This is a genomic window from Blastococcus mobilis, from assembly GCF_900188025.1.
Lineage (GTDB): Bacteria > Actinomycetota > Actinomycetes > Mycobacteriales > Geodermatophilaceae > Blastococcus_B > Blastococcus_B mobilis.
In genome coordinates this window covers 1-56,778 of sequence record NZ_FZNO01000008.1, presented here as the reverse complement: position 1 = coordinate 56,778, position 56,778 = coordinate 1, and the positions used below count along the sequence as shown (strand labels likewise).

Annotated in this window: 55 protein-coding genes and 1 tRNA gene (1 of these 56 only partly in view); 31 read left to right on the top strand and 25 right to left on the bottom strand. The window is 73.1% G+C overall.

Translation table 11 applies throughout. The features are described from left to right. From CHB94_RS08955 to CHB94_RS08935, 5 genes are all read left to right on the top strand, one after another. Positions 1 to 1,012, top strand: the 3' portion of a protein-coding gene (locus CHB94_RS08955; protein WP_089336234.1) for an ABC transporter ATP-binding protein. Its footprint begins 32 nt before the window's first position; only the last 1,012 of its 1,044 coding nucleotides appear in the window; its start codon lies beyond the left edge, outside the window; the stop codon is at positions 1,010 to 1,012. A gap of 307 nt (positions 1,013 to 1,319) precedes the next feature. Further along, a complete protein-coding gene (locus CHB94_RS08950; RefSeq protein ID WP_089336331.1) occupies positions 1,320 to 2,141 on the top strand; it encodes a hypothetical protein in 822 nt (273 codons plus the stop codon). 61 nt (positions 2,142 to 2,202) lie between these two features. Beyond that, positions 2,203 to 2,289: transfer RNA gene (locus tag CHB94_RS08945), tRNA-Ser, on the top strand. Between the two features lie 236 nt (positions 2,290 to 2,525). After that, positions 2,526 to 2,933, top strand: a complete 408-nt coding sequence (locus CHB94_RS08940) for a four-helix bundle copper-binding protein (RefSeq protein ID WP_089336233.1) — start codon at positions 2,526 to 2,528, stop codon at positions 2,931 to 2,933. 168 nt (positions 2,934 to 3,101) lie between these two features. Continuing rightward, entirely contained in the window at positions 3,102 to 4,349 is a 1,248-nt protein-coding gene (locus tag CHB94_RS08935) for a cation:proton antiporter domain-containing protein (protein WP_089336232.1), read from the top strand. Between the two features lie 60 nt (positions 4,350 to 4,409). Here CHB94_RS08935 and CHB94_RS08930 read toward each other — a convergent pair whose 3' ends face one another. Further along, a complete protein-coding gene (locus CHB94_RS08930) occupies positions 4,410 to 5,312 on the bottom strand; it encodes an EamA family transporter (RefSeq protein WP_089336231.1) in 903 nt (300 codons plus the stop codon). A 101-nt stretch (positions 5,313 to 5,413) separates the two neighbouring features. Here CHB94_RS08930 and CHB94_RS08925 point away from each other — a divergent pair, with 101 nt between their 5' ends. Then, on the top strand, positions 5,414 to 5,932 hold the full coding sequence (locus tag CHB94_RS08925) for a MarR family winged helix-turn-helix transcriptional regulator (protein WP_254920512.1): 519 nt from the start codon (positions 5,414 to 5,416) through the stop codon (positions 5,930 to 5,932). A gap of 259 nt (positions 5,933 to 6,191) precedes the next feature. Beyond that, a complete protein-coding gene (locus CHB94_RS08920; protein WP_089336230.1) occupies positions 6,192 to 8,441 on the top strand; it encodes an immune inhibitor A domain-containing protein in 2,250 nt (749 codons plus the stop codon). A gap of 150 nt (positions 8,442 to 8,591) precedes the next feature. Here the strand turns inward: CHB94_RS08920 and CHB94_RS08915 are convergent, their stop codons facing one another. Continuing rightward, positions 8,592 to 10,499: a helicase-related protein gene (locus CHB94_RS08915; RefSeq protein WP_089336329.1), complete on the bottom strand. Its 1,908-nt coding sequence runs from the start codon at positions 10,497 to 10,499 to the stop codon at positions 8,592 to 8,594. A gap of 128 nt (positions 10,500 to 10,627) precedes the next feature. Next, complete coding sequence (locus CHB94_RS08910; protein WP_089336229.1) at positions 10,628 to 11,215, bottom strand: hypothetical protein; 588 nt, start codon at positions 11,213 to 11,215, stop codon at positions 10,628 to 10,630. Between the two features lie 192 nt (positions 11,216 to 11,407). Between CHB94_RS08910 and CHB94_RS08905 the strand changes: the two genes are divergently transcribed. After that, positions 11,408 to 13,063 (top strand): alkaline phosphatase D family protein, encoded by a 1,656-nt coding sequence (locus tag CHB94_RS08905; protein ID WP_217899231.1) that lies wholly within the window; start codon positions 11,408 to 11,410, stop codon positions 13,061 to 13,063. Then, complete coding sequence (locus tag CHB94_RS25085; RefSeq protein WP_217899240.1) at positions 13,060 to 14,346, top strand: alkaline phosphatase family protein; 1,287 nt, start codon at positions 13,060 to 13,062, stop codon at positions 14,344 to 14,346. The genes CHB94_RS08905 and CHB94_RS25085 overlap by 4 nt, the downstream gene beginning before the upstream one ends. Positions 14,347 to 14,349: 3 nt before the next feature. Here CHB94_RS25085 and CHB94_RS08895 read toward each other — a convergent pair whose 3' ends face one another. Then, entirely contained in the window at positions 14,350 to 15,465 is a 1,116-nt protein-coding gene (locus CHB94_RS08895) for an NAD(P)/FAD-dependent oxidoreductase (protein ID WP_089336227.1), read from the bottom strand. Positions 15,466 to 15,566: 101 nt separating this feature from the next. After that, complete coding sequence (locus tag CHB94_RS08890; protein ID WP_089336226.1) at positions 15,567 to 16,025, bottom strand: MaoC family dehydratase; 459 nt, start codon at positions 16,023 to 16,025, stop codon at positions 15,567 to 15,569. A gap of 149 nt (positions 16,026 to 16,174) precedes the next feature. On the opposite strand from CHB94_RS08890, the gene CHB94_RS08885 reads away from it, so the two are divergent. The 8 genes from CHB94_RS08885 to CHB94_RS08850 all read left to right on the top strand — a co-directional run bounded on the left by CHB94_RS08885 (position 16,175) and on the right by CHB94_RS08850 (position 22,511). After that, complete coding sequence (locus tag CHB94_RS08885; protein ID WP_089336225.1) at positions 16,175 to 16,651, top strand: NUDIX domain-containing protein; 477 nt, start codon at positions 16,175 to 16,177, stop codon at positions 16,649 to 16,651. A gap of 344 nt (positions 16,652 to 16,995) precedes the next feature. Then, complete coding sequence (locus CHB94_RS08880; RefSeq protein WP_089336224.1) at positions 16,996 to 17,451, top strand: hypothetical protein; 456 nt, start codon at positions 16,996 to 16,998, stop codon at positions 17,449 to 17,451. 43 nt (positions 17,452 to 17,494) lie between these two features. Beyond that, the gene (locus CHB94_RS08875) at positions 17,495 to 18,382 is read left to right on the top strand and encodes a 1,4-dihydroxy-2-naphthoyl-CoA synthase (protein WP_089336223.1); all 888 of its coding nucleotides are present in this window, start codon (positions 17,495 to 17,497) and stop codon (positions 18,380 to 18,382) included. Between the two features lie 75 nt (positions 18,383 to 18,457). Beyond that, positions 18,458 to 18,790, top strand: coding sequence for a hypothetical protein (locus CHB94_RS08870; protein ID WP_089336222.1), 333 nt, complete (start codon positions 18,458 to 18,460; stop codon positions 18,788 to 18,790). 158 nt (positions 18,791 to 18,948) lie between these two features. Further along, positions 18,949 to 19,554, top strand: a complete 606-nt coding sequence (locus CHB94_RS08865; protein WP_089336221.1) for a TetR/AcrR family transcriptional regulator — start codon at positions 18,949 to 18,951, stop codon at positions 19,552 to 19,554. Between the two features lie 137 nt (positions 19,555 to 19,691). Then, a complete protein-coding gene (locus CHB94_RS08860) occupies positions 19,692 to 20,807 on the top strand; it encodes an NDMA-dependent alcohol dehydrogenase (RefSeq protein WP_089336327.1) in 1,116 nt (371 codons plus the stop codon). Between the two features lie 76 nt (positions 20,808 to 20,883). Next, positions 20,884 to 21,549: an HAD family hydrolase gene (locus CHB94_RS08855; RefSeq protein ID WP_089336220.1), complete on the top strand. Its 666-nt coding sequence runs from the start codon at positions 20,884 to 20,886 to the stop codon at positions 21,547 to 21,549. After that, positions 21,546 to 22,511 carry a Gfo/Idh/MocA family protein gene (locus CHB94_RS08850; protein ID WP_089336219.1) on the top strand — a complete coding sequence of 322 codons (966 nt, stop codon included), beginning with the start codon at positions 21,546 to 21,548 and terminating at the stop codon, positions 22,509 to 22,511. The genes CHB94_RS08855 and CHB94_RS08850 overlap by 4 nt, the downstream gene beginning before the upstream one ends. Before the next feature lie 22 nt (positions 22,512 to 22,533). Here CHB94_RS08850 and CHB94_RS08845 read toward each other — a convergent pair whose 3' ends face one another. From CHB94_RS08845 to CHB94_RS08830, 4 genes are all read right to left on the bottom strand, one after another. Further along, complete coding sequence (locus CHB94_RS08845) at positions 22,534 to 23,730, bottom strand: glycosyltransferase (RefSeq protein ID WP_089336218.1); 1,197 nt, start codon at positions 23,728 to 23,730, stop codon at positions 22,534 to 22,536. Beyond that, entirely contained in the window at positions 23,727 to 24,683 is a 957-nt protein-coding gene (locus CHB94_RS08840; protein WP_089336217.1) for a glucosyl-3-phosphoglycerate synthase, read from the bottom strand. The genes CHB94_RS08845 and CHB94_RS08840 overlap by 4 nt, the downstream gene beginning before the upstream one ends. 139 nt (positions 24,684 to 24,822) lie before the next feature. Next, positions 24,823 to 25,656: a glycerophosphodiester phosphodiesterase gene (locus CHB94_RS08835; RefSeq protein ID WP_089336216.1), complete on the bottom strand. Its 834-nt coding sequence runs from the start codon at positions 25,654 to 25,656 to the stop codon at positions 24,823 to 24,825. Between the two features lie 124 nt (positions 25,657 to 25,780). Next, the gene (locus CHB94_RS08830) at positions 25,781 to 26,773 is read right to left on the bottom strand and encodes a glucosyl-3-phosphoglycerate synthase (RefSeq protein ID WP_089336215.1); all 993 of its coding nucleotides are present in this window, start codon (positions 26,771 to 26,773) and stop codon (positions 25,781 to 25,783) included. A gap of 436 nt (positions 26,774 to 27,209) precedes the next feature. Here CHB94_RS08830 and CHB94_RS08825 point away from each other — a divergent pair, with 436 nt between their 5' ends. After that, complete coding sequence (locus CHB94_RS08825; RefSeq protein WP_254920511.1) at positions 27,210 to 27,947, top strand: GAF and ANTAR domain-containing protein; 738 nt, start codon at positions 27,210 to 27,212, stop codon at positions 27,945 to 27,947. Positions 27,948 to 28,023: 76 nt separating this feature from the next. On the opposite strand, the gene CHB94_RS08820 is transcribed toward CHB94_RS08825, so the two are convergent. From CHB94_RS08820 to CHB94_RS08800, 5 genes are all read right to left on the bottom strand, one after another. Continuing rightward, complete coding sequence (locus CHB94_RS08820; protein WP_089336214.1) at positions 28,024 to 30,330, bottom strand: phage holin family protein; 2,307 nt, start codon at positions 30,328 to 30,330, stop codon at positions 28,024 to 28,026. Next, on the bottom strand, positions 30,327 to 30,953 hold the full coding sequence (locus CHB94_RS08815) for a DedA family protein (protein WP_089336213.1): 627 nt from the start codon (positions 30,951 to 30,953) through the stop codon (positions 30,327 to 30,329). Before CHB94_RS08815 ends, CHB94_RS08820 begins: the two co-directional genes overlap by 4 nt. Beyond that, positions 30,950 to 31,759 (bottom strand): MBL fold metallo-hydrolase, encoded by an 810-nt coding sequence (locus CHB94_RS08810; protein ID WP_089336212.1) that lies wholly within the window; start codon positions 31,757 to 31,759, stop codon positions 30,950 to 30,952. Before CHB94_RS08810 ends, CHB94_RS08815 begins: the two co-directional genes overlap by 4 nt. A 138-nt stretch (positions 31,760 to 31,897) precedes the next feature. Then, a complete protein-coding gene (locus CHB94_RS08805; RefSeq protein ID WP_089336211.1) occupies positions 31,898 to 34,465 on the bottom strand; it encodes a diguanylate cyclase domain-containing protein in 2,568 nt (855 codons plus the stop codon). Further along, positions 34,462 to 36,399, bottom strand: coding sequence for a putative bifunctional diguanylate cyclase/phosphodiesterase (locus tag CHB94_RS08800; protein WP_089336210.1), 1,938 nt, complete (start codon positions 36,397 to 36,399; stop codon positions 34,462 to 34,464). The genes CHB94_RS08805 and CHB94_RS08800 overlap by 4 nt, the downstream gene beginning before the upstream one ends. A gap of 300 nt (positions 36,400 to 36,699) precedes the next feature. Here CHB94_RS08800 and CHB94_RS08795 point away from each other — a divergent pair, with 300 nt between their 5' ends. The 5 genes from CHB94_RS08795 (at position 36,700) to nrfD (CHB94_RS08775) (ending at position 43,561) form a co-directional block, all read left to right on the top strand. Further along, entirely contained in the window at positions 36,700 to 37,998 is a 1,299-nt protein-coding gene (locus tag CHB94_RS08795; protein ID WP_089336209.1) for a hypothetical protein, read from the top strand. 143 nt (positions 37,999 to 38,141) lie between these two features. Next, positions 38,142 to 38,702, top strand: coding sequence for a dehydrogenase (locus tag CHB94_RS27015; protein WP_089336208.1), 561 nt, complete (start codon positions 38,142 to 38,144; stop codon positions 38,700 to 38,702). Between the two features lie 12 nt (positions 38,703 to 38,714). Then, positions 38,715 to 41,432 carry a formate dehydrogenase gene (fdh, locus tag CHB94_RS08785; RefSeq protein ID WP_089336207.1) on the top strand — a complete coding sequence of 906 codons (2,718 nt, stop codon included), beginning with the start codon at positions 38,715 to 38,717 and terminating at the stop codon, positions 41,430 to 41,432. A 28-nt stretch (positions 41,433 to 41,460) separates the two neighbouring features. Continuing rightward, positions 41,461 to 42,522 carry a 4Fe-4S dicluster domain-containing protein gene (locus CHB94_RS08780; RefSeq protein WP_217899229.1) on the top strand — a complete coding sequence of 354 codons (1,062 nt, stop codon included), beginning with the start codon at positions 41,461 to 41,463 and terminating at the stop codon, positions 42,520 to 42,522. Between the two features lies 1 nt (position 42,523). Beyond that, positions 42,524 to 43,561 carry an NrfD/PsrC family molybdoenzyme membrane anchor subunit gene (gene nrfD, locus CHB94_RS08775; protein WP_089336206.1) on the top strand — a complete coding sequence of 346 codons (1,038 nt, stop codon included), beginning with the start codon at positions 42,524 to 42,526 and terminating at the stop codon, positions 43,559 to 43,561. A gap of 132 nt (positions 43,562 to 43,693) precedes the next feature. Here nrfD (CHB94_RS08775) and CHB94_RS08770 read toward each other — a convergent pair whose 3' ends face one another. From CHB94_RS08770 to CHB94_RS08750, 5 genes are all read right to left on the bottom strand, one after another. Beyond that, positions 43,694 to 44,113, bottom strand: coding sequence for a type II toxin-antitoxin system VapC family toxin (locus tag CHB94_RS08770; protein WP_089336205.1), 420 nt, complete (start codon positions 44,111 to 44,113; stop codon positions 43,694 to 43,696). Continuing rightward, the gene (locus CHB94_RS08765; RefSeq protein ID WP_089336204.1) at positions 44,110 to 44,346 is read right to left on the bottom strand and encodes an AbrB/MazE/SpoVT family DNA-binding domain-containing protein; all 237 of its coding nucleotides are present in this window, start codon (positions 44,344 to 44,346) and stop codon (positions 44,110 to 44,112) included. The genes CHB94_RS08770 and CHB94_RS08765 overlap by 4 nt, the downstream gene beginning before the upstream one ends. 84 nt (positions 44,347 to 44,430) lie before the next feature. Beyond that, a complete protein-coding gene (locus CHB94_RS08760; protein WP_089336203.1) occupies positions 44,431 to 45,234 on the bottom strand; it encodes a GNAT family protein in 804 nt (267 codons plus the stop codon). A 1-nt stretch (position 45,235) separates the two neighbouring features. Continuing rightward, entirely contained in the window at positions 45,236 to 45,628 is a 393-nt protein-coding gene (locus tag CHB94_RS08755; protein WP_089336202.1) for an S-adenosylmethionine decarboxylase, read from the bottom strand. Positions 45,629 to 45,726: 98 nt separating this feature from the next. After that, the gene (locus CHB94_RS08750; protein WP_254920510.1) at positions 45,727 to 48,000 is read right to left on the bottom strand and encodes a putative bifunctional diguanylate cyclase/phosphodiesterase; all 2,274 of its coding nucleotides are present in this window, start codon (positions 47,998 to 48,000) and stop codon (positions 45,727 to 45,729) included. Between the two features lie 318 nt (positions 48,001 to 48,318). Here CHB94_RS08750 and CHB94_RS26105 point away from each other — a divergent pair, with 318 nt between their 5' ends. Beyond that, positions 48,319 to 48,459 (top strand): hypothetical protein, encoded by a 141-nt coding sequence (locus CHB94_RS26105; RefSeq protein ID WP_254920509.1) that lies wholly within the window; start codon positions 48,319 to 48,321, stop codon positions 48,457 to 48,459. 32 nt (positions 48,460 to 48,491) lie between these two features. On the opposite strand, the gene CHB94_RS08740 is transcribed toward CHB94_RS26105, so the two are convergent. Continuing rightward, positions 48,492 to 48,890, bottom strand: a complete 399-nt coding sequence (locus CHB94_RS08740) for a type II toxin-antitoxin system VapC family toxin (RefSeq protein WP_089336200.1) — start codon at positions 48,888 to 48,890, stop codon at positions 48,492 to 48,494. Continuing rightward, entirely contained in the window at positions 48,887 to 49,150 is a 264-nt protein-coding gene (locus CHB94_RS08735; RefSeq protein ID WP_089336199.1) for a type II toxin-antitoxin system VapB family antitoxin, read from the bottom strand. Before CHB94_RS08735 ends, CHB94_RS08740 begins: the two co-directional genes overlap by 4 nt. Positions 49,151 to 49,821: 671 nt before the next feature. Here CHB94_RS08735 and CHB94_RS26100 point away from each other — a divergent pair. From CHB94_RS26100 to CHB94_RS26705, 3 genes are read left to right on the top strand one after another with little or no spacing between them, the layout of a single operon-like run. Next, positions 49,822 to 50,130: a 4Fe-4S dicluster domain-containing protein gene (locus tag CHB94_RS26100; protein WP_254920508.1), complete on the top strand. Its 309-nt coding sequence runs from the start codon at positions 49,822 to 49,824 to the stop codon at positions 50,128 to 50,130. Between the two features lie 27 nt (positions 50,131 to 50,157). Beyond that, positions 50,158 to 50,403: a type II toxin-antitoxin system VapB family antitoxin gene (locus CHB94_RS08720; RefSeq protein WP_089336197.1), complete on the top strand. Its 246-nt coding sequence runs from the start codon at positions 50,158 to 50,160 to the stop codon at positions 50,401 to 50,403. Next, positions 50,400 to 50,786: a type II toxin-antitoxin system VapC family toxin gene (locus CHB94_RS26705; protein WP_089336196.1), complete on the top strand. Its 387-nt coding sequence runs from the start codon at positions 50,400 to 50,402 to the stop codon at positions 50,784 to 50,786. The genes CHB94_RS08720 and CHB94_RS26705 overlap by 4 nt, the downstream gene beginning before the upstream one ends. A gap of 148 nt (positions 50,787 to 50,934) precedes the next feature. Here CHB94_RS26705 and CHB94_RS08710 read toward each other — a convergent pair whose 3' ends face one another. Then, positions 50,935 to 52,722: a plasmid pRiA4b ORF-3 family protein gene (locus CHB94_RS08710; RefSeq protein ID WP_141137451.1), complete on the bottom strand. Its 1,788-nt coding sequence runs from the start codon at positions 52,720 to 52,722 to the stop codon at positions 50,935 to 50,937. A gap of 177 nt (positions 52,723 to 52,899) precedes the next feature. Between CHB94_RS08710 and CHB94_RS26095 the strand changes: the two genes are divergently transcribed. After that, complete coding sequence (locus CHB94_RS26095) at positions 52,900 to 53,334, top strand: 4Fe-4S dicluster domain-containing protein (RefSeq protein WP_254920507.1); 435 nt, start codon at positions 52,900 to 52,902, stop codon at positions 53,332 to 53,334. 171 nt (positions 53,335 to 53,505) lie between these two features. After that, positions 53,506 to 53,679, top strand: a complete 174-nt coding sequence (locus CHB94_RS26560) for a hypothetical protein (protein ID WP_176445473.1) — start codon at positions 53,506 to 53,508, stop codon at positions 53,677 to 53,679. Positions 53,680 to 53,906: 227 nt separating this feature from the next. Here the strand turns inward: CHB94_RS26560 and CHB94_RS25075 are convergent, their stop codons facing one another. The 3 genes from CHB94_RS25075 to CHB94_RS08685 all read right to left on the bottom strand — a co-directional run bounded on the left by CHB94_RS25075 (position 53,907) and on the right by CHB94_RS08685 (position 55,066). Beyond that, positions 53,907 to 54,077, bottom strand: coding sequence for a hypothetical protein (locus CHB94_RS25075; protein ID WP_176445472.1), 171 nt, complete (start codon positions 54,075 to 54,077; stop codon positions 53,907 to 53,909). Then, the gene (locus CHB94_RS08690; RefSeq protein ID WP_089336194.1) at positions 54,077 to 54,559 is read right to left on the bottom strand and encodes a ribbon-helix-helix domain-containing protein; all 483 of its coding nucleotides are present in this window, start codon (positions 54,557 to 54,559) and stop codon (positions 54,077 to 54,079) included. The genes CHB94_RS25075 and CHB94_RS08690 overlap by 1 nt, the downstream gene beginning before the upstream one ends. A gap of 288 nt (positions 54,560 to 54,847) precedes the next feature. Continuing rightward, positions 54,848 to 55,066, bottom strand: a complete 219-nt coding sequence (locus CHB94_RS08685; RefSeq protein WP_089336193.1) for a hypothetical protein — start codon at positions 55,064 to 55,066, stop codon at positions 54,848 to 54,850. A 68-nt stretch (positions 55,067 to 55,134) separates the two neighbouring features. Here CHB94_RS08685 and CHB94_RS08680 point away from each other — a divergent pair, with 68 nt between their 5' ends. Both CHB94_RS08680 and nrfD (CHB94_RS08675) read left to right on the top strand, forming a co-directional pair. Beyond that, the gene (locus CHB94_RS08680) at positions 55,135 to 55,908 is read left to right on the top strand and encodes a 4Fe-4S dicluster domain-containing protein (RefSeq protein ID WP_254920506.1); all 774 of its coding nucleotides are present in this window, start codon (positions 55,135 to 55,137) and stop codon (positions 55,906 to 55,908) included. A gap of 1 nt (position 55,909) precedes the next feature. Then, positions 55,910 to 56,713, top strand: coding sequence for an NrfD/PsrC family molybdoenzyme membrane anchor subunit (gene nrfD, locus CHB94_RS08675; protein WP_089336192.1), 804 nt, complete (start codon positions 55,910 to 55,912; stop codon positions 56,711 to 56,713). Positions 56,714 to 56,778 lie beyond the last annotated feature (65 nt).

The window sequence follows — 56,778 nt, the reverse complement described above, 5'->3', positions numbered from 1 at the left end:
CGAGGTGCACTTCCCGGTGCGGTCGGTCGGCCTGCGCCGCACGGGCGGCGGCGTGCTGCGGGCGGTCGACGGCGTGGACCTCGACATCCACCGCGGCGAGACGGTCGGGCTCGTCGGTGAGTCGGGCTGTGGCAAGTCGACGCTGGGGAACGCGCTGCTGCGCCTGGTGCCGCCCACCGGCGGGAGGATCACCTTCGACGGCTCCGACGTCACCGCGCTGGACCGGCGCGGGCTGAAGGAGATGCGCCGCCGCGCCGGCATGGTCTTCCAGGACCCGTTCGCCTCGCTGGATCCCCGGCGGACGGTCGCGCAGACGGTCGCCGAGCCGCTCGAGGTGCACAAGCTCCGGTCGGGACGACGGGAGCGCGCGGCCCGCGTGGGCGAGCTGCTGGAGATGGTGGGCCTGGACCCGGCCGTTGCCAGCCGCTACCCGCACGAGTTCTCCGGCGGTCAGCGCCAGCGGGTCGGCATCGCGCGGGCCCTGGCGGGAGAGCCGGACTTCCTGGTCTGCGACGAGGCGATCGCCTCCCTCGACGTCAGCGTGCAGGCGCAGGTGCTCAACCTGCTGCGCCGGCTGCAGCGGCAGCTCGGGCTCACGCTGCTGTTCATCTCCCACGACCTGTCCGCCGTCCGGCACCTGTCCGACCGCATCGCGGTCATGTACCTGGGGCGGGTGGTGGAGGTCGGGCCCGCCGCGACCGTCGCCTCGGACCCGCAGATGCCGTACACGCAGGCTCTGCTGTCCGCCGTCCCGGTGCCGCACCCGGCACGCGAACGTGCCCGGCAGCGGATCGTGCTGCGCGGCGACGTCCCCTCGCCGTCCGCCGTCCCCAGTGGGTGCCGGTTCCGGACCCGCTGCCCGTACGTCTTCGAGCCCTGCCCGGACGTCGACCCCGCGCTGCAGCCGGCCGGTGCACCGGGGCAGCTCGCGGCCTGCCACCTGCACGGCGTCGTCGGTATCCCCGTCGCCGACGACACCCCCGAGGGGGTCACGACCACCCCGACGAGCTGATCGGCGACCGACCCGTCGGCCACACCCGCCGGAGCAGCGACCCGACACGCCGGAGCGGCGTCGCCGGCGAGATGACCGTACGCCGGAATCCGGCCGTTTCCGCTGGTGAGGGCGCCGCATGTCGACAAGACGGTGCCCGGTGAGACGGGTCACCGTCCGCCGCTCGGGGCTGTCGCAACGATCCGGTGACGGGCCGGTCCGGAGCGGGTCGCAACCGGCGGGCCGGGCTGCGCCGGACCGTAGTTTTCGCCCCAGTTCGCGGCACTTCCCGGCCGCGGCGATGGTGCTGAGGAGTCCTCCCGTGACCATGGGCGCGACGCTGGTGTGGCCGGCAGTGGCAGTGCTGGGTTTTCTCCTGTTCACCGGCGTGGTGGTCGCGCTGGGCACGAGCTCGACGGCCCGCTACGAGTTCGAGCGCAACGGGGCGGGCGCACCGCAGCGGACGGCCGCGCACAGCAGGGGCGCCCACCCCGCGGGTGGTCGTGCCCCGAGCCGCCCGGTCGGCGCCGCGGAGGCGCAGGCGCAGCCGCAGTCCGTCGGTCTCGCCGTCCGTCCTGCTCCGGCGCCGCCCACCGGGGGGCCCGCCTGGTGGCTGGTCGGGGAGTCGGCGCAGGTTCTGGCCGGTCCGTTCGCCGACCAGATCGACGCCGACTGGGCCGCGCTGGCCGACGGGCTGACCGCCGTCAGTGTCTTCGGCGCCCGGCGGGAAGACGGATCTGTCGCGGTGAAGCCGTCCCCGGCGGAGCGGGCCTGGCTGGTTGAGCTCGGGGCGGAGCTGGACCGGCTGCCGGAGGACTGGGACGCGCTGCTGTCCGACACCGATCCGCTGACCACGCTGGTCGTGGAGGTGACCGCGGCCGTGGTCGAGGCCGGTCTGCCGCTGCAGGATCTCCGGGGGCGCGATGCGGCCGGTGGCGTCTGCCTGGTCCCCGAGCCCGGTCTGCGCGGTGTCCTGGTGAGCTGGCGCCCGCACGACCGGATGAGCCTGCACCAGGTGCGCGGAGCCGCGGCCGACGACGCCGTGCAAGACCTGATGAACGCCACCATCGCCGACGTCCTGGCGCAGCTGAGATTCGTGGTGGAGCCCTACGGCGCCACCGGCTGCGTCCTGGTGACGGCGCTGCGCTGATCGCTCCGCTCGGCGGTGGGTCGTCGGTCGGGAGGCGGGACGGCTAGCCTCGTCCGGGTCAGGAGGGCTCGCCTAGTGGCCGATGGCGGCGGTCTTGAAAACCGCTATGGGGTAACACCCATCGTGGGTTCGAATCCCACGCCCTCCGCTGGGTGATGTCGCAGGACACCGGCATGGCCCGGACCCACGATTCGCGGGTCCGGGCTCCTGCTTTTGGCTACGTCCGGGCGGCGTGGTGGCGGGACGCCGCAGAGACGACAGTGGTCGTCATGTCGAACTCATGACGCCGTGCAGGGTCACGGGGCTGCGGGGTAGTGGTCGGGGACCGGCGCAGGCCGCGGGTCATACGGACGTCCCGCCGCCGGTACGACGAGGAGGTCTGCTGTGACCGTCGCTGCCCAGATGCTCGACACCTACCCCAAGGACCTCGGTGGGGTGGACCGGGAGAAGCTGCGTGCCTGCATCGAGGCGTGCTTCGAGTGCGCCCAGGCCTGTACCGCGTGCGCGGACGCCTGCCTGAGCGAGGACATGGTCGCCGAGCTCACCACGTGCATCCGCACCAATGCCGACTGCGCCGACGTCTGCGACGCCACCGGCCGGGTGCTGTCCCGGCACACCGGCTACGACGCCAACCTCACCCGCGCGGTGCTCGAGGCCTGCGCCGCCGCCTGCAAGGCCTGCGGGGACGAGTGCGAGCAGCACGCGTCGATGCACGAGCACTGCCGGGTGTGCGCCGAGGCGTGCCGCCGCTGCGAGCAGGCCTGCCGGGACCTCATCAGCAGCCTCGGCTGATGCCGCGGCCCGGTGCCGTGCGCGGGGAATCACCGGCGGCGTGAGGGCGGGCTCGCTCAGAGGGACTGCGCTGCTGTCTTTGCTCGACGACCGGCACCGGGCCGGCGCGCCACCGGAGACGTCAACTTCCCCCGCATCGCACCGTCGAGCAGCGGGCATGGGGCAGGCATGACGACGGACCTCCTGCTGCTCGTCGGCGGGCTCATCGCCCTCGGCGTCGCTGCCCTGTCCGAACGCCTGCGGCGGCTGCCGGTCTCCGAGCCGCTGCTGGGCCTGCTCGCCGGGATCGCCCTGGGCCCGGCCGTCGCCGGGCTGCTCGACGTCCGGCCGCTGACCGAGGACCACACCTGGCTGCACACCGCCACGCGGCTCCTGCTGGCCATCTCGGTGATGGCGGTGGCACTGCGCTATCCGTTGGGCGCGGTCCGGTCGCGGATCCGACCGGTGGTGATCCTCCTGGCCGTCGCCATGCCCCTCATGGCGGTCATCACCGCCGGCCTGTCGGCGTGGGTGCTCGGTGTGGGGCTGGGAGCCGCGGTTCTGCTCGGCGCCGCGCTGTGCCCGACCGACCCGGTGCTCGCATCCAGCGTCGTCACCGGAGGCCCGGCCGAGGAGGACCTCCCCGCCCGGGACCGGCAGGTCCTCTCCCTGGAGTCCGGCGCGAACGACGGCCTGGCGCTGCCCCTGGTGCTCGGCGCCGTGGCGATCGCCGGTCCGCTGACCGGAGCGGAGGCCGCGCTCGAGTCCCTCTGGCAGGTGGCCGGAGCCGTCGCCGTCGGGTTGCTGACCGGCTGGCTGGGCGGACGGGCGCTGCGCGCCGGCGAGGAGCACGGATCCACCGACCCCGGCCCGCTGGCGTTGTTCACCGCCGTCCTTGCCTTCACGGTGCTCGGCCTGTCGGGGCTGATGCACGTGGACGGTGTGCTGGCGGTGTTCGTGTGCGGACTGACGTTCAACGGCGTGAGCACCGGTTCGGAGCGGACGTCGGACGTGCCCATCGACGAGGCGGTCAACCGGTTCCTCGTCCTGCCGCTGTTCATCGGCGTCGGCGCGGCCCTGCCGTGGGAGGCGTGGGCCGACCTCGGGTGGCGCGGCCCGGTCCTCGCCGTGGCGGTGCTCCTTCTCCGCCGCCTGCCCGTCCTGCTGGCCCTGCGCCGTCCGCTGCGGCTGGGCTGGCCGGACGCCCTGTACATGGGGTGGTTCGGCCCGATCGGGGTCTCGGCACTGTTCTACCTCGCGCTGGAGGCGAAGCGGCTGGCCGTCGACCCGACCGTGCTGGCCGCGGGCAGCTTGGTGGTGGTGGCCAGCGTCGTCGTCCACGGCGTGACCGCCGCCCCGGGCCGAGTGGCCTACCGGAGCGCGGCCCGGCACGGGAGCGACGCCCGCACCGAGGCCGCCCCCGACCGGTCCCGTTGACGGGGATGACATCCGGAGGTCTCCGCGCGGCCCGCCGCCTGCTGCCCGTGGCTCCGACGATCAGGATCTACATGCGGTGTCCTCCTTCAGTACGAGCTGGTGGCGGGCGACGCGTGAGGGTGTCTGCTGGGCGTAGGCGACAGCGAGCAGGGCGAGGGCGAAGCCGGTGCCCTGAACGGGAGTGAGCGCCTCGTCGAGGACCGCCCACCCCAGGACGGCGGCGACCAGGGGGGAGAGGAGGGGCAGGAATGCGACCGCACCGGCAGGCATCCGGCCGACCCCCCGGAACCACAGGACGTAGGCCAGTCCCGCGCCGACGAGGCTCAGCCACGCGTAGCCGGCGATGGCGGCGCCGTCGAGAACCGGCGGCGGCCCCTCGACCAGGAGCGCGATGGGCAGGATGACCAGGCCGCCGGCGGTGAGCTGCCAGCCGGCGTAGGACACCGGCCCGGTGGGTCTGCCCCAGCGCTTGCTCAGCACGGTGCCCAGCGCCATGCAGAGGGTGGACGCGATCCCGGCGAGGACGCCGATCGGGCTCAGTGCGGCGTCGGGGGCGAGGACCATCAGCGCGACGCCCACCACGCCGAGCACGCCCCAGGACAGCCGCCAGCCCGTGGGCCGTTCCCGCAGGAGGGGAACAGCGAGGGCCGCGACGGTGAGCGGAGTGGTCGCGCCGAAGATCGCCGCGACACCCCCCGGCAGGAGGTAGGCGGCGACGAACAGCAGGGGGAAGAACGCCCCGATGTTCAACGCGCCCAGCACGAACGCTTTCCACCACCAGTCACCGCGGGGCAGGGACCGGCCGATAGCCAGCGCGAGGAGTCCCGCCGGCAGGGCCCGCAGCAGCCCGGACCACAGCGGGTGGTCGTCGGGGAGGCACACGGTCGTGATCACGTAGGTGGTGCCCCATACAGCCGGCGCGAACGCCGTCGAGGCGACCAAGCCCCAGGCCCGCGGTGCCATGCCATACCGCCCATCCTTCGATGTCGAAAGGTTTGATCCGAAACAGAACGTAGGGCGTGTTATCTTCCATATCAAACGGTTCGACGTCGAAAGGTAGATCGGTGGCACGCGATCGGGTCAGTGACTACCTGGAGCAGTGGCGACGAGAGCGCCCCGACCTCGACCCGGCGCCGATGGGGGTCGTGGGCCGGCTCTCCCGAGCGAGCGAGCTGATCAGTCGGACGACCCGCGCCTACTTCGCCGACCACGGCCTTCAGGCGGGAGAGTTCGACGTCCTTGCCACCCTGCGACGGTCGGGCGCGCCCTTCACGCTGACGCCGGGGCAACTCGCGGAGAGCACGATGGTGAGTTCAGCTGCGATCACCAACCGGCTGAGCCGCCTGGAAGACAAGGGCTTGCTCGTGCGGCGCACCGATCCGAGCAATCGACGGAACGTGCTCGTCGCCCTGACCGACGACGGACTGGCCCTCGTCGACGACATCGTCGAGGGGCACCTGGAGAACGAGCGCCGGCTGCTCACTCCGCTCGCACCCGAGGAGCAGGAGCAGCTCGCCGTACTCCTCGCACGGTTCCTGGCGGGGTCGGGGGACGGTAGCCACGAGGCCGGGACCGAGCACTGACGACGAGTGATCGGGGACGCCGCACGTAGCAGGGCCCACGTGTGGCATGCCCTGCCCGTCACCTGCTCGTGACGGCGCGCGGAGCTGCCTCTCCGAGCCCCTCTCGGCGTGCCGCGGGAGACTCGCCGTCATCGTCTAATGACTCTCTGGACATGGTTAGTGAGCGAACCTAATGTGACGCCCGGTCACCCGTCAGTGCGATCCGGTAATTCTGCCGGGCGGCCGGCCGACCTTCTTTCCTCACTCAGGAGAACAGTTCTTGAAGAAGACACTGGCCGTCGTCATGGGGACCGCGCTGCTCGCGGCCGTCCCGGCGACCGCGACCGCCGCCCCGCCGGAGAACGCCCCGGACAACGCCCCCGCCCGCATCGACGACCTGCCCAGCCCGCTCAGCGACAAGCAGCGCGACCTCCGCGCCGCGGCGATCGAGCAGGTGCTCGCCGGGGAGGCGACGCCGCGGGGCGACAACAAGGTGGTCCAGGTCGCCAAGGGCCAGTACGTCGAGCTGGCGCAGGAGGACACCGACGCCATCTGGACCGTCCTCGGCGAGTTCAGCGACCTGCCGCACAACCAGATCGCCGAGCCCGACCGCTCGGTCGACAACACCACCATCTGGACCGAGGACTTCTCGCAGCCCTACTTCGACGAACTGCTCTACTCGTCCGAGGCCGGCGTCAACTCCGTCGCCAACCTCTACGAGGAGCTCTCCTCGGGCCGCTACACCGTCACCGGCGAGGTCGAGGACTGGACGCAGGTCCCTGGCACCGGCGCCGACTACGGGGCGAACGACCGCGATTCCAGGGCGTGGAGCTTCGTCAACGACACGATGAACGGCTGGTACGAGAATCAGCTCGCCGCCGGGAAGACCGCCGAGGAGATCGACACCTACCTCTCCCAGTTCGACGTCTGGGACCGCTACGACCAGGACGGTGACGGCAACTTCGACGAGGCCGACGGCTACATCGACCACTTCCAGGCCGTGCACTCGGGCATGGGCGAGGAGGTCGGCGGCGGCGTCCTCGGTGAGGACGCCATCTGGTCGCACCGCTGGTACAACCAGACCACCCGGATCGGCGCCGGCGGCCCGACCGTGGACGGCGAGACCGTGCCCTTCGGCGGCGCGCGGGTCGGCCAGTCCAAGTACTGGGTCGGTGACTACACCGTGGAGCCGGAGAACGGCGGCGTCGGCGTCTTCGCCCACGAGTTCGCCCACGACCTCGGCCTGCCGGACCTCTACGACACCTCCGGCGGCGAGAACAGCACCGCCTTCTGGACCCTCATGTCGTCGGGCTCCTACGGCAACAACGGCACCCCCGAGGGCGGCATCGGCACCCGGCCGATCCACATGGGGGCGTGGGAGAAGCTGCAGCTGGGCTGGCTGAACTACGAGAAGGTGCTGCCCGGCGCGACGGCCAACACCAAGCTCGGCCCGTCGACGGCGAACACCAAGCAGGCGCAGGCGCTGATCGCCCTGCTGCCCGACAAGGAGGTCACCACGACCGTCGGGACGCCGTTCGAGGGCCCCGACTTCTGGTACTCCGGCCAGGGTGACGACCTCGACAACAGCATGCTGACCGCGCTGCCGGCGGACGCCCAGCAGCTGACCGCCAAGGTCAACTACGAGATCGAGAAGGACTGGGACTACGCCTACGCGGTCTACTCCACCGACGGCGGCAAGACCTTCACGTCCCTCCCGACGAACCGGTCGACCACGACCGACGACAACGGCCAGAACTTCGGCCACGGCATCACCGGCAGCACCGACGGCGAGTGGGTCGGCCTGACGGCAGACCTGTCCGGCGTCCCGGCGGGTGCGCTCGTCGGCTTCCGGTACTGGACCGACGGCGCGGCCAGCGAGCCGGGCTTCATGGCCGACGCGGTGGCGATCGACGGCACCCCGGTGACCTCGTGGACGATGGACGGCTTCACGCAGACCACCGGCACCACGACGGAGGAGTTCTTCAACGCCTACATCGCGGAGAACCGGGCCTACACCGGGTACGACGCGGGTCTGAAGACGGGTCCGTACAACTTCGGCGACCCGAGCCAGCCCGACTGGGCCGAGCGCCTGCCCTACCAGGACGGTCTGCTGATCAGCTACTGGAACCAGCAGTACGCCGACAACAACGTCCGGGTCCACCCCGGCGGCGGGCTGGTCCTGCCCGTCGACGCCCACCCGGGTCTCATCTACGAGCCCACGGACGACGAGGGCACCGACCGGACCAACGGCGAGAGCTGGCGGCCCCGGATCCAGTCCTACGACTCCACCTTCGGGCGGCAGGCGACGGACGCGATCACCCTGCACGACCCGGACACGGGCGTGGCCGGCACCTACGGCGGCCTCGCCGCGGTGCCGACGTTCGACGACACCAAGGACTGGTACGTGGCTCCGGGCGAGCAGCCCGACGCGAACGGCTGGACCGGCGTCGACGTCCCGAAGACCGGCACGAAGATCACCGTGGTCAGCACCAGTGCTCACGACAGCTTCATGCAGGTGCGGGTCAACTGATCCCGGGCAACTCCTAGCACCGCGAACGGCCCGCCGGCACCCCGCCGGCGGGCCGTTCCGCGTCCGCCGACCGGACGAGCGTGTGCGCCGGCGCCCGGTTCCAGGGCCGGAAAGGGGGCGGCAGCGCACACGCTCCTGGTGAGCCGGGGGTCAGCGGGAGCGGCCGGGCCGCGCCGCCCCGGGCCGGCCACCGGTGCCCTGGGACGACGAGCCGGAGCCGCGGCCCCGCCGTCCGCCCTCGGACGCCGCCGCCCGACCACCGCCGGCGCCCGATGCGCGACCGCCGGTGCGCGCCGGTCGCGGATGCCGGCCGTGTCCGTCGTGGTGCTGGGTGCCCCGGTGGTGGTCGCGCCCCGGGCCGCGGCTCGCCGTGCCCACCGAGCAGTCGCGGCAGGTGCTGAACCACGGGGCGATCCCGGCGCCGCAGGAGGTGCAGCGCCCGGACGCCGACAGCGTGATGGCGGCGGGCAGCAGCTCGGTGATCCTGGCCGCGGCGGCCTCCTCGACCTCGGCGGCGTCCTCGCTGGTCAGTCCGGCGACGCCCGGGAAGGAGCGGAGCAGGGTCTGGGCGTCGCGCGCCGCGGCGGCGGCCTGCTCGTAGTCCTCCACGGTGCCCTTGTCCGGCAGCGGCTCGAGCACCGTCTCGGGGGCGACGGACTGCCCGACGGCCGACTGCAGTGCGGCCTTGGCCAGCACCAGCCAGCGGGTGCGCCGGGGCGGGTTGTAGTCGATCGGCAGGTTGATCAGCCGCCACACGGTCCAGAGGTCACCGGCGGCGCCGAGCGGGCCGCGCAGCAACGGCAGCAGCGCGTGCACCCGGACGATCAGGCTGGTCACGTCGTCGGCGGTCATCGACTGGTCCCTGGTGGCCGCGCGTGCCCAGGCCATCCACCGGGTCAGGGCCTCGGGCAGGTCGACCGGCTCGAACGCGCCGAGGTCGTCGAGCTCCGGCCGCAGCCGCGGGGCGCGCTTGGGCAGGTCGCTCATCGCGTCCCCGCGGGCGACCTCGGCGCCGGCCTTGAGGAGTCCGGCGTCGGCCCGCAGGCCGGTGACCCCGGCGAGGACGCCGACGCTGCCGTGCCCGGTCAGGCCGTAGCGGCCGGCCCGGCCGGCGATCTGCGCGGTCTCCCAGGTGCGCAGCGGCCGCCGCTCCACGCCGTCGAACTTGGTGGTCTCGGCGAACAGCACCGTCGTGGCCGGCACGTTGATGCCGTGGCCGATGACGTCGGTGGTCACCAGCACCTCGGTCTCGCCGCGGGTGAACCCGTCGATGACCTCGCGGCGGGTGGCCGGCGGCAGCGCGCCGTAGAGGACGCCGACCTTGCCGCGCCGATGCGGGTCCAGCGCCGCGGCGACGGCGTAGACGGCCTTGCGCGAGAAGGCCACCACGAGGGTCTGCGGACGGACGCCCTCCGGGCGGACGGGGGCGCGGAGCACGTCGAGACGCGACAGGCGCTTGTGGTTGACGACGGTGATCTTCTTCGCGTCCGAGACCAGCGGCTTGAGCAGCAGGTAGGCCTCGGCCGCGGAGATCAGGTGCATCTCGCGGTAGTCACCGGTCAGCACCAGCCGGGCCCAGTGGTGGCCGCGGTCGGGGTCGGCGACCCAGTGCGACTCGTCGAGGACCAGGAGGTCGCCGCGCATCGGCGCCTTCTCCACGGTGCAGCAGACGATCGGCGCGTCCGGGTCGATCTCCTCCTCGCCGGTGGAGAGGCCGACGGTGCCCGGCGGCAGCTGCGCGGACAGCCGCGCGTAGGCCTCGTGGGCCAGCTGGCGCAGCGGTGCGGCGTAGACGCCGGAGCGGTTCTCGGCCAGCGCGACCAGGGAGTCGTAGGTCTTGCCGGAGTTGGTCGGCCCGAGGTGGAAGACCACGTGCTCGGGCCGGGTGGTCCGGACGGGGAGCTCGGGCTCGGCGCCGGCGACCCAGCTCTGCTGGGCCAGCTTCTCGATGCGGGCGGCGGCGCGGTCGTCGTCACGGGTGCGGAGGTCGCGCGCCGTGCCGCGCTCACGGCGACGCGACTCAGGGCGTCGGGCGGGGTGCTGCGGAGGAACACTCACAGGGAGGAACAGGCCTTCGGTCGGCGGAAGTCGGATCGGGTCCACACGCGGCGTCACTGATCCAGGTGCCGCGGACCCTACGGAGGGCAACAGGAGGAACCCGCTGGGCATGCCCGGCCGGGAACGTGTCAGACGGCACGCGGCACGTCCCGACCCGCCGCGAGCAGCCGCACCTCGATGACGAGGCCGCGGATCGCCACCACCTCGTTCAGGGTCCGGGGCGGGACGGGCAGCGGCCCGTGCGCCGTCCGGTAGGCCACGGTGACCGGGCACGCCACCGCGTGCGAAGGGTCCTGCTCGGGGGCCGGCACCGGCCTCCCGACCGGCAGGACGCGGTCGGCCACGGCGGTCCAGCCCTGCGTCGTCCTCGGGACGGCGGTCAGCAGGGCGAGCTCGCCGAGCAGGCCTGCCTCGTTGCCGATCACCAGGCGGCCCGGCAGGTCCCGGGGCCAGGGCGTCGGCGGCTGGACGACGACGACGCGGATCCCGACCGCGGTGAGCAGGCGCGCGGCGCTGCAGAGCTGCAGGGACTGACGACGGCGGACCGACCCCGCGGGCACCATCGACGCCCGCGCCCGGACGCCGGCCAGCGTGGCGGTCCAGCGCAGCCGTCGGTGCTGCTGAGTGGTCTGGTCGGCGCGCTCGGGGCCCGGCGGCGGCGAGACGGGCGAGCGGGGAAGTGGGACGACGGGCACGCGGGGCAGGGCAGCGGTCACGACGCTCCTCGGGCCGGAAGGGCCGGGGCCGGCCCTCGACGCGAGCAGCGTCCCGCCGGCGGATGACGGGCACGTGACCTCGACGCGGCCGCCCCGAGAACTCGCCGGAGCAGACGGGGGCGGCCCGCTGAACGGACCATGAACATCGCCGTGACAGCGCAACCTTGCGCCCGCCGGCTCAATGGACATCCCGTGACCACGTCGCAGGGACACCTCTCCCGCCGCCGCGCCCTCCAGCTCGGGGTCGTCACCGGCGTCGGCCTGGCGGTCGCCACGGCCGAGCCGGCTGCCGCCGGCCCCGTCCGCCCCACCTTCGCCCACGGCGTCGCCTCCGGGGACCCGCTGCCCGACGCCGTCGTCCTGTGGACGCGGGTGACGCCGCGGCCCGGCGACGACCCCGGGTCGAACCGGGGTCCCGTCGTCCCGGTGGCCTGGGAGGTCGCGGCCGACCCGCAGTTCCGGCGGATCGTGCGCACCGGCACCGTGCGCACCGGTCCGGAGCGGGACCACACGGTGAAGGTGGACGCCACGGGTCTGGCGCCCGGGAGCGAGTACTGGTACCGGTTCCGCTGCCAGGGGGTGGCCTCACCGGTGGGACGTGCCCGGACCGCCCCGGCTCCCGGATCCGACGTCGCGCGGCTGCGCATGGCGGTGGTCTCCTGCGCCAACCTCCAGGCGGGCTGGTTCACCGCCTACCGGCACCTCGCGGCGCGCCAGGACCTCGACCTCGTCCTGCACCTGGGGGACTACCTCTACGAGTACGCACCGGGGGAGTACCAGGCGCGCGACGTCGTCGTCCGGCCGCACGACCCGCCACGGGAGATGACGACACTGGCCGATTACCGCCGTCGGCACGCGCAGTACAAGCAGGATCCCGACCTGCAGGCCCTGCACGCCGCGGCGCCATGGGTGGTCACGTGGGACGACCACGAATCGGCCAACGACGCGTGGTCCGGCGGCGCGGAGAACCACACGGACGGCGCCGAGGGGCCGTGGCCGGCCCGGCGGTCCCATGCCCAGCAGGCCTACGCCGAGTGGATGCCGGTGCGCTACACCGCCGGCGGCCGGCTGTACCGGCGGTTCCGGTTCGGCCGGCTGGCGAGCCTGTCGCTGCTGGACCTGCGCACCTACCGCGACGAGCAGGTTGCCTCGCCGGTCGATCCGGCGTTGGCCGACGCCGACCGCACCCTCACCGGGCCCGAGCAGCTGCAGTTCCTGCTCGACGGGCTGGCCGACCCGCAGGTGCAGTGGAAGCTGGTCGGCAACCCGGTGATGATCGCGCCCGTGCGCTTCCCGGGCACCCTGGACACCCGGACGGCGGCGGGGATCGCCACGCTGGTCGACGCCCAGGCGCCTCCCGTGGCCGGGCTGCCGTACAACGTCGACCAGTGGGACGGCTATCCCGCGGAGCGGGCGAAGGTCCTGGACCACCTGCGCGATCGCGGCATCCGCGACACCGTCTTCCTCACCGGCGACATCCACTCCGGCTGGGCCTGCGACCTGCCCGCCGACGGTGCGACGTACCCGGTGACCGGCCACAGTGTCGGCGTCGAGCTGGTCTGCACCTCGGTCACGAGCGACAACCTCGACGACATCACCGGAACACCGCCACGGACCACCTCCCTGGCGGTGGAGACGGCGTTCAAGGCGAGCAATCCGCACATCAAGTACCTCGACTTCGACTCGCACGGCTACTCGGTGCTCGAGGTGACACCGGAAGGGGCACAGATGGACTGGTACGTCCTGACCGACCGCACCGACCCCCACGCGGCCGCGGTGCACTCGACGTCCTACCGCGTCGGGGCGGGGACGCAGCGGGTCGAGCGGGTGGCGAGGAGGCCGGCGTGAACCCGCGGACGACGACGCTGGACCGCCGCCGCTTCCTGCAGGTCACCGCGGCCGGTGGAGCCGCCGTCGTCCTGTCCTCGACGGTCGGGGCGCCGCGCGCGCGGGCAGCCGGGAGGCCCGACCTGCGGGTCTACGTGCTCGTGGTCGACGGGACCAGCCCGGGCGAGGTGGAACCGCTGCTCATGCCCCGGCTGTCGGACCTGCGCGAGGAGGGCACCTGGTTCGCCGCGGCGCGCTCGCTGCCGGTGATGGAGACCATCCCCAACCACGTGATGATGATGACCGGCGTCCGCCCGGACCGGTCCGGCGTGCCGGCCAACTCCGTCTTCGACCGCCGGGAGGGGGTCGTCCGCGATCTGGACCGTCCGTCGGACCTGCGCTTCCCGACGCTCATCGAGCGGCTGAACGATGCGGGCGCGACGACGGGCACGGTGCTGTCCAAGGAGTACCTGTTCGGCATCTTCGGGACCCGGGCCACGCACCGCTGGGAGCCGTTCCCGGTGGTCCCGGGAAGCGGCCACGCCCCCGACCAGTTCACCGTCGACGCCGCCGTCGCGATGGTCGACGAGTTCGACCCGAACCTCGTCTTCGTCAACCTGGGCGACATCGACCGGGTCGGGCACAGCGACCTCACCGGGCCCGCTCTCGGAGTCGCCAGGACGGCGGCGCTGGCCGGCAGCGACAGCCAGGTCGGCCGGTTCGTCGACCACCTGAGGAGCACCGGGCGCTGGGACCGGAGCGTGCTGATCGTCCTCGCCGACCACTCGATGGACTGGTCGATCGCGACGAACGTCGTCTCGGTGGCGCAGCTGCTCGCTCCCCGGGCCGAGCTGCGGGACAGCATCCAGATCGCCCAGAACGGCGGCGCGGACCTGCTCTACTGGACCGGTCGGCCCAACCGCCGGAACGCCGGGCTGCAGGAGGTCCGCCGCCTGGTCGCTGCCCATCCCGGTGTGCTGTCCGTCCACGCTCCCGACGAGCTGCGCCTGGGGCCGGAGGCCGGTGACCTGGTCTGCTTCACGCGCGCCGGCTGGCGGTTCAGCGACACCACGCCGGTGTCCAACCCGATCCCGGGCAACCACGGCCATCCGGTCACCGAGCCGATTCCCTTCCTCGTCGCCGGTGGGCACCCGGCCGTCCGTCGCGGGGTCGTCGTCGGCGAACCGGCGCGGACGGTCGACGTCGCGCCGACCGTGGGCGCGCTGTTCGGTCTCGGTGCCCCGCGGGGTGGCTACGACGGCACCGCCCGGACCTCGGCCTTCCGCGCGATGCCTCGTCGATGACGGTCAGCGGAGGCGGCGGGCGGCGGCGGTGAGGGTGCGGGCGGTCAGCCGCCCGTCGGCCAGGCCCAGCTCGACGACGTCGTCGAAGACCCGCTGGTCGTCGGCCGCCGCACGGAAGACCGCGTCCATCACCTGCGGCCAGCGGCTGGCCCAGGACGCCGTCGACGAGTGGCGCAGATGCCGGCCCAGGCGCAGCCGCAACGCCCGGCGGTAGGCCGCGCCCGGCGTGGCGCCCTCGACCGCGGCGGCGCCGGCCAGCGCGCCGGAGAGGACGGCGTAGAAGATGCCCTCGCCGGTGAGCGGATTGATCAGCGAGGCGGCGTCCCCGGCCAGCAGCACCCGCCCGTCGGGCTGGCGCGGGCGGCCGGTCGACAGCGGCAGCCGGTGCGCCCGCAGCTGCTCGGCCGCCACCCCGGGCAGCAGCCGGTCCAGCCCGGCCAGCAGCCCCGCCCGGTCGACGTCGCCGGAGACGAGCTCGCCGTAGCCGACGTTGGCCCGTCCGTCGCCGAGCGGGAAGGACCACGCGTAGGCCGGCCACCGCTGCTCGGTGGTGGCGATCAGTTGCACGCGCTCCAACCCCGCGGGAACGGGGGCGTACCCGCGGATGGCGATCGCGATCTGGTGCGGCCGGTTCGGGGCCGTCCCGAGCGCCCGGCGGACGACCGACTCCGCGCCGTCCGCGCCGATCACGGCGCCGGCGGTCAGGGAGCGGTCGACCTCGACGTGCGCCGGGTGCACCTCCACCCGCCGGACGACGTGCCGCCGGAACTCCGCGCCCGCGGCCAGCGCCCCGCTGAGCAGCCGGGAGTCGAGGACGGCGCGCGGGACCACCCTGGCCGGGCGGTGCATGACCCGCTCGACCGTCGTCCCGCCGGGGGAACGCAGCCGCAGCCGGGGCACGACCGCGTACCCCTCGGTCAGGAACTCGGTGTCGAACCCCAGCTCCGCGAGGACGTCGAGCGCCTCGGGCGCGATGCCGTCGCCGCACACCTTGTCGCGCGGGAACCGGGAACGGTCGAGCACGAGCACCCGGGCCCCGGGTCGGGCTCGACGGGCGGCCGTGGCGGCGGCGGCGCCGGCCGGCCCGCCACCCACGACGACGACGTCCCAGTGCTCCATGCCGCGAACGCTAGGCAGTGCGCGTGGTCGGCGCCCGACGGCGGGCCGGCGTGGAACCCCGTGAAGACGGCGACGCGCGTGGGAACGGGCGCGCCCGGGTGTCAGCCCCCGTAGTAGCGGAAGACCGGCTCGGCGATGCAGACCGGCTTGTCGCCGCCCTCGCGCTCGATGACGGCGGCCAGCACGAGCTGCACACCGCCGACGATCTCCTCGACCGACTTCAGGGTGGCGGTCAGCCGCACCTTCGAGCCGACGGGCACCGGTGACGGGAAGCGCACCTTGTTGAGGCCGTAGTTGACGGCCATCACCGTGTCGGTGACGACGAGCACCTGCGCCGAGAGCGACGCCAGCAGCGACAGCGTGAGGTAGCCATGGGCGATCGGGCCGCCGAAGGGGCTCTCGGCCTTGGCGCGCTCGACGTCGACGTGGATCCACTGGTGGTCGCCGGTCGCCTCGGCGAACAGGTTGACGTGGTCCTGGGTGACCTCGTGCCAGTCGCTGCTGCCCAGCTCGGTGCCGAGGAGGGCGGGGACCTCGGCCAGGGTCGTCGTGGTGGTCATGCGGTGTTGTCCTCCCGGAACGGCGTGCGGGCGCAGAACATCTGTTCAGCAACCTAGTGCTCCGAGTGCAGGTGCACCCGGAGCACGAGCGTCCGCGGAGCACCCGCTGCGCCGCGGCACCACGGCGCACGACCGGGTTCACTGGACGGGTGCTCCCCTCGACCGACGGCTGGACCGTCTGTGCCCAGGGCCACCGGCACTGGGGCCGCGCCGGTGCGGCGGGCCTGCTCCTGCACCGGGACGGCGCGCGAGGTCCCGAGGTGCTGCTGCAGCACCGCGCCTGGTGGTCCCACCACGGCGGCACGTGGGGGACGCCGGGCGGCGCGCTGCATCACGGGGAGACGGCGGACGACGGCGCACTGCGCGAGGTGCGCGAGGAGCTGGGCCTGACACCGGACGACGTCGTCCTCGGTGCCCGCTCGGTCGACGACCACGGCGGCTGGTCCTACACGACCGTGCTCGCCCGCCCGGCCCGCTCGATCGAGGCCGCCGACCTGACGCTGGACGGCGAGAGCACCGGCGTCGCCTGGCTGCCCCTCACCGGACTGGAGGAGGTGGACCTGCACCCGGGCCTCGCGGCCTCGCTGTCGCGGCTGCGCCCGCTGCTGGAGGACGCGCGCGGTTAGTCCGGCGTGGCGGCGCATGAGGTGGCTCTGCGTGGGTAGGCGGTCACTGATCTTGGTCCAGTCGCACACCCGAGGAGCCGGTCCTGTCCCGCCGTCACCGGCATCGCGCCCAGCGCCCCGCACCGCCCGGGCTCGGCCATGCCGACCACGCACTCCAGCGCCGTCGCGCCCGGATCCTCCTGGTCCTGAGCACGGTCTGTGCCGGCCTGCTCGTCGCCGCGCCGCTGGCCCTCTTCCTGCCCGGTGGCAACGACGGTGACGGCTCCTCCAGGGTCCCGGACGGCGTCTTCACCGGCGGGCCGGCGACCGGCACGGAGGAGGGCACGGGGCGCGGGGGAGCGGGCGTGGCCACGCAGTCCTCGGCGTCTCCGGAGGCCGGGCCGCCCCCGGTGGACGGCACCGCGAACGTCGCACCGGGGGGTGCTGCCGCCGACCCCGGTGTCGCCGGTGGTGGCTCCAGCGGTGCCGGCGGGATCGGCGGCGCACCGGCCGGTGGCGGTGGCGCGGAGGGCGGTACGGGCCGCGGAACCGCGGCAGGGACACCTGCGAGCCCGGCAGGTGGCGGGTCGGGTCCGGCTGGCGGGTCGGGTCCGGTCGGCGGGTCAGGGCCGTCGGGCGGCTCGGACCCCGGCACCGCCCCGGCGGGCGGCACCAGGCCCGAGGGCGGGGACGGTCCGCCACCGGCCGAGGAGGACGGGGACTGCGGCTGCCCACCCAACCCGCTGGAACCCGCGACCGACGTGGTCGACGGCCTGACCGACACCGTCGGAGGCGCGGCGGGCGGGCTGCTCGGCCAGTGACGCGGCCGTTACCGGCTGGGGGACCCGCGTTAGGTTCGAACGCATGAGCGCCCACGACGACGTCTCCGAGATCTTCGACAGCTCCGCCTGGCGGCCGGTCGAGGGCTTCGACTTCGCCGACATCACCTATCACCGGGCGGTGGACGCAGGTGTCGTCCGCATCGCCTTCGACCGTCCCGAAGTGCGCAACGCCTTCCGGCCGCAGAGCGTCGACGAGCTGATCGCCGCGCTCGAGCACGCGCGACTGTCCACCGACGTCGGCTGTGTGATCCTCACCGGCAACGGCCCCAGCCCCAGGGACGGCGGCTGGGCCTTCTGCTCCGGGGGGGACCAGCGGGTCCGGGGGAAGTACGGCTACGAGCACAGCCAGGGCAGTTCCGGCCGGTTGCACATCCTCGAGGCGCAGCGGCTGATCCGCTTCATGCCGAAGGTCGTCATCTGCGTCGTCCCCGGGTGGGCCGCGGGGGGTGGGCACAGCCTGCACGTCGTCTCCGACCTGACCCTGGCCAGTGCGGAGCACGCCCGGTTCAAGCAGACCGACGCCGATGTCGGCAGTTTCGACGGCGGGTTCGGCTCGGCCTACCTCGCGCGCCAGGTGGGCCAGAAGTTCGCCCGCGAGATCTTCTTCCTCGGCGACGAGTACACCGCGCAGGACGCCCACGCGATGGGCATGGTCAACCGGGTCGTGCCGCACGCGGAGCTGGAGGCCACGGCGCTGGACTGGGCGAGGCGGATCGTCGCCAAGAGCCCGACCGCCCAGCGGATGCTCAAGTACTCCTTCAACCTCATCGACGACGGCCTCGTCGGGCAGCAGTTGTTCGCCGGCGAGACCACCCGGCTGGCCTACATGGCCGAGGAGGCGGTCGAGGGCCGCGACGCCTTCCTCGAGAAGCGCGACCCCGACTTCACGCGGTTTCCTTGGCATGTGTGACGACCGACGCGCTCGTGGCTCCCTGCCGGGTCCCGGCGCGAGCTTGCGAGTGCTGGGGAGAAGGGGGTCCTTGAAGTGATCGTCGAGGTGGTGACGGGCGCCGAGGAGCGTCCGGAGGCGCGGTTGGTCGACGTCGACGAGCTCGGCCGGCTGCACCTGGCGCTGGGCCAGGTCACCGATGAGGAGGCCGCGGAGGTGCTGGAGCAGGCCGGTCTCGGCCGGCTCGCGGACGGTGACACCGCCCTCCTGGACGTGACCGCCTTGCGGGCCGCGGCGGAGTCACGGGCGACCACTCCCGATTGGCAGGCGCGCTGGGACGAGATGATCGGTGCCGCCCGCACCAAGGGCTGGCTGTCCGAGGACGGGGCCACCCTGCAGGTGCAGATCGAGAGCGCTGCGGGGGCCTGACCCGAAACGCCGTGCCGACCTGCGGCGACGCGCAGCGGGATACGGGAGCTCTCCTGCGTCCCCGGTCGGCTGACATTCTCCGGCCTGGTCATTGTGGTGAACCGATCCACGGGCCAGGATGTCGCGGTGCGTATGACGTCGTGTCACGGATTTCCGTCATGAGTGGGACGCCTGGGCGGCCACTCAGCTCGGAACTGTCCGAGCAACTGCTCTCGGTGACGGTGGACATCCTCGCCGAGGAAGGGTGGGGTCGGCTCAACAGCGACCGGATCGCTACCCGAGCCCGGGCCGGGAAGGCCGGCATCTACCGCCGATGGCCCACGATGGCGGCGCTGGTCCACCATGCGGTCAGCCGGTTCAGGCTCGTTCCGACGCCGGAGGGCGGCGACTCGCTGCGGGAGGACCTGATCTTCCTGATGGCGTGCTGGACCCGGCCCCTGGACCGCGAGGAACGCGCCCTCGCCAGCATCGTCGGTGCCGCGCGGCACGACGAGAAGCTGTGCGCGGCCCTCGACGAGGCGCTCGTACGTCCGCTCGCCGCCGCCGTCGCCGAGCTCGGTCGGCGGGCGGCCGAACGGGGCGAGCCGATCGAGCCGGAACGGCTGTCGCTGCTCGGCGCGGTGGTGCAGGCCTTCTGGTGGCAGCGCTACACGGCCGGTCCCAACGGCATGATGACCGACGAGCAGCTCGCCCAGCTGGTCGACGACGTCCTGCTACCGATCGCGGAGCGGGCGCCGGTGCGCACGGGGGCCGCTCGCATCTGACGCTCCCGACCGCGCCCGGCGTCAGCCGGCCGAGAAGACGTCCTCCTCGGCCGGGAAGCGGTGTGCCGCCGGAGACACGAGCGGCACCGAGGGGCCCTGCCTCGCCGTCCGGCACCGGCCCGGGCAGCATGTCCGCCGTGCGCACCAGAGCTGCTGTTCTCCGCCGGGCGGGGACCGAGTACGACATCGTCGAGCTGGAGGTTCTCGACCCGGGCCCGGGCGAGGTGCTGGTCGAGATGGCGTACGCGGGGCTGTGCCATTCCGATGAGCACCTGCGTCACTCGAACCCGGGCGGTCGCTACCCGATCGTCGGCGGGCACGAGGGGTCCGGCGTCGTCCTGGCCGTCGGCCCCGGCGTCACTGCCGTCGCGCCGGGCGACCACGTCGTCACCAGCTTCCTGCCCGCCTGCGGGCACTGCCGGTTCTGCGCCACCGGCCGCTCGAACCTGTGCGACAAGGGCGCCACCGTCGCCAGCGGCAAGCTGCCCACCGGCACCTTTCCCTTCCGGCTGGACGGCGAGCCGCTCGGCGGTTTCTGCATGGTGGGCGCCTTCGCCCGCCACACGCTGCTCAGCGAGTTCTCCTGCGTGCGGATCGACCCGTGGATCGCGCTGGACACGGCGGCCCTGGTCGCCTGCAGCGTGCCGACCGGCTGGGGCTCAGCGGTGTACTCCGGCGGCGTGCGGCCCGGTGACACGGTCGTCGTCGTCGGGCTGGGGGGTGTCGGGGTCAACGCGGTCCAGGGTGCGGTGCACGCCGGGGCGACGAACGTGATCGGCGTCGACCCGGTCGCGATGAAGCGCGGATTCGCCGAGTCGCTGGGCGCCACGCACACCGTCGCCGGCACGGACGAGGCGACCGACCTGGCCCGCCGGCTCTCGCGCGGCACCGGCGCCGACGTGGTGATCGTGACCGTGGGGAAGATGTCGGCGGAGGCCTACGCCGGCGCGGCGTCGTCCCTGGGCAAGGGCGGGACGCTGGTGCTCACGGCCCTCGCCGACCGGCCCGAGGAGGGCAACGTCGTGCTCGGCGGGCAGCTGGCGACGGTGTTCGAGCAGCGCATCCAGGGCTCGCTGTTCGGCTCGTGCAACCCGTTCCGCGACATCCCGATGCTGCTGCGCCTGCACGAGGAGGGCCGGTTGGAGCTGGACCGGCTGATCACCCGGCGGTACACGCTGGACCAGATCGACCAGGGCTACCGCGACCAGGCCGCCGGCGAGACCGTCCGGGGCCTCCTCGTCCACTCCCCGTGAGCCTTCTGTACAGAAAGCTGGAACTCCGCGCTCCGCTTTCGGTACAGACAGCTCGGGGGTGGGCAGGGGTGGGCGCATGAGCGAAGCGCGCATCGCCGTCCTGGATGTGGACGGGACCCTCGTCGACACCAACTACCAGCACGCCCTGGCCTGGTACCGGGCGTTCCGGTCGCTGGGCGAGACGTATCCGATCTGGCGGATCCACCGGCTGATCGGCATGGGCGGTGACCAGCTGGTGGCCGCGCTCGGCGGGGACGACGTGGAGGAGCGCATCGGCGACGAGGCCCGGGAGCGGTGGGTGCAGGAGGTCGACCCCATGATGGCCGAGACCGCCCTGCTCCCCGGCGCCCGCGAGCTGATCGTCGCGCTCAAGGAGCGTGGGCACCGGGTGGTCCTCGCCAGCTCGGGCAAGCCGCACCACGTGGAGCGGGCTCTCGACCTGCTCGATGCCCGGGAGCTCGCCGACGGGTGGACCACCAGTGAGGACGTCGAATCCACCAAGCCCGCGCCGGACCTGCTGCAGGTCGCCCTGAAGAAGCTCGGTGAGCCGGCGCACGCGCCGAGCATGGTCATCGGCGACTCGGTCTACGACGTCGAGGCGGCGAAGAACGCCGGGATGCCGGCGGTCGTCGTCCGGTCCGGGGGCTTCGGGGACGACGAACTGCGCGAGGCCGGCGCGCTCGCGATCTACGACACTCCCGCCGATCTCGCGGCCGATCTCGACGGTACCGACCTGGGATGAGGGTCCGGATCGGGCTCGTCGGCGCCGGTGGGGTGGGTGCCCGGCACGCGCGCACCCTGGCGGGGTTCGACGACGTCGAGCTCGTCGGCATCGCCGACGCCGATCCCGCCGCCTGCGCCGGGCTGGCCGCCGAGCTCGGAATCCCCGTCGTCGACACGGTCGATCAGCTGCTGCAGGCGTCACTGGACGGGGTGTGGCTCTGCGTCCCCCCGTTCGCGCACGGCGAGCTGGAGCTCCGTGCGGTGCGGGCCGGCCTGCCGTTCTTCGTCGAGAAGCCGCTGGCCGCCGATCTGGCCGTGGCGGAGACGGTGGCCGAGGTGGTGGCCGCATCCGCTGTCCCGACGGCGACCGGCTACCACTGGCGGCACCTGGACACCGTCGCCCGCGCGCGGGAGGTCCTGGCCACGTCCTCGCCACGGCTGGTCGGCCTCACCTGGCAGGACAAGGTGCCCCCGCCTGCCTGGTGGAGCACCGCCGCGCTCTCCGGCGGGCAGGTGGTCGAGCAGGCCACGCACGTGCTGGACCTGGCCCGGGTGCTGGTCGGGGAGGTCGTCGAGGTGCACGCGGCAGCCGCGCCGTCGTCCGCTCCCGGCCGGGACGTCGCCGACGCGACGACGGCGATCCTGGCCTTCGCGTCCGGGGCGGTGGGCACGCTCGCCGCCACCTGCACGCTCGCGGCGAAGGGCCGGGCGGGCATCGAGGTGGCCGCGGACGGCGTCCTCGTCGAGCTGACGGAGACCTCGCTGCGGATCGTCCGCGCCGACGGGGACGAGCAGCTGCAACCGGCCGTGGACGGGCGTCTCGCGGTGGACCGGGCCTTCGTCGACGTGCTCTCCGGCCGCCCGGCCCCGCCCGGGCTGGTCGACTACGCCGAGGCGCTGTGCACCCACCGGGTGGCCTGCGCGATCGCCGAGTCCGTGCGGACGAACGGCCCGGTGCGGGTCGGCGCGAGCGGTCGATGAGCACCCTCGGCGCACGCCGGCGTCACCCGCTCTCGGCCGCGCCGTCGGTTCGGCCCGGCCGAGCCGCGAGGGCCGCGCGGCGCAGCGCCTCGGCGTAGAGCTGCTCGTAGCACCCGGCCATGACCGCGGGCGCGAACCGCCGGCGCGCCTCTGCCGCGCAGACGGCGGGGTCGATCTCCCCGAGCCGTCCCAGCGCTGCGGTGAAGCCGGCCTCGTCGGTCGCCAGGAAGCCCGTCCGGCCGTGGTCGACGAGCGAGGGGAGGCAGCCGCGGGCCATCGCGACCACCGGCGTCCCCGCGGTCAGGGCCTCGCAGACGGCGGTTCCGCCCGGCTCCTCCCAGCGGATCGGGAACAGGACCGCGCGCGCCTCGCGCACCAGCCGCGCCTTCTCCGCGCCCGCCACCGTCCCGATCCAGCGGGCGGCGCCGTCGTCCAGCAGCGGCTCCACGTGCTCGGTGAACCAGGACAGGTCGGGGTGGGTGTGCGCGGGATGGTGCGGGTCGGCGCGGGCGGCCGCCAGTGCCGCCGGGTCGGGCAGGCCGGCCACCGGTCCGGCGAGCACCAGGGGCAGGCCGGCCGCCCGGCAGGCCCGGAGGGCGGTGTCGGCACCCTTGAGCTCGCAGATCCGGGAGAGGACCAGCACGAACTCCGACCGTTCCGACGGGGGCAGCGGCGGGTCGGCCGGGATCGGCACCGAGAGCGGGACGGACCCCAGGACCTGTCGCTGCAGACCGGCGGGGGCCCGAGCCAGCTGCGTGTCCGAGACGCCGGCGAAGAACACCCGACCGCCCCCGTCGAAGGTCCGGTAGAAGTCGGCGTTGCGGCGCAGGTCCCAGTGCAGCGTGGCGAGCACGGGCGGACCGTCGCTCCCCAGCGCTCCCAGGACCGCCGGCCCGACCACCTCCACGTGGGTGTGCACGAGGTCGAAGGGCGCCCCGGCCTCGGCATGCTCGGCGACGGTCCGCAGCACCAGCTGCTCGTGCGCGTGCGCGATGCCGACGACCTGCGGATAGGGACCGGCGAGGACGGGGAACTGGCCGGTGGGAAAGGCGCTGACCTGCCCGTCGGCCGGCAGGTCCGATTCACCGACGGTCGCCAGGACGACGGTGTGCCCCCGGGCCCGCAGCGCGGCGGTCAGCGTGGCGACGACGTTCTCCAGGCCGCCGTAGCCGTTCGGCGGCACGGGCAGCCACGGTCCGGCGTCCATCAGCACTTTCACCGCCGTCGGCCTCCCCGTTCGGCGCGCAGCAGGCGCATGGGCGGCCGGTCCCTGGTGCCGACGTCCCAGCTGACCGCCTCGACGCCGTCCTCGGTCCGCAGGAACTGCACGAGCTCGGGGGAGGGGGCGCCGCCACCCGGTCTCCTGGCCATCGCGGTCTGCAAAATCTGCCCCGCCATCCGGCCGAGCGCCGCGTCGGACTGGTGGCTGTGCTGGCGGGTGCCGAGATCGGCCTGGGCCAGGGCGGACACGCCGGCCACGCGGGCCAGATCGACCAACAGGCCGAACTCGACGCCGTAGCCGGAGGCGAACGGCACCGATTCCAGCAGCTCCCGGCGCCCGGCGTACTCACCGGACAGGGGTTGGACGAAGCCGGAGAGCTCCGGCCAGAACGCGTTGAGCAGCGGGCGGGCGAGCAGTTCGGTGACCCGGCCGCCTCCGGAGGGGACGAGCCCCTCCGTGGTGGTCAGCGGCCGGTCGTAGAGGCCCTTGACGTAGCCGACGGCCGGGTCGGTGAGCAGCGGGCCGAGCAGGCCCACGACGAACCGCGGATCGAAGGCGACCAGGTCGGCGTCGACGAAGACGAGCAGGTCGCCGCTGGTGACGTGGAGGGACTTCCAGAGCGCCTCGCCCTTGCCGGGCACACCGCCGTGCTCGGGCAGCACGGTGTCGACGTGCACCACCCGGGCTCCGGCGTCGCCGGCCACCGCTGCGGTCCGGTCGCACGAGCCGCTGTCCATGACGACGAGCTCGTCGACCAGGGGGCAGGCCTCGACGAGCGTTCTCCGGATGGACGTCACGATGGCGCCCACCGTGCGTTCCTCGTCCAGCGCGGGCAGGACGACGCTGACGGTGGTGCCCTGCTGGTGTTTGGCGCGCAGCAGGGCTCGGGGTTCCCACCGGTTTCCCGGGTAGGTGCGGTCGTGGAGCCATCGCCGGACGTCAGCTCGCATGGGCGCCCCCTGGACGGGCGTCGGACGGGTCGCCGGCGCGGTGGGTCGTCGGCGCAGGATGCCGTACCGAAGACCGCTGGTCGGCGGGTTGCGTCGCGCCACTTGCCGCGGGCGGTGGGCGCGCGACGTGGTGGGCGCGTCAGGCGGTGAGGCCGCCGCGGCCGAGGCGGTGGAGCAGGTCGTCGGGCCGGTCGGTGATGACGACGTCCACGCCCAGATCGCGAGCGAGGTCCAGGTCGGCGGCGCGGTTGACCGTCCAGACGTGGACCTCCTTACCGGCGGCGTGGGCGTCGGCGACGAAGGCGGGGTCCGCGCGCAGCAGGCCGATGCCGGGCCCGACCGCCGTGGCGGCCCCGTTGAGCAGCTCGCGCCGCACCGGCCGCAGCCGCTTGCCGATCAGCTGCACGGTCGGCACGGCGGGGGCCAGGTCCGCCATCCGGCGCACGGCGAGCTGGGAGAAGCTCATCATCCGGACGGCGGGCTTGCCGGCCCATTCCACCGGGCGCCCGTTCCCCAGCAGGCCGTAGCGGCGCAGGCAGGCCACCAGCGCCTCCTCCACCTTGCGGGCGTGCCGAGTCGGGTGCTTGGTCTCGATGGCCAGCCGCACGGTGCCGGGGGTGGCGGTGATGTAGTCGAGCAGCCGGTCCAGGGTCAGAACCAGGCCGTTCTCGACGTCGGGCTCGTCGGTGACGGCGACGATCTCGTCGTCGGCCCACGGGTTCCGGCGGCGGCGGGGGCCGAACTGGAACTGCTCGAGCTCCGCCAGGTGCAGCGCCGAGACGATCCCGCGGCCGTTGGAGGTGTGCCTGATCTGCCGGTCGTGCACGCAGACGAGCACCCCGTCACGGGTCATCCGGACGTCGCACTCCACGGCGTCGGCGCCGATCGCGGCCGCGTGCCGGTAGGCCGCGAGGGTGTGTTCGGGCGCCCCCGCGGTGGCCCCGCGGTGGGCGACCACTTCCGGGGCGGTCACCGGAGCAGAGCGGGGCAAGCGACCGGCACCAACTGATCTTCCCTCGTCCGACGGGTCGGCGACAGCCGAGCTGGGTCTCCCCGTGCGCCGGGACGCCGAGACCTGGCCCCGGCCAGCGCTGTGCTCAGCCGGCCATCCCGGCCCCGTGGGCGCGGTAGTCCGGAACCGTCACCATCGGGGGCCGCTCCTCGACGGCGACGGCGCGACTGCTGGGCACGAAGCCGGAGCCGTCGTGCCGGAACTGCGTGAGCAGTCCGCTGGCGGTGAGCGGATGGTGCCCGGGCCGCCCGGACTCGGCGCGGGCGAGGATCGCGGACACGACCTCCCCGGCCATCACGCCGAGCGCCTCCTGCGACTGGGAGGTGTGCCGGCGGACGCCCAGGTCCACCTGCGCCAGCGCGGGGAGCCCTCCGAGCCGGAGCAGATCGATCAGCAGTCCCACCTCCACGCCGTACGCGGAGACGAACGGCACCTGCTCCAGGGCCGAGCGGCGCCCGGCGTACTCGCCACCGAGCGGCTGGACGAACCCGGCCAGCTCCGGCCAGAGCGCGTTGAGCAGCGGCCGGGCGGTCAGCTCGGTGACGCGACCGCCGCCGGCCGGCACCACCTGCCCGTCGATCTCGAGCGGGCGGGTGTAGCAGCCCTTGACGTACAGCACCTGGGGGTCGGTGAGCAGCGGGCCGAGCAGGCCGGGCACGTAGTGGGCGACGTCCCCGATGAGGTCGGCGTCGAGGAAGACGACGAGGTCGCCGGTGGTGGCGGCCAGCGACTTCCACAGCGCCTCGCCCTTGCCGGGCCGGCTGCCGTGGGCGGGCAGTACGGCGGTGGTGGCGACGACGTCCGCGCCGGCGGCCCGGGCGACGTCGGCGGTGGCGTCGGTGGAGTCCGAGTCGACCACGAGGAGCTCGTCCACCAGGGGCAGGCGGAGCATCCAGCGTTCCCGCAGGGTGGCGACCAGGCGCCCGACGGTCGCCGCCTCGTTCCGGGCCGGCAGGACGACGCTGACCCGGTGCCCGCCCCGGCGCTTGGCCCGCAGCAGGGCGTCGATGTCGATGGCGGCCAGGGTGGTGGCCGACGACGTGCGGTGCTGGAACCAGGCGCGGGCGTCGGGTCTCATCGGCTCACTGTCGACGAGGACGGGGCCCGGTGCCAGAACGGCACCCGGGTGTTCATGTGTTCGTCATCGCACGGTGCCGTTCCGCCCCCGGGCATCTTGTGGATTCCTTGCGGCTGCCGAGCGGGTCCCGTGCGGTCGGCCGTGCAGAGTCGGTACCGCACCACGGGGGGAACAGCCGCCCGGACCGTGGGGACGACGCGCACCGTCGCAGCCATGACCCGCTGCGTCGCCGGCGCACGGCACCGTCGTCACCGCGGTCTCGGGCGGCGCTCTTCCACGCAGCCCGCCCGGACGCCGCGTGCCGGGCGTAGGCTCGGGACAGGCGCTGGGGTCGTCCCCGCGTCGAACGTGCGTCAGATCGCGGCGCACCCGCACGGGGCCTGAGCAGTCCTGTGGCCGAGGTGCCTCCCCCGGTGCAGTGGACCGGAGGCCTGACGTGCCCACCAGCGAGACAGCCGACGGGGCGGCGGCCCAGGCGCTCGAGGAGCTCGGCCTGCTGGTTCTCCACGAGCACTCGATGGAGAGCCTGGTGCAGCGTGTCGTCGAGCTGACGAAGGTAGTCATGCCCGGGCACGGCGAGGCCTCCATCTCGCTGCTGGTGAACGACCGGCCGACGACCGCCGTCTTCACCGGCGACCTCGCACGTGACTGCGACGAGAGCCAGTACGGCCGGGGATACGGGCCCTGCCTGCACGCGGCCGGCAGCGGGGAGGTCACCGAGGTGGTCGACGCGCGCGTCGAGACGCGGTGGCGGGACTACGCGCAGCGGGCTGTCGAGCACGGCTCGCTGAGCTCGCTGTCGATCCCGCTGCCGCTCGGTGAGGGCATCGCCGGGGCGCTGAACGTCTACGCCCGCGAGCCCGCCGCCTTCGACGAGGAGAGCCGCGAGGCCGGGCGTCGGTTCGCCCCCTATGCCGGCGTCGCGGTGGCGAACATGTTCGCGTACGAGAACGCGCACGCCCTCGCGGACCACCTGCAGGTCGCCATCGAGAGCAGGGCGGTGATCGATCAGGCCAAGGGCATCCTCATGGAGCGCCACAAGCTGCCCGCGGATCGGGCGTTCCAGCTGCTGGCCCGGATCTCGATGCAGACCAACTCCGAGCTGCGCCTGGTCGCGGAGCAACTGGTCGCGACCGGTCAGCTGCGCGGAATGCCCCGGCGGGGAGAGGCGTAGCCGCGCGGCCCGGACGCCCCCGTTCCCCGGTCGCTCCCGGCAATCCTGAACCGCATCGGGGACACGTCGGAGCGGGTCAGCGATGAGCCTCGGAACTGCCGCGATCGACGTGATCGTGCACGCCGTCATGCTGCTGCTCCGGTACGAGGAGCTTTCCGACGCCGCGCGCTCCGTCGGGCCCCCGCCGCGGATCCTCCCGGGTGCGGTGAACGGGCTCCGGTGGGGCGGAACCCGCGCGGACGAGGACCTTCCCGAGCGCGGTCGGGCTGTCCTCGCCGACCGCGGCGCCCTCACCCGTGGGCTCGGGGTGGCCGAGGTCGGTGAGCCAGCCGCGCAGCACCCGGTGCAGGTGCTCCGCGCCGACGATCTCGCCGGGCGGCGTCCAGGCGCGGGGGTAGGCGAGCACGGCGCGCTGCTGCGGCCCGCCGAGTCCCCCGTGGGAGCCGACGTGCGGCTCGAACGGTGAGGCCTCGTCGGTGTCGGGGTCGTACCGGCTGTTGATGACGACGTCGGCGCAGTGCGGGAACGAGGAGACCCGGGCGACCAGGCCGGCGGCGTGCTCGCCGTAGGGCAGCAGCGGGTCGGTGCCGATCACGACGCCCGACGCCAGCCGGTGCAGCCCCTCCCGGCCGAGCACCACCGGGCCGCTCTCCTCGGAGTGCACCAGCACGAAGCCGACGCCGTTGTGGTCGACCAGCCCGGGCAGCAGGTCGGGCCAGTGTCGCTCGATCTCCTCCAGCGACACGCGTCCGGGGAGGTCGGGGAAGGAGACCATCGCGGTGTGGCCGGAGACGACGCAGACCACGCCCGGCGCCACCCGCGGCACCGCGCCGGTCGTGCCGCGCTCGAACTCGTGGTCGTGCCGGACCGCCTCCGCCTGCTCCACCCGGTCGCGGAGCCGCCGGGCGATCGGGCCGGCGCTCTCGGCGAGCGCGGTGGTCACCTGCCAGCTCTCCACCGGCCGGCGGCTGTTCTTCGTCCCGGTGTTCTGCCGCTTGCGGGGGAGGGCGCCCGAGCCGCACAGCCGGCCGACGAGTTCCTCGATCGACTCCCCGAACCGGTCGGCGAAGGCCCAGCCCTGCGTCTGACCGTGGTCGGAGAGCACGACGAGGTGGTAGTCGCGCGGGGCCACGGCGCCGGCGCGGCGCAGGCGGCCCAGCTGCTGGTCGATGCCCCGCAGCACCGCCAGGCTGTCCGCGCGCTCGAGGCCGGCGTGGTGGGCGGCCTCGTCGTAGCCGAGGAAGTCGGCGTACACCACCGGGCGCCCGGCCAGCATGTCCTCGAGCAGGGCGAAAACGACGACGTCGCGGGAGATGACGGTGACCCCCGGCCGCGCCAGTGGGTAGATGCCGCCGCGGCTGACGCGTGGCCGCACGTCGTCGCGCCGTTCCCGGGCCGCAGCGGCGAGCTCGCGGAGCACGTCGACGACCGAGACCCCGATGGTGCGGACCGCGTTCAGCGGATTGGCGAAGTAGGCGTAGTACCCCGAGCCGACCCGGTCGCGGGTGCGGCGCGCGCGGCGGGCGCGGGCCGGCACGACGTGGGCCAGCGAGCTCATGGTGAGGCTGACGTGCGGGGCGTCGCCGGTGAACAGGTTGCCGCGGCCGGCGCCGTCCCCCGCGAGCAGCCCGCGTCCGTCGGAGTGCCGTCGCTCGACCTCGGCGGCGTCGACCGGGTGCGAGACGCAGGTGACGTGGTCGCGGTCCTTCTCGTACCAGCGGAAGCCGAGGATGTCGTGGTTGGAGCCGTGCAGGATGCCGCTGACCGCAGCCCCGGTCTGGGAACTCCAGTCGGTGTGCCACCAGGTCAACGTGTGACTGCCCGACCGCAGCCAGGACGCCAGGTTCGGCATCCAGCCGTCGCGGACGGCGCGGCGCGCCGTGTCGTAGGACAGCGCGTCGATCTGCAGGAACAGCACGCCAGGTGGCCGGTCGCCGTCGCCCGGTGCCTGCCGGGCGCGCCGCCGGGCCCGGCGGAAGAAGATCTCGTCCTCGTCGACGGCGAGCAGGCTGCTGACGACGCCGGAGACCACGGCCATGGTGAGCGCGACGAGAACCGCGACCGTCAGGTTCGCCACCACCACGCCGGGGACGGCGAAGGAGACGGCGAGCACGGCCGCCGCGAAGAGCAGGAAGCTGCCGAGGCCGAGGGTGAGGAAGGCGATCGGCAGGACCGCCCGCATGACCAGTGGCCAGGCCACGGCGCTGAGCACGCCGAGCAGAAGGGCGAGGACGGGAGCGTGCCACCACGACGGCAGCTCGAATCCGGTCACGCGATCGCTCAGTGCCGCGAGCGCGACGGTGACCGCGACCCAGGTGAGGAGCGCGCGGGCCAGCGTGCGGCCGGTGCGCAGGAGCCGGCCGCGTTCGGGGGGCGCGGTCACGCGGACTCGCAGCGCTCGGGCCGGCGCGTCACCGGTGCCGGCACCCGGCGGCGCGCGCCGACGACGTTCAGGACCCCACCGACGGCTAGCACCAGCACCGTGGCGATCAGGGTGGCCACCAGCGGGGAGTCGAAGACGCCGCCGCTGACGACGCCGAGCAGCGCGTAGGCCAGCGCCCAGAGGAACGTCGCCAGCAGGGATGCGGGCACGAGCCGCCGCCACGGATACGCGAGGGCGCCCGCGGCGACCAGGACCGGGATCCGTCCGGCGGGCAGCAGGCGGCCGGTGACCACGATCTGCCAGCCGTGCCGGCGGAACTGCTCGCGCACCTCGTCGATCCGCTCCGCATGCTGACCCCGGGTGACCCAGCGGACCGCCGAGGGCCCGCCGAAGCGGCAGATCGCGAAGGTGATCAGGTCGCCGGCGAGCGCGCCGAGGGTGGACGCGGCGAGCACCAGCGGCAGGCCCAGGGCGTCGGTGGTCATGGCGAACGCGGCCGCGGCGCCCACGACGGCTCCGGTCGGCACCACGGGCACGACCGAGCCGAGCAGCACCAGCCCGAAGAGCAGCGGGTAGCCGATCGCGGTCCCGTCGCTCGCGGCCGCCAGCAGGTCGGCGTTCATGCCGCCGCCGGAAGCGAGAGGTCGACCGGCGAGCCGGGGGCGGTGACCACGACCCGCGTGGGCAGACCCCGCGCGGCGACCTCCGTGGCGAAGGCGTGCGGCGGGTCGACCAGCAGGCGTCGCATCCGGGCGCGCAGCGGTGAGGGGATCGACGTCATGCCGGCGAGGGCCAGCGTGCCCCAGTGGACGGGGACGGCGATCCGCGGCCGGATCAGCGCGGCGGCGTCCGCGGCACCGACCGGGTCGAGGTGTCCTGGGCCAAGGGTCGGGCCCCAGCCCCAGACCGGTAGCAGGGCGACGTCGACGTCGCGCTCGCCGAGCAGGCTCATCCGGTCGAAGAGCCCGGTGTCACCGCTGACGTAGACGGTGTGGCCGGACCCCTCGAGCAGGAAGCCGATGGCCTCGGTATCGGGCCCGTGCGTGGACCGCGGGCCCCAGCGGTGGCCGCTGTGCTCGGCGCGGACGGCGGTGACGCGCAGGTCGCCGTCCCGGATCGTCTCGCCGGCGGAGAGCTCGTCGACGCGGCGGAACCCGCGCCCGCGCAGCCATGTGCCGGCGCCGCGCGGGGCCAGGATCCGGACCCCGAACCCGAGCATGCGCAGGGACGGGAGGTGCAGGTGGTCGCCGTGGAGGTGACTGAGCAGGACGAGGTCGACACCGGCCCACGTGGAGGGGTGGGGCAGCGGGACGACCCGGCGGAGCAGGCCGACCGTCGTGGCGAGGAGGGGATCGGTGAGCACGGTCCGCCCGGCCAGCCCGATCCGGACGGTCGAGTGGCCCAGGAAGTGGAGCTCCAGGCTCGCCACGGCGTCAGTAAACGCCGGGCCAGGGACAGTTCCCAGGCGTTTGCGCACTTCTGGGGGACGCCGGCGGTGGAATGGGGGGAAACTCTGACGGCCCGTCCGGCCATTGTGGCCACGAAGGCCCTCGGGTGCCGGACGACGTCAGACGGCGGGGACGGTGCGCAGTGCCGCCACCTCGCCGGCGGTGAGGTCGTGGTGGCCCCGGCCCTGCAGCAGGTCGACGCCGGTGGCGAGGACGGCGTCGCGGAGCTCCGGCGCGCTGATCCCACCGGCGATGGCGGTCAGGCCGAAGCCGGCCGTCGTCCCGACGATGGCGGCCAGCACCTGGAGGGCGCGGTCGGTGTCGTCACGGGAGGCGAGCGCCGCCAGGTCCACCCGCACCATGTCCAGGGGGATCCGGGCGAGCAGGGCGTAGAGGCTGTGGCCCATGCCGAAGTTGTCCAGGCACAGGCGTACACCGGTGCAGCGGGTGGCCTCGAGCTCGGGGATCAGGGCAGCCGAGCCGGTCAGCAGGGTCTCCTCGGTGAAGGACAGGATCAGTCGCGACGGGGCGAGCCCGGATCCGGCGAGCGCGGCCTCGACCTCGCCGGCCAGGCCGTCGGGGTGGACGTGACCGGCCGGGAGGCTGACCGCCACGCTGATGCGGTCGTCCAGACCGGCGATCTCGAGGCAGGCCTGCCGCAGCAGCCATCCCTGGAGCTCCGCCGAGCGGCCCTGCCGCTCGGCGGCGGTCCACAGCTCCGCGCCCCGGACGGTGCCGTGGAGGACGTGCTGCCAGACCGGGACGGCGTGCAGCATCGCGATGCGGCCGTCGGCGTCGCAGGCGGCGTCGAGGCGGATGTGGAGCATGCCCTCGTCGACCAGCGCCCCGAGCTCCGCATCCGGAACGACGAAGGGGGAGTCCGCCACATTGGCCAGCCGCACGCAGCCCTTGCCGGACTGCTTGGCCGCGCGCAGGGCGGCGTCGGCCTCACGGAAGGCGAGCTGGCCCCCGGCGGCGCCGAGCGCGGAGACGCCGGCGCTGGCGCCGATCGCGAAGGTCCAGTCGCTGGTGCGGTGCGGCACGCTCAGGGCGTGGACGATGCGCTGGGCGACGTCCTCGGCCTCGACGAGACTGCCGGCGACGAGGACGGCGAACTCGTCGCCGCCCAGGCGCGCGACCAGGTCGTCCTCGCGGACCACGGTGTGCAGGCGGCGGGCCACCTCGACCAGCAGCTGGTCGCCGGCCTCGTGCCCGGCGACGTCGTTGACGGCCTTGAAGCCGTCGAGGTCGAGGACGACCAGACAGCGGTCGTGGTCCGCGGCCGTCGCCATCTCGCCGAAGAGCATGGCGCGGTTGGGCAGGCCGGTGAGGTGGTCGGTGTAGGCCATGCGCTCGAGCTCCCGCTCGCGGCTGCGCCGGGTGGTGACGTCGCGCAGGTAGAGCACGCGGCGGCCGCTGCCCGGGCGCTCGGTGGAGATGGCCTCCAGATCGCGGGCCGATCCGTCGGCCCCCACGACGCGGAAGTGCAGCGGCGGGCCCTCACCGGCGGCGACGTCGACGGTGGCGGCGTGGACCTTGTCGCGGTCGGCCGGGTCGACGAGGTCCAGCAGCGAGACGTCGTCCTCGGTGTCCGAGTCGAGCCCCAGCAGGCTGCGGGCGGCCGGTGAGGTGAACAGCAGGCGGAAGTCGCCGTCCATGATGGCGATGCCGTCGGAGCTGGCCTCGATGAGCTCGCGGAAGTCGTCCTCCGAGCGGACGAGGTCCGCGGTGACCCGGCCGTCCTCACGGACGCGGAGCACGAGTCGCAGCGCCATGAGCGTGAAGACGACGGCGAAGCCGGCCTCCGCGGCGACGGGGTGGGGCTCGCCGCGCACCTCCATCACGGCGATGGCGATCGGCAGGCTGAGCATGGCCCCGACCACCAGGAGCAGGCCCAGGCGACTCACCTGTGGGGCGGAGTCACGGGCGGTCTGCTTGGTTCGCCGGCGCGGCGCGAAGCTCGCCGCGACGACGACCGTCTGCATGCCCAGGGCGACGGCGACGTCCGAGGTCGCCGTCCAGACCCAGGAGGGCTCGATGATGGCCATCGCCTCGGCGCAGGCGGCGAGGGCCTGCCACCCGACGGCGCCCATCATGATGCTGGCCGAGCGGCGCAGGGCTGCCGTCGAGACGGTGCACAGCGCGGCGCCGCCGCCGAGCATGACCGCGGCGTAACCGCCGTAGGCGAGGACCAGCGAACGCAGGTCGTCGGGGGCGCCGGCCGGGTTCACCAGCGGCGTGCGGAGCACCTCGGTGACGGTGAGCAGCGCGACGGTGATGATGAGCCCGTCGACGACGAGGGCGGTCGAGCGGGTGCGGCGGACCCGGCGGGCCAGCAGCGCACAGGTGATCAGTGGCGCGCAGGCGCCGGCGAAGAGGAGGACGTCGTCGAGGCCGAAGCCGTCCAGCTGCGGGCCCGGGAAGGCAGCGGTCAGCCACTGCGCGGTCATGAAGAGCAGGGCGGCGACGCCGACGATCCGCCACGGGAGGGCGGCCCGGGCGTCCATGGTGCGGATGAGCCGGACGACCGCCCACGCCGAGCTGGCCGCCACACCGCCGAGAACGGCCTCGTCCCACTGCATGCCGCTGCCGTCGGGCGCGCTGAACGGAACGGTGAGGGCCAGGCCGATCAGGCCCAGCGGCACCGTCCAGCGGACGCTCCGGGGAATGCTCTGCAGCGTGATCACGACGCCGCCGCCGGGATCTCGGGGAGGGCACCGGGCAGCGGGAGGCTCATGTCCCAGGCCCCGGCGGCCAGCTGCGCCGCCTCGAGCGGACGGGCGAAGACGTAGCCCTGTACGTAGCGGTGCCCCATGTCCCGCAGCAACGTGAGGACGGCCTCGTTGGTGACGCCCTCGACGATGACGGGCAGGTCGAGGCTGGCGCCCAGCTGCAGCACCACCCGGCACATCGCGCGGCGGGCGGGGTCGTGCTCGACGTCGGACAGGAAGTACTGGTCCATCTTGAGCACGTCGACGGGCATGCCGACCAGGTAGGCCAGTGAGGACCAGCCGGTGCCGAAGTCGTCGACGGCGATGCGGACGCCGAGCCGGCGCAGGACGGTGAGGTCCTCGATGACGTGCGAGTCGTCGAGCAGGACCGACTCGGTGATCTCGACGACGAGCCGGGACGGCGACAGGCCGCTGGTCTCCAGGGCGTGGATGACGTCGGGCACGAGCTCGCCGCTGCGCACCTGGCGGGCCGAGACGTTGACCGCGACGCTCAAGGCCTGGTCGTGCGGACCCGCGTCGCCGAGGGCGGCGATGGTGGCGCAGGCCTCGCGCAGCACCCACCGGCCCAGGTCGGTGATCAGCGGCGACTCCTCGGCCAGGGGCACGAACTCGGTGGGGGAGACGTCGCCGAACAGCGGGTGCCGCCAGCGCAGCAGCGCCTCGACGGAGACGGTGCGGTGCATGACGACGTCGACGACCGGCTGGAAGACCAGGCGCAGCTCACCACGGGCCAGCGCGCCGGTCAGGTCGGTGCGCAGGGTGGCGCGGCGGTCCTCCTCGGTGCACAGGGCGTCGTCGTACCGGTGGACCGAGCCCGGGCCGGCCGTGGCCGCGCTGCGCAGGGCCAGGTCGCCGCGACGCAGGGTCTCGCCGGTGTCGGCGTCGGCGCACAGGGTGGTCACACCGGCGACGGCGGACAGGCGGAGCGAACCGCCGGGGATCGGCACGGGGCCGACGGCGGCCACCAGGCGGGCGGCCACGACCTCGGCGTCGGCAGTGCTGCCGACGACCAGGACGACGAAGTCGCCGTCGGTGCCGCGGGCCAGCCAGTCCTCGCCGCGCAGGGCGCGCGTGAGCCGGGCGGTCAGCGCGCGCAGGACGGCGGTCTCGGTGTCCGGGGCGAGGATCTCGGTGGCCAGGCCGCTGATCCGCAGGAGGGCGAGGGAGAACGGGCCGCCCGCTCCTCGCTGGACGGCGCCCAGGCGGCGGACCAGCGCGGCCCGGTTGGGCAGACCCGTGACCGGGTCGGTGAGGGAGAACTCGTGCAGGTCCGGGTCGATGCCCGTCGCCGGAACCCGCGGGGTGACGTCGCGGCAGTACAGGACGAGCGCGCCGACGTCGGGGTCGGCGCGCAGGTCCCGGATGGTGGCCTGGATGAGCCGCCAGCCGCCGTCGGCATGCCGGGCCCGTGCGGTGCGGACTGCGAGCTCGCCGCTCTCGCTCGGGGAGCCGCGCAGCGCGTCGAGGACGGCGGACCGGTCGTCGGGGTGGACGGCCGCCACGACCGGGGCGCCGACGGCGCACGCAGGGTCGAGACCGAGCAGGTCGGCGATGGCCTGCGAGGCGAAGGTGACCCGCAGCCCGCCGTCGAGGATGACCACCGGGTCGACGCTGCTCTTCACGAGCGTGCGGAACGAGGATTGGCTGCGCTGGAGGTCGCCGGCGAGCCGGCGCTGCCGGCTCCACAGCGTGGCCTGGAAGGCGACCAGCACGATGAGCCCGGCGACGGCCAGGACCAGTCCGAGGACCGCGGGACCCGAGAGAAGGCCACCCACGACGAGGGCGACGGCGACCAGGACGGCGGGTACGACGAGCAGCCCGGTGCGCCCGCTGGGGGGCGCGACCGGGGACGCAGCCGCTGGCTGCCCCATGGCGGGGGCGGTGCTCACACGATCTGATCGGGAACATCCGCGAGCCGCTTCAGTGCAGAGCCCCCGCTGTCACCCGAAAGGGGGCGGACGGCGGAGGCGCCGCGGTGTCTGCCACGAGCTGCGCCCGCCGGCCGCTCGCGTCCGTGGACGGGCCGCGACGGGCGTGAGCTCCGGGTAGCTCGGGGTGTCCCCGCCATCGCGTTCCGCAGCGCGCGACCACTCGTCCCGTCGTGTCGGACGGACTCGAGGTCCCGCGCCGGCCGGTGGGTGGGAATCCGTGCTACCCAGCCCCTCTGCGCAGCGGTGTGGGGAGAGAACATGAGCCGACGGCTGCAGGGACGGCGCCGGAACTCCGATGACGGGCACGAGGGGCCGCGTCGGGACCGGAACGAGATACGGCGGGACGCGCGGCACCAGGCGCGGCATCGCGCCCCCGCGCAGCAGCCAGGCACCCCTCCGCTGCTGGCGGTGAGCGGCGCCATGGCGGCCGCCGCCGTGATGGCGATCGTGCTGTCGGGACCGCCGGAGCCGCGGGGGAACCTGCTGGCGGAACGCCCCCCGGAGCCCCGCCCGTCGACGGCGTTGCCGGGGAGCCCGGATGGGCCACGAGCGGCCGACATCGCCCGGGTGATCCAGCGGTTCTCGCCGGGTGACGGTGAGACGGACGGGGGCTGGGGCGGCGGCGTCTGGGACCTGCTCCAGCAGACCGTCGGTGAACGGTCGACGGCGCAGGTGGCGGCGCACGGCACGGCCATGGATGGCGCCTCGCTGCTGATGGCCGGCATGCGGTCCGACGGCGCGGTCGCCTCCGCGGTCGATGCGCGGGCCGGGTCCGGCCCAGCCCCTTGGCCGGGCGACGGCGGTGCGCGCGCCGACGATGCCCCCGCCGACGCCACGCACCAGCCCACCCCACAGGCGGGACCGGTCGATTCCGTGCAGGAGCCGACCGATCGTCTCCCGCGCGGCGCGGGCACGCCGACGGGCCCGCACTCGACCGGGACCGGCCCGCCGGCGCCGCTGGCGCCGGCGAGCGAGCCGGTGAGGGAGGCGGTGCCTGCTCCCGCTCCGAAGGCGGTGCCCCCGCCGGTGACGAAGGCGGCGCCCCCTCCGGTGAGGGTGCCCGCGCCGGTGAGGGTGCCCGCGCCGGTGACGGTGCCTGCTCCGGTGACGGTGCCTGCTCCGGTGACGGTGCCTGCTCCGGTGACGAAGGCGGTGCCTCCGCCGGTGACGAAGGTGGTGCCTCCGCCGGTGACGAAGGTGGTGCCTCCGCCGGTGAGGGTGCCCGCGCCGGTGACGGTGCCTGCTCCGGTGACGAAGGTGGTGCCTTCGCCGGTGACGAAGGTGGTGCCCCCGCCGGTGAGGGTGCCCGCTGCGGTGACGAAGGTGGCGCCTTCGCCGGTGACGAAGGCCGTGCCCCCGCCGGTGACGAAGGTGGTGCCCCCGCCGGTGACGAAGGCCGTGCCCCCGCCGGTGACGAAGGTGGTGCCCCCGCCGGTGAGGGTGCCCGCTGCGGTGACGCAGGCGGTGCCTGGTCCGGTCGCCGACGCGCTGCCGCGGCCCGGCGACATCCCGGCGGCCGGGAGCGTGGCCTCGCGGGCGGTGAAGGTCCCGGGCTGAGCGGCCGGCCGCGCCTGGCGGCGTGTTCTCCGCCACGCGTTGGCGTCGCGTCGCCCGTCGGCCGTCCCGGGCAGGGAGGCGGTGGCGAACACGCGCGGGGGTCCGGCGCGCCAGACGGCGTTCCGGATGGCAGAGTTCCGGGAGTGAAGACCTGGCTCGACAGCTGGCCGGTGTACCGGCAGCTCACCGGCTCCGACCCACTGGGTCGCGGCAAGGCCGCGCGCAGCAAGGCGACCGAGGCCACCGTGTCCCGGACAGCGACGGCCGACCGCGTCGTGAAGAGCGTGTGCCCGTACTGCGCCGTGGGCTGTGCGCAGAACGTCTACGTGAAGGACGAGAAGGTCGTCCAGATCGAGGGCAACCCGCACTCGCCGATCAACCGGGGCCGGCTGTGCCCCAAGGGCAGCGCGAGCAAGCAGCTGGTGACGAGCCCGAGCCGGGTGACCACGGTCAAGTACCGCCGTCCGTTCGCGACGGACTGGGAGGACCTCGACCTCGACACGGCGATGGAGATGATCGCCGACCGGGTGCTGGAGGCCCGCCGCAAGGGCTGGCAGGACGAGGACGGCGGCAAGCGCGTCAACCGAACGATGGGGATAGCGAGCCTCGGAGGGGCGACCCTCGACAACGAGGAGAACTACCTCATGAAAAAGCTCTACAGCGCCCTCGGCGCTATCCAGATCGAGAACCAGGCCCGGATATAGCACTCCGCGACGGTGCCCGGTCTGGGTGCCTCGTTCGGCCGTGGTGGCGCAACCAACTTCCTGGAAGACCTGGCGAACTCCGACTGCATCGTCATCGAGGGTTCGAACATGGCCGAGTGCCACCCGGTGGGCTTCCAGTGGGTCGGTGAGGCCAAGGCGCGCGGCGCCAAGATCGTGCACATCGACCCGCGGTTCACGCGCACCAGCGCGATCGCCGACCTGCACGTGCCCCTGCGCATCGGCACCGACATCGCGTTCCTCGGTGGCCTGATCAAGTACGTGCTCGACAACGAGCTGTACTTCAAGGACTACGTGGTCGCGTACACCAACGCGGCCGCGCTCGTGGGCGAGGACTTCGTCGACTCCGAGGACCTCGGCGGCCTGTTCTCCGGCTTCGACCCGGAGAACCGGGTGTACGACGAGGACAGCTGGCAGTACGAGCCGGAGGAGCCCCCGCACTCGGGCTCCGAGGACCCGGCCGAGGCCGCGGAGCAGGACCAGCTCGACGACCACGTGGACGTCAAGAAGTCCGACCGGGCCGAGGCCGCCGGCAGCGGAGGCCCGCCGATCCCGTCGAAGCCCAAGCGGGACGAGACGCTGCAGCACCCGCGCTCGGTCTTCCAGATCCTCAAGCGGCACTTCGCCCGCTATACCCCGGAGATGGTGTCGGAGGTCTGCGGCATCGAGCCGGCGGTCTTCGAGCAGGTCGCGAAGTGGGTGACCGAGAACAGCAACCGCGACCGGACGACGGCGTGGGTGTACTCGGTGGGCTGGACGCAGCACAGCGTCGGCGCGCAGTACATCCGCACCTGCTCGATCCTGCAGACGCTGCTGGGCAACATCGGCCGTCCCGGCGGCGGGATCCTGGCGCTGCGCGGGCACGCCAGCATCCAGGGCTCGACCGACGTCCCGACGCTGTTCAACCTGCTGCCCGGCTACCTGCCCATGCCGCACGCCCTCCAGCACCAGAGCCTCGACGAGTACGTGGCGGACGCCGCCGGCAAGGCGGGCTTCTGGGGCAACAAGCGGGCCTACATGGTCAGCCTGCTCAAGAGCTGGTGGGGCGACGCCGCGACGGCGGAGAACGACTTCTGTTTCGACTACCTGCCCAAGATCAACGGCGACCACAGCTCCTACCGGACGATCACCGACATGATCAAGGGGAAGGTCTCGGGCTACTTCCTCGTCGGCGAGAACCCGGGCGTCGGGCACCCGAACAGCCGGATGAACCGGTTCGGGCTGGCCAACCTCGACTGGCTGGTCGTCCGGGACCTCCAGATGATCGAGTCGGCGACCTTCTGGAAGGAGGGCCCGGAGCACGAGACGGGGGAGCTGTCCCCGGCCTCGATCGGCACCGAGGTCTTCTTCATGCCGGCGGCCACGCACGTGGAGAAGGAAGGAACCTTCACCCAGACGCAGCGCGTGCTGCAGTGGCGCGACAAGGCCGTCGAGCCGCCGGACGACGCCCGCAGCGACCTGTGGTTCTACTTTCACCTCGGCCGCATCCTGCGCGAGCGGCTGAAGGACTCCACCGATCCGCGGGACCGCCCGCTGCTCGACCTCACCTGGGACTACCCGGTGCACGGGGAGACGCAGGACCCGGACGCCGAGGCAGTGCTCCGTGAGATCAACGGCACCGGGCCCGACGGCAGGGCGCTGTCGTCCTACATGCAGATGAAGGACGACGGCTCGACGACGGGCGGCTGCTGGATCTACTGCGGCGTGTACGCCGACGAGGTCAACCAGGCTGCTCGGCGCAAGCCGGCCGAGGAGCAGGGCGCCGTCGCCTCCGAGTGGGGCTGGGCGTGGCCGCTCAACCGGCGGATGCTCTACAACCGCGCCTCGGCCGACCCCGACGGCAAGCCGTGGAGCGAGCGCAAGAAGTACGTGTGGTGGGACGAGGACGCCGGCGAGTGGACCGGTCTCGACGTCCCGGACTTCGAGAAGAACAAGCGGCCGGACTACGTGCCCCCGGAGGGTGCGCAGGCACAGGACGCGCTGGCGGGGAACGACCCCTTCGTCATGCAGGGTGACGGCAAGGCGTGGTTGTTCGCGCCCGCAGGCGTGGTCGACGGCCCGTTGCCGACGCACTACGAGCCGGCCGAGTCGGTGGTCGAGAACGCCTTCTACAAGCAGCAGGCGAACCCGACTCTCGAGATGATCGAGGGGCCCTGGAACCGGGCCAACCCGACCCGCAGCGACGTCTACCCGTTCCAGGTGACCACCTACCGGCTCACCGAGCACCACACGGCCGGCGGGATGAGCCGCACCCTGCCCTACCTGGCGGAGCTCCAGCCGGAGTTCTTCGTGGAGGTGAGCCCGGAGTTGGCCCGGCTGCGCGGACTGACCAACGGCGAGTACGCCACGCTGGTCAGCGCCCGCACCGCGGTCGAGGCCAAGGTGCTGGTGACCGAGCGGGTCCGGCCGATCAAGCTGCGCGACGGGACGGTCGTCCATCAGATCGGTATGCCGTACCACTGGTCCTACGCGGGCATCTCCACCGGAGACGCGGCGAACGACCTGCTGGGCATCGTGATGGATCCCAACACCCACATCCAGGAGTCGAAGGCCAGCACCTGCGACATCGTCGCCGGGCGGCGCCCTCGCGGACCCGAGCTGCTCGAGTTCGTCGAGAGCTACCGCCGCCGGGCCGGGGTGGAGTCGGGACGGGTGGGCGTGAACGGCCGCGACCCGGTCGCCGCCGACGCCGGCGAGGGATCGACCCTCTGATGACCCGTCGCCACGAGAGGAGGCCGGCGTGACGATCAGCTCGGCCAGCCCCGCCTTCACCGGCCGCGATCCGCACAACCGCCTGTTCGGGCCACTGCCCGACGTCCAGGGTGAGGCGGGCTACGAGGAGGAGCACCCGAAGCGGGTGGGCTTCTTCACCGACACCTCGGTCTGCATCGGCTGCAAGGCCTGCGAGGTGGCGTGCAAGGAGTGGAACACGCTGCCGATGGACGACTCCCACGGTGTGCGTGACGCCTTGGGCCTGTCGGGCATGTCCTACGACAACACAGGGCAGCTGGGGGCCAACTCCTGGCGCCACGTGGCGTTCATCGAGCAGAGCCGCACCGTCGACCTGCCGATGCCGACGTTCGGCCGCCCTGGCGACGACCGGCAGGGCAGCGGCCCCTCGCCGGCGGAAGCAGGGGACGACGTCAGCCTGGCCAATGCCCAGCAGAGCGTGCTGAACGCGGAGGCGCTGAGCGAGTTCGACCCGCAGACCGGGCAGAGCGGGGCGGACACGCAGGTCCGCTGGTTGATGAGCTCTGACGTGTGCAAGCACTGCACGCACGCCGGCTGTCTCGACGTCTGCCCGACGGGGGCGCTGTTCCGCACCGAGTTCGGGACCGTGGTGGTGCAGGGCGACATCTGCAACGGCTGCGGCTACTGCGTGGCGTCCTGCCCGTACGGCGTCATCGACCAGCGCAAGGACGACGGCCGGGTCTTCAAGTGCACGATGTGCTACGACCGGCTGACCGACGGGCTCCAGCCCGCGTGCGCCACGGCGTGCCCGACCCAGTCGATCCAGTTCGGGGACCTCGACGAGCTGCAGGCCCGCGCCGACGCCCGGCTGGCGACGCTGCAGTCGCAGGGCGTGGAGACGGCGCGCCTGTACGGGCGGGACGAGAACGACGGCGTCGGGGGAGCGGGGGCGTTCTTCCTGCTCCTCGACGAGCCGGAGGTCTACGGCCTGCCGCCGGACCCGGTCGTGACCACCCGGGACCTGCCGGCCATGTGGAAGGCCGCAGGCAAGGCGGCAGTGATGATGGTGGGGGTCGCCGTGACGGCGTTCCTCGGTTCGCGGAAGAGGTGACATGACCGGCGGGATCACCAGCCCCGACGCGGGCTGGCGGCAGGCCGACCGCGGTCCGGCGGTGCAGCGGACCGGCAAGCGTCGGCGGCGCGGCGGAGGGCGCGGCCGCGGCGAGGTGCCGATGGTCGACGACGTCGAGTTCACCTCCTACTACGGGCGGCAGATCGTCAAGACGCCGGTGTGGAAGTCGCCGGACGTGCCGCTGTACCTGTTCCTGGGCGGGGCGGCCGGCTCGGCGTCGATCCTCGGCGCGCTCGCCGACGTCACCGGCCGGCCCGCGCTGACCCGGGTGGCCCGGCTGACCGCGGCCGGCGGCTCGATGGCCTCGGTCGTCTTCCTCATCCACGACCTGGGCCGGCCGGAGCGGTTCCTGCACATGCTGCGGGTGCTGAAGCCGACCTCGCCGCTGTCGGTGGGCACCTACATCCTGTCGCCGTTCAGCGCGGCGGCCGGGGCGACGGCTGCGGTGGAGCTGCTGGGCTGGTTCCCGCGGCTCAAGCGGTTCGGGGGGGTGGTGGCCGCGCTGTTCGGTGGCCCGTTGGCCACCTACACCGGCGTGCTGCTGGCCAACACCGCGGTTCCGTCGTGGCATGAGTTCCACGGCCGGCTGCCGTTCGTGTTCGGTGGCTCGGCGATGGCGGCCGGCGGCGGGATCTGCATGGCGCTGACGCCGCTGAGCGAGTCCGAGCCGGCCCGCAAGATGGCGATCATCGGCGCCGGCATCGAGCTGGCCGCCATCCGCGGGGTCGAGGGCAGCGACAGCATCCTCGCCGAGCCGTACCACGAGGGCCGGCCGGGGAAATTCATGCGGGCAGCCAGGGCGTGCACCTCGACGGGGCTGGGGCTGGCCGTGCTGGGCGGGCGCACCCGGCTCGGGGCGGTTGCGTCAGGAACGCTATTGGCGGCCGGCTCGCTCCTCACCCGCTTCGGCGTCTTCGAGGCCGGCATCGCCAGCACCAAGGACCCCAAGTACATCGTCGTCCCCCAGCGCGAACGCATGGCGGCGCGGAACGGTCAGGTGCGCTCGGTGACGCACTGACGTGACCACTGCGGCGCCCTCGGTTAGGAGGGAGTGCACCGACCGCCAATCTCACGTCACGGCCTGGGCCTCATGACGGCTGAGGCGGATGGGCTAGCTCCCGCGTGCCGTTGGGAGGCGCCGACTGACGGGTCAAGAGTCCTCGCTGAGGACCTCGACCTCGACGCCCAGGGCGGCGTACGTGCCCATGGCTCGCGCATCCCTGGTCGCCAGTGGAACCGCCGCGGACCGAGCGGCGAGCCCGACAAGTGCGTCGTACACCGCACCTCCCGCGATGTTCAAGGGGGCCAGGACGCGCGGAAGGTGCGTGAGGTCGTCGCTCGGGACCAGAAGCGCGGGGCCGAAGTTGGCCGCGATCAGGCGGACGGCGTCGGTGGGTGATACCCGGGCGTCCCCCGGAAGCCGGGTGAGGACGGAGTACGTCTCAGCCAGCGAATGGGCGGTCAGGACGGCCGATCGGCCGTCCGCTCGACGCCGGACGGCGAGATGCGCGTTGTGGGACCGGACAACCAGCGGGACGGCGGCGCTGGTGTCGAACGCCAGCACGCTCATCGGCGCCCCGAGTCCAGCAACCCGAACACGACGTCGTCGGTGATCGGGGTCGACGACTCCGCGGCCAATACGCCGTCGATCTCCGTGAGTCGGGCGGTCCGCCCGGCGGGTACGAGTTGCAGCCCGGCGCCGTAACGGCTCAGGTCGACGGTGGTGCCCGGGGTCAGTCCGAGCGCATCCCGCAACGCCTTGGGGACGACGATACGGCCGAGACTGTCGATGGTGGTCTCCATTGGCAGCACGCTACCAGCGCAATGCCAAGGGGTTGTCTGTCTGTGATGGCTGCGCGCTTCCGGTGGCCGGAGTGCGTCCGGGGGCTACGGGCGGGTCCGGTTCGCGAGCTGATCCGCCCGGCGGGACGTCGCCGGACGCCATCCGGCGGTGTTCCGGCGCGGCGGCGTCGATCGTTCCGGCCGGTCCGTCGGCGGCGCCTCCTGGAGGGTGCCGCGCGTCGGCAGCAGGTCGGCCGGGTCGACGGTGATCGAGCGGAACTGGCCGTGGTCGAGGGCCGGCGCCAGGTCCGGACGGGCCGCGTACACCTCCTCCTCCGCCGTCCGCACGACGAAGACGCACGGTGTGCTGGCGGGGGAGCCCAGGTAGGGCCGGGAGGTCGCCCCCACCATCGGGTACCAGGGCAGGCCCATGGCGCGGACCAGCCGGTGCACCCGATCGTCGAGGACGGTGACCAGGCCGGGAACGCCGCAGTTGCGGGCGTACCGCCAGATGCCATGACACAGGGCGAGGCTGACCTCGGCACCCGCCGATCCGGCGCGGTACCGGGGATCCACGGCCAGGCTTGCCACGTCCCACACCGTCCCGGGGGCGAGGCCGACCGCGCCCAGGCTCTCCGCCACCGGCAGGTGCCACGGCTCGCCCGCCACGTCGACCAGTGTCTTCACCGGGCTCGCGGCGGCGGCGACGATCAGCCGTGCGGTACCCACGGCAGAGCCGCTCTCGTCATCGATCACCGCGACGAACCGCGACCGCGCCTCGTACCGGCCGTACTCCCGCTCCATGAGCTCCGGCGTGTTGCCGAACGCCTGCAGGAAGACGTGGGCCTCGACCCGTCGTGCGGCGTCGCGCTCCTCCGGGGAGTGCGCCACGAGCAGCCGGAGGGTCATGTCAGAAGGACTTCGCGACGATGGTGCCGGCGGCGAAGAAGTCGGCCGTGAACGCCACGGCGACGTCCACGTCGAACGCCTTGCACGTGTACACGTCCACCGAGAAGAACAGCCGCGGCTGCTCCCAGGCGTAGAAGTGCGCCCCCGACGTCTCCCAGTGGATCCAGCCGGCCCACCCGTACAGGTCCGAGCGGTGCGTCACCGGCTCGAGGAGCTGCAGCATGCCCACCTCGCGGGACAGCGCCGAGAGATACGACCGGATCTGCGCGTCGTCCACGGGCCCGGCCGGAACGCCCTCGATCACCAGACGCTGCCGGAGAATCTCCGGAGCGAGGTCACGCCAGGTGAGGGGGCTGGTTCCCGGCAGTTGCCGAGCGGGGGAGGAGGGCGTCACACGCACATAGTCCCCAGTCCGCAACGCACTGTGGTGACCGACTGCGGCGTGTCGCGCCAGGCGTGCGGATCACAGGGGCGGCTGCCGCTCCAGCCAGGTCAGTCGGCAGCAAGGCCCTGGGTGAGGTGCGGGATCAAGGCTTCGTCGATGAGCCCGGAGTCCGAGGCAGCCAGCCAGCGCAGGAAGTCGTCGACCGGCATGGGTCGGGCGATCGCGTACCCCTGGGCGACGTCGCAGCCGAGGCGGGCGAGCGTGGTGCTGGTCGCCAGAGTCTCGACTCCCTCCGCGACCACGCTCAGGCCCAGGGCGTGGGCGAGCGCGACGGTGCTCTGCACGATGGCCGCAGCCCGTGGATCGCGGTCGACGTCGGCGGTCAGGCTGCGATCGAGCTTGAGCTCGTCGGCCGGCAGCTGCCGCAGGTAGGCCAGCGAGCTGTACCCCGTGCCGTAGTCGTCGATCGACGTGCGGACGCCGGACCGGCGCAGGTCGGCGAGCACCGTCCGGCCGCGTTCGGGGTCGCCCATGAGGGTGTCCTCGACCAGTTCCAGCGTGAGCGCCTGCGGGGGCAAGCCGTGCCGGTGCAGCGCGGCGGCGACCTTGCCGGCCAGGTCGAGGTCGGTGACGTTCCCCGCCGACAGGTTGACCGACACCGGCACTGAGCGGTCGCGCCACCAGCGGGCGGCCGCCGCGAGCGCCAGTTCGAGCACACGGTCGGTCAGCGACCGCAGGAGCCCGGCCTGCTCGGCCGCCGGCAGCAGGTGGCCGGGCAGGAGCAGCCCCCGGGTGGGGTGGTCCCACCGGACCAGTGCCTCGACGCCGACGATCCGGCCGTCGCGCAGATCCATCTGGGGCTGCAGGAAGACGCGGAGTTCGTCCCCGTCGAGGGCGGTCCGCAACTCCTCCATGGTGCGCAGCCGGTCGCTCCCGGCGGTGCCCGTGACGGGGTCGGGCACGTAGACGTGCACGCCTTCGCGGGCGCGCTTGGCGGTGTACATGGCGACGTCGGCGCAGTGCAGCAGCTCCTGGACGGTCGTGGCCGGTGCCGGCGTGGCCGCGACGCCGATGCTGACGCCGACGTGCAGCCGGATGTCGGCCACCGTGAACGGCGCGAGCAGCAGGTCGTGCAGCCGCTCCGCGAGCGCGCGTGCCTCGGCGGGCTCCGCGGCCGGCATCAGCACGGCGAACTCGTCGCCACCGAGTCGGGCCAGGAGGTCGTCGGACCGCAGCGAGCTGCGCAGCCGCGGCCCGATCTGGCGCAGCAGGTCGTCACCGGCGGAGTGGCCGAGGCTGTCGTTGATCTCCTTGAACCCGTCGAGGTCGAGCAGCAGCAGGGCGGCGGGCCGCTCCCGGCCGGCCGAGGCGACGACACGCTGGGCCTGCTCGAGCAGCGCGCGACGGTTGGCGAGCCCGGTGAGCTCGTCGGTCCGCGACTCCAGCTTGACCTGGTTGTACTCGCGGACCTCGCGGAAGGTCACGGCGATGCGGACCACGCCGGCCAGCACGCAGCCGATGGCCAGCCAGCCCGCGATGTCCGGCACGGGCGGCGACCACCCCGGGCTGAGCACGACGAGACTGGCCATGAGGCAGGCGAGGGGCACGGCCAGCAGCCGCCAGCCGATGCGGGAGCCGGGGGCGTCGACGGGAGCCGGTCGTTCTACCGCGCGCTCCGCAGCTGCGGCGGCAAGGACGACGGAGGCGAGCCAGCCGAGTTCCAGCGGGCCGCCGTCGACGTAGGCGCCCTGCACCTTGAGGGCGAACAGGATGACGTCCGAGACGCAGATGAGGACCAGCCCCGCGCCGAGCAGCACGAAAGTGCGGTCGAGGCGCACGCCGAGGATGCCGCCGACGGCCATGACGACGGCGATGAGCAGGACCGTCGTGACCGGTGCCACGAGGTCGACGGCTGTCACCGGCGCCGCGCCGGAGTCGGTACGGAGGTGGGGGCCCAGGAGGAAGGCGACCCCGGCGGACAAGCTGCCGAGGGCGGCCACGACGCCGTCCAGCCACATGCTGGGGTGGAAGCGCGGAACCCGGGCGCGGATCAGTACGACGACGGGCACGTACATGACCAGGTAGGCCGCGAGCGTGACCACGTGCGAGAGCGCGGAGGACGGTTCGTCGCCGTCCAGGCCGGCGGAGAGCACGCGCAGTGCGTTGCCGACCGCTCCCAGCGTCAGCGCGACGGCGAGCGCGGCCCAGGCGACCCGCTCCGTCCGCACCCGGCGCGCCGCCACCACGCACGCCGCAGCCGCGGCGAGGTAGGGCAGGTTGTAGAGGACGACGTCGTACGTCCGGTCCCACGCCGCGCCGGCCGGACGCTGTCCGATCCCGGTGGCGAACAGCGCGACCAGGCCGATCGTCAGGGACAGCACGCGACCCGGACACGGCCGCGTGGCCGCATCCTGAGGCCGCTGGTCCATGTCCGAGACATCGGCCGCGGAACGGGCGGAGTTCAGGGCTCCAGGTCCCCGGATCACCCGGAGGGGGGAGGCGCCGCCGGCTGGGCTGGTTCCCGCGGCTGAAGCGGTCCGGGGGAGTGGTGGCCGCGCTGTTCGGCGGCCCGCTGGCCACCTACACCGGTGTGCTGCTGGCCAACACCGCGGTGCCGTCGTGGCACGAGTTCCACGGCCGGCTGCCGTTCGTCTTCGGTGGCTCGCACCCGGCTCGGGGCGGTTGCGTCAGGAACGCTCTTGGCGGCCGGCTCACTGCTCACCCGGTTCGGCGTCTTCGAGGCCGGCATCGCCAGCACCAAGGACCCCAAGTACATCGTCGTCCCCCAGCGCGAGCGCATGGCCGCCCGCAGGGCGGACATGTACTCCATCACCCGCTGACCGTGTTGCTGAGCAGGGATGGACGATGACCGTCACCGCCCGAGGGCGGGGGCGACATCGGTGTGCGAGAAGTCGACGCCCTTGAACAGCAGCGGCTCACCGGTGGCGCGGGCCAGGGCGTAGGCGAAGCAGTCGCCGAAGTTGAGCCGGGCGGGGTGACCGCTGCCCTTGCCGAAGTTGCGGTAGGCCTGGCGGGCGATGTCCGCGTGCTGTCTCGTCACGGGCTCGACGGTGATCGGCACGGCGGCCACGAGGTCGTCGAACCGGCCACTGAGCACGGGGTCACGGTTGGCGTCGACGACGACGGCGGTCTCCAGGTAGGTCGCAGCCGACGTGCGCGCTTCGCCGGCGGTGGCCAGCGCCTGGATGTAGGTGTCCGCATCGGGTTCTCCCCGCAGGATGGCGACGATCGCGCTGGTGTCGACGATCACCGGGGCAAGCCCGACTCGTCGTAGAGCAGGTCGCCGTGATCGGCGCTGCGGTAAGGCTCGACCCACCGGCCGGCCGCCTCCCTGGATATCTCCTGGATGCGGGTAGTGCGTTGCGATGCCGTCGCGGTGTCCCGGCTTTGCACGCGCTCGAGTCGCTCTCGGACAGCGACGGTGATCGCCTGTGTGAGGCTCTCCCCGGTTGCGGTCGCGAGTTGGCGCGCGAGCGCCTCGGCCTCCGCATTCTTGATGTTGAGACCCATGGTAGAAGTCTACCGAGACTATGGTCCCTTTCTATACCTGCTGCTGCCTCGAGCCCTTGGGTGCTCATGCCTCAGCTACCGGGATGCGCCTTCCACGGCGTCCCTGCCTCTGGACTGCGGTGGCGGCGGGGTGAGGCGAGGGGCGCGTCCGGCTACGGGTGCCGCTCAGTGGGGAAAGCGCTGCTGCCTGCGTGATCGAGCCGCGTCCGGCAGCCGCAGACGGGGCAGACCTCAGTCAGCCGGACGTTCGGATCCCAGCGGAGGCTGAGACGGTCCCGCAGCCGACGCACGTTGCGGGACTCGACGAGCCTGGGCACGCCCTTGCCGCAGAGGCTGCAGGTGTGGTCGGCCAGCCCGAGGGCGAGACGCGTGCGCTGAGTCATGGCTCAAGATCGTCACGATCCGTAGTGGAACGGACAAGCGGCATATATGCGAGCTCCCCCGTCCGGGGCGGGCGTCCGGACGTGCCGTTACGGTGCGTGGTTGCACGGCCCTGTTCGGGTATGCGCTGATGCACGGCCGAGCCGTCACTGCCCTTCGGGTTACGCGAGCTTCCTCGCGGGAGCCGACAGGTTCGGCCAACGCCGGCAGAGCGTGCTCAACGCGGAGGCGCTGAGCGAGTTCGACCCGAGACCGGGCAGAGCGGGGCGGACAAGCAGGTCCGCTGGCTGATGAGCTCCGGCGTGTGCAAGCACTGCACGCACGCCGGCTGCCTTGACGTCTGCCCGACGGGGGCGCTGTTCCGCATCGAGTTCGGCACCGTGGTGGTGCAGGGCGACATCTGCAACGGCTGCGGCTGCTGCGTGGCCGCCTGGCCGTACGGCGTCATCGGCTCGGGGCGGTTGCGTCAGGCACCTGTTGGCGGCCGACTCACGGCTGACCCGCTTCGGGGTGTCGAGGCCGGGATCGCCAGCACCAAGGATCCGAAGTACGTCGTCGTCCCACAACGCGAGCGGATGGCCGCCCATGAGCCGCTCTAAAAACAGCAAGCCAGTATAAAATCCGCCGTGGCTCTGAGTATCGAGTCTGAAGAAGCTGACGCCCTGGCGCGGGCTTTGACCGCTGCCACGAACGAGTCTCTGACCCAAGCGGTCACCACCGCGCTCCGGGAACGGCTGGCGCGCGTGCAGCAGCATGGTGACATCCTGGCCGGGCTCGATCGCCTGGCCGGCGAGTACACGGCGCTGCCGCTCGTCGACGACCGCAGCGCTGAGGAGATCATCGGTTACGACGACAGGGGGTTGCCCGCTTGACGGGCGTCGTCGTCGACACATCGGCGATTGTCGCGATACTGACGCGCGAACCGGGTCACGAGTGGCTGTCGGTTCGACTCAGCTCGGCAACGGATCGCATCATCGCGGCGCCGATAGCTCTCGAACTCGGCATCGTGTTGGAGGCTCGTGTGCCGGCCGCCGTGGGCATGGCTCGGCGCGCGTTGCGAGATGCGCGCATCCACATCGTGCCGTTCGACGAAGGCTCGTCGAACGCGCGCGGGCCGCCTGGCGCCGATTCGGCAAGGGGCGGCATCCGGCCGCGCTCGACTTCGGGGACTGCTGCATCTATGCCCTCGCCGAACAGACGGGCCATCCGATGCTGTGCGTGGGCGACCACTTCCCCCGCACGGACCTGCCGGTAATCCGACCGCCTCTGCAGTGAGCCGATCACCGAGTACGGCTCAGCTCGCCGATGTGCGGTTCACCCGTAGGCGTCCAGGAGCAGGCAACGTCGTCGTGCAGAACGGCGAGCGCTCGGTCGAGGGTGGCCGGCGGCCGCCGTGCCGCTGCCTACCGACGCAGCGCGGCCAAGCGCTGGTCCACCTCGGTGAGGTCGAACGCGCCCGCATCGAGCGTCTCACCGTCCTGGAGCCCGAGCCAGTCGCGGATGTCGGCGTATTCGGGATGGCGCGGGTCGCGCGCTGCCTGCACCTTGTCGGTCCAGCCCCATACCCCTCCGGAGTCCTCGTGCGGTGCCGCGCCGGCGCCGGCGGTGCACCGGGGCGGCGAGCTCCCGCTCGCGGGCTCGCGGCCCACGACGGTGATGAGGTGCTCCCAGCCGTCCCCGAAGTCGTAGAGGTACCGCAGCTTCCCTCGCCGTGGCCCAATCACCTGGCTCAGCCGGACCCGCGACTCGTCCACGACCGATTCGTCCCGCGGCATCCAGCCGTCGTCGTCCTGCGGCCCGAAGCGCACCGTCTGCCTGCCGGGGCCGACGACGGTGAACTCGTGGAGGTGCGCGTCCTCCCACTCGAACAGCACCTGGATGACCTCGTGCAGCTCATCGAGGGGGATGCCCGGATCGACCAGCACCTCACGCCAGACCGGCGGGCTGGCGTCGGCCAGCTCGATCCGCAGCCGGTAGGCCTGGCCGGCGAGATCAGGGTCAGGGGCGGGCAGGTCCGGGCTACCGCGATGGATGGAGTCGAACTGCTGCTGGGCGCCGAGCATGGCTGCCGTCACCCTGGCCAGCACGCGCTGCAGGCCGGGAGCGGCGGTGATCGTGTCGGACACCTCGAGGAACCCTTCGGCGGTCAACTGCTGGACCAGTGCCCTCGCCGGCAGGGCCACCAGCGTCCGCATCAGCCGGGCGTCGAGCCCGACGCCGGGCTGGGGCACTGCGGTCCCTCCGGGCGGCAGGCCGTCGAGGAGGGCGTCGAGGTCGCCCAGTACCTGGGCGGTCGGTACAGGGTGACCGACCGCCGCGGTGGCAAGGGCCGGCAACACGGTGTCCAGCGGGTCGGCCTCCCAGGGGGCCTCCGGCCGCGCGTCGAGCAGCTGGGCGAGGTAGCCGCCGGCCACCAGCAGGCGGGCCTGCCGCGCCTGTTCGGCGTTCCCGGTGAGCCAACCGTGGGCGACCGGTGAAACGGTCGCCTCCGACGGCGTGACGACCAGTAGCCCGACCTGCTGCATCGCCGCCCAGATGTCGGCCAGCTGCGGAACGTCCCACATCGACCGCGGCGTCCGACCGTCCAGGTCCACGCCGACCAGGTCTGCCGCGGCTGCGATGTCGGCACGGCGCAGTGCGCCGGTGGTTGTGACCGGGCGGCGGGGCAGCACGAAACGCAGCAGCGCCTCGGCCCGCTCGACCGCCGGGAGGGCACGCAGCGCAGCGTTCTCCGTCTCGGGGTCGACGTGGACATCGGCCAGCTCGGCGAGCACTTCCGGCACCGGGGAGGTGGCCTCCTCGGCTGCGGAGATGGCCGCGTCGAGCTGGGCCGTGGTGGCACTCCAGCGGCCGGTGTCCCCGAGGAAGGCCAGGAGAAGGGGGAGCGTGGTCAGGGCCTCGCTCTCATCGGCATCGGCGTGCTCGGCCAGCGTGTCGATCTGCCGCGCCGTCCAGGAGCGCAGGTCGGTGAGGCCGGCGCGGGTGACGGCGAGGTCGACCGTTACCACGACCTCGTCCCAGAGCGCGGCGGGATCGATGTGCGCGGGCAGGCCGTGGGCACCGAGCCATGCGAGGAACGGGCCGCGCATCCCTGCAAGATCGGCCGTCGCCGTACGCACAGCGTGCAGCCGGCGAGGCCCGCCGTGATCGGGCATCCGCGGCTTGCGGGGCCTCCTGCGCTTCTTGGGCATGCGCTGCTCCCCTCGACGGATCCGAGAGCGCCACGCTAGCGGGCGACGGAGTGCGGTCCGCTCCGCCCCGCAGTACTCGAAGCCGGGGACCCCGCGGCCGACCATGGGTGCGCGGCCGGGTCCGCCGTCCTCGTCGCCCCCGAATCCAGAATTCCACCCTCGGGTCGATCACGGTGTTTGCGAGCCGCGGCGCTCACGGTCAGGGCTGTCAAGGACGGTCTACGAGGATGGGGAGCGCACGCCGGCTGCCTCGACGTGTGCCCGACTGGGGCGCTGTTCCGCACCGAGTTCGGCACCGTCGTCGTGCTGGGCGACATCTGCAACGGCTGCGGCTGCGGCTACTGCGTGGCGTCCTGGCCCTACGGCGTCATCGACCAGCGCAAGGACGACGGCTGGGTCTTCACGTGCACGATGTGCTACGACCGGCTGACCGACGGACTGCAGCCGGCCTGCGCGACCGCCTGCCCCACCCAGTACATCCAGTTCGGCGACCTCGACGAGGCCGTCGAACGCCAGAGCCGTCAGCGGCGCCCCGAGTCCAGAAGTCCGAAAACGACGTCGTCGGTGATCGGGGTCAAGACTCCGCCACCAGTGCGCCGTCGATCTTCGTGAGCCGGGCGGTCCGCCGAGCGGGTACGAGCTGCAGCCCGGCGCCGTAACGGCTCAGGTCGACGGCCGTGGCCGGGGTCAGTCCGAGTGCGTCCCGCAACGGCTTGGGGCGACGATACGACCGAGGCTGTCGATGGTCGTCTCCACTGGCAGAACGCTAGCCACGTTCCGCCAATGCGCCTTTCGGATCGCTCGGCGCTGGAGGCCCCGGCCGCCACCACAGGGACGTGGCTCGGAGCGGTCCGGTTGCCGAGGGCCTGCTTGAGCGTCCGCGTCGAGGAGCAGCGCGACGTCGTCGTGCAGGACGGCGAGCGCCCGGTCGAGGGTGGCCAACCGACCGCCACGTGACCGGGCCAGCCCGGCCAGGTAGGCGTCGGTGACCTGCTTGTGTCCACCACTCCGCGCATGTCGATGTTGTCGTCAGCCCGGTCCGCGGCGGCTAATCGTCTACGTCACGCGCACCCTCATGCGGCATACGGCAGTTGGGGATGCCCCCTCAGTGATTCGTCGCCGCTCGCTTCACTTGCACGCGGCGGTCGGCGCGTCGCCGCCCCTGGCTTTCGCAGGCGCGCGGGTTACCCGATGTCAGCGGCTGCCGCCGCCGACGGCGAGATGGCCAGTCCTCCGGCCACCAGCTTCCGGTCGGCGCTGACCAGCGGACGGTCGAGGGCTCGTGCCGCAGCCACCTCGGCCTCGCCCTCCTCGTGCACCCACTTCATGACGACGGAGGTGTCGACGAGCAGCATCACCTGTGGCGCTCAGCGCGAACGAGATCTGCTGCCTCGAACGATCCGCTCGATGCCATCGCGGCGCGGGCCCGCTCCAGCGCGGCGTCGAGTTCCGCCGGGTCGTGCTGCTCGAGCTCGCGTCGGGCGGCGGTGGCGAGAACGGCGCTGCGGCTGCTACCGCGACGACCCGCCTCGCGATCGAGGTCGACCAGCAGCTCCGCAGGGAGCGTGACCCTGACGAGGGCGCGGAAGGTCTGGGTGGCCGGCAGCGGCCGGTCGAGCGCCGCGGCGGCCAGAATTGGCAGCACCATGTCCAGCGGGTCGGCGACCCACGGGGTGTCCGGCCGGGCGGTGAGCAGGGCTGCGAGGTAGCCGCCCACCACGAGCAGGCGGGCCTGTCGGGTCTGCTCGGCGTCGCCGGAACCCCACCCGTGCGCGAGCGGCGCAGGGGTGGCGGCGGAGGACCCGACGACCCGGAGTCCGATGTCCCGTAGCCCCAACAGATGTCGGACAGTGACGGGACTTCCCACATCGACCGCCGCGTCCGGCCGGCCAGGTCCACGCCGACCAGCCTGGCGGCGGTGGCGATGTCGGCACGGCGCAGCGCCCCGGTGCCCGTGACGGGGCGGCGGGGGAGGAGAAGCCGTCCCGCGCTTGCGGCGGTGTGTACTGAGCGGTGCAGTGGCCGACCAAGACTCAGCTGTTGGAGCCGAGCTCGTCGGCCAGAACTCGTGTTCGTCGGCGGCGCGCAGCCCGCGCAGGGCTCCTCGGAGCTACGGGCCAGCCGTTCAGCGGCTGGAAGCGCTGCGGCCGGCGTGCTCGACCCGCGTCCGGCCGCCGCAGACGCGACAGACCTCGGTCAACCGGACATGCGGGTCCCAGTGGAGGCTGAGGCGGTCGCGCAGCCGACGCACGTTCCGGGACTCGACGAGCTGGGGCACGTCCTTGCCGCACAGGCTGCAGGGGTGGTCGGCCACCCCGAGGACGAGTCGCACGCGCTGAGTCATGGCTCAAGATCGTCACGATATGTAGGGGAGCGGGGAAGCGGCATGCGTGGGACCTCCCCAGTCGGGGGGTGACGTTCGGCCGTGTCATGACGCACCGTAATCAAAAGGTGCCGCGGGGGTGCGGCCGATGGCGCGGTCAGGCCGTCAATCGCCTATGGGGTGACGCGAGCTTCCTCGCGTGGCAGGGCCGGAAGCGCCTGGCCAAAGCGCGGACGAGCGTCCTCAACGGCGAGGCGCTGAGCGAGTTCGATCCGCAGACCGGGCACTCGGCCGACCGCGAGATCCGCTCGCTGATGTCGTCCGGACGTGTGCAAGCTCCGCACGCACGCGGGCTTCCTGGACGTCTGCCGACCGGTGCGCTGTTCCCCACGGAGTTCGGCACCATCGTGGTGCAAGGCGACATCTGCAACGGCTGCGGCTACTGCGTGCCCTCCTGCCCGTACGGGGTCATCGATCAGCGCAAGGACGACGGCCGGGTCTTCAAGTGCACGCTGTGCTACGACCGGCTGACCGACGGGTTGACGCCGGCGTGCGCGACCGCCTGCCCCACGCAGTCGGTCCAGTTCGCGACCTCGACGAGCTGCAGGCCGCGCCGACACCCGGCTGGCGACGCTGCAGGCGCAGGGCGTCGAGACCGCCCGGCTGTACGGACGACGAGAACGACGGCGTCGGCGGCGACGGCGTTCTTCCTGCTGCTCGACGAGCCGGAGGTCTACGGCCTGCCGCCGGACCCGATCGTGACCAGCAGCGACCTGCCGGTCATGTGGAAGGCCGCGGGCAAGGCGGCGGCGATGATGGTCGGGGTCGCCGTGACGGCGATCCTCGGCTCGCGGCGGAGGTGACATGACCGGCGGGATCACCAGCCCGGGCGCCGGGTGGCGCCAGGCCGACTCGGGGGCTTCGACGCAGCGCACGCACAAGCGCCGTCGTCGCGGCGGCGGGCGTGGCCGCGGCGAGGTCGCGATGGTCGACGACGTCGAGTTCACGTCGTACTACGGCCGGCAGATCGTGAAGACGCCGGTGTGGAAGTCGCCCGACGTGCCGCTGTACCTGTTCCTCGGTGGGGCGGCCGGCTCGTCGGCGATCCTCGGGGCGCTGGCCGACGTGACCGGCCGGCCGAAGCTGACCCGGGTGGCGCGGTTCACCGCGGCCGGCGGGTCGCTCGCGTCGGTGGTCTTTCTCATCCATGACCTGGGCCGGCCGGAGCGGTTCCTGCACATGCTGCGGGTGTTCAAGCCGACGTCGCCGCTGTCGGTGGGCACCTACATTCTGGCGCCGTTCAGCGCGGCGGCCGGGGCGACGGCGGCGGTGGAGGTGCTGGGCTGGTTCCCGCGGCTGAAGCGGTTCGGGGGAGTGGTGGCCGCGCTGTTCGGTGGGCCGCTGGCCACCTACACCGGCGTGCTGCTGGCCAACACGGCTGTGCCGTCGTGGCACGCGTTCCACACCCGGCTGCCGTTCGTGTTCGGCGCTTCGGCGATGGCGGCCGGCGGTGGGATCTGCATGGCGCTCTCGCCGCTGGACGAGTCGGAGCCGGCGCGCAAGATGGCGATCATCGGCGCCGGCATCGAGCTGGCCGCGATGCACAAGGTGGAGAACGACCACGGGCTCCTTAGAGCTCCCGCCAGTAGGTCAGCGGATGCGTCGTGATCGTGGTCGGGTGTCCCAGCGGTAGAGCAGCCAGACGGCCCGGCGCAGCGCACGGACGGTGACGA

Bases quoted from the DNA above. Each gene is read 5' to 3' on its own strand.
- CHB94_RS26560 (WP_176445473.1), top strand. From the start codon at position 53,506: ATGCGCCTTTCGGATCGCTCGGCGCTGGAGGCCCCGGCCGCCACCACA.
- CHB94_RS08950 (WP_089336331.1), top strand. From the start codon at position 1,320: ATGGGCGCGACGCTGGTGTGGCCGGCAGTGGCAGTGCTGGGTTTTCTC.
- CHB94_RS25075 (WP_176445472.1), bottom strand. From the start codon at position 54,077: ATGCTGCTCGTCGACACCTCCGTCGTCATGAAGTGGGTGCACGAGGAG.
- CHB94_RS08770 (WP_089336205.1), bottom strand. From the start codon at position 44,113: ATGAGCGTGCTGGCGTTCGACACCAGCGCCGCCGTCCCGCTGGTTGTC.
- CHB94_RS08760 (WP_089336203.1), bottom strand. From the start codon at position 45,234: ATGACCCTCCGGCTGCTCGTGGCGCACTCCCCGGAGGAGCGCGACGCC.
- CHB94_RS08935 (WP_089336232.1), top strand. From the start codon at position 3,102: ATGACGACGGACCTCCTGCTGCTCGTCGGCGGGCTCATCGCCCTCGGC.
- CHB94_RS26100 (WP_254920508.1), top strand. From the start codon at position 49,822: ATGAGCTCCGGCGTGTGCAAGCACTGCACGCACGCCGGCTGCCTTGAC.
- CHB94_RS08865 (WP_089336221.1), top strand. From the start codon at position 18,949: ATGAGTGGGACGCCTGGGCGGCCACTCAGCTCGGAACTGTCCGAGCAA.
- CHB94_RS08795 (WP_089336209.1), top strand. From the start codon at position 36,700: ATGAGCCGACGGCTGCAGGGACGGCGCCGGAACTCCGATGACGGGCAC.
- CHB94_RS08930 (WP_089336231.1), bottom strand. From the start codon at position 5,312: ATGGCACCGCGGGCCTGGGGCTTGGTCGCCTCGACGGCGTTCGCGCCG.
- CHB94_RS08765 (WP_089336204.1), bottom strand. From the start codon at position 44,346: ATGGAGACCACCATCGACAGTCTCGGCCGTATCGTCGTCCCCAAGGCG.
- CHB94_RS08850 (WP_089336219.1), top strand. From the start codon at position 21,546: ATGAGGGTCCGGATCGGGCTCGTCGGCGCCGGTGGGGTGGGTGCCCGG.
- CHB94_RS08710 (WP_141137451.1), bottom strand. From the start codon at position 52,722: ATGCCCAAGAAGCGCAGGAGGCCCCGCAAGCCGCGGATGCCCGATCAC.
- CHB94_RS08895 (WP_089336227.1), bottom strand. From the start codon at position 15,465: ATGGAGCACTGGGACGTCGTCGTCGTGGGTGGCGGGCCGGCCGGCGCC.
- CHB94_RS08840 (WP_089336217.1), bottom strand. From the start codon at position 24,683: ATGCGAGCTGACGTCCGGCGATGGCTCCACGACCGCACCTACCCGGGA.
- CHB94_RS08855 (WP_089336220.1), top strand. From the start codon at position 20,884: ATGAGCGAAGCGCGCATCGCCGTCCTGGATGTGGACGGGACCCTCGTC.
- CHB94_RS08875 (WP_089336223.1), top strand. From the start codon at position 17,495: ATGAGCGCCCACGACGACGTCTCCGAGATCTTCGACAGCTCCGCCTGG.
- nrfD (WP_089336206.1), top strand. From the start codon at position 42,524: ATGACCGGCGGGATCACCAGCCCCGACGCGGGCTGGCGGCAGGCCGAC.
- CHB94_RS08890 (WP_089336226.1), bottom strand. From the start codon at position 16,025: ATGACCACCACGACGACCCTGGCCGAGGTCCCCGCCCTCCTCGGCACC.
- CHB94_RS08830 (WP_089336215.1), bottom strand. From the start codon at position 26,773: ATGAGACCCGACGCCCGCGCCTGGTTCCAGCACCGCACGTCGTCGGCC.
- CHB94_RS08735 (WP_089336199.1), bottom strand. From the start codon at position 49,150: ATGGGTCTCAACATCAAGAATGCGGAGGCCGAGGCGCTCGCGCGCCAA.
- CHB94_RS08815 (WP_089336213.1), bottom strand. From the start codon at position 30,953: ATGAACGCCGACCTGCTGGCGGCCGCGAGCGACGGGACCGCGATCGGC.
- nrfD (WP_089336192.1), top strand. From the start codon at position 55,910: ATGACCGGCGGGATCACCAGCCCGGGCGCCGGGTGGCGCCAGGCCGAC.
- CHB94_RS08685 (WP_089336193.1), bottom strand. From the start codon at position 55,066: ATGACTCAGCGCGTGCGACTCGTCCTCGGGGTGGCCGACCACCCCTGC.